We start from the raw sequence: 56,759 nt of genomic DNA, 5'->3' as shown, positions 1-56,759 counted from the left end.
AAGGTATTTCCGGGGATTAAGACGATGTGACATTTCAAATTGGGAATAAAATAGGACATTTCAAATTGGAAACCACAGGTAGCCAGCTTCCCTTGATTTTGCTCCCCCCCGCTCAAGTATACTGGAAGTATGCAGACGGCAGAGAAGAGGGAAGCTATTCCGGCTGTTTTGGCAGCGACCAATCCGCTTTCCGCGTGGCTCTTTTTTCGGCGCAACCTCTCGCGTACCGCGCCGATGGCATTGGTTATTGTGCTGTCGGTGGTGCTGATAGGCACGGTAGTCACCATTATCCGCAGTATCGACCTCACCGTGCTCACCGTATACGGCTATAACCGCTATTTTCTGGTGGCAGTGCCGCGCAATGGCAATCAGGTAGACCCCAGAGCGGAACAGACCATCCGCGCCGAGCCGCTTGCCAGAGAGATTTACCGTATCAGCGTGTGCTTCACCAACATCCACACCATCTTCGGCAAGTTTCCGTTCGTGCTGTTCGGCTTAACGCAGGAGGATATGCCGAAGATGTTGCGCCTGACCCGCATGAGGCTGGTAGAGGGCAGGTTGCCGCGCGAGGGCGAAGCGGCGTGCGCGCTGTCGGTGGGCATTGCGCGTAACCGCAACCTGAAAATCGGTGATGTGGTACTCGCGCCCAACATAGAAGACAGCTTCGCCCCCGTGCCGGCGAAACTGGTGGGGCTGCTGGACGGCGAGAACTGGTTCGCCGTTATCTCCAAAGAGTTCGTGCAAAAGCACTATTTCCCCCCTTTGGAAGAGATTGTGGTTGCCGCGCCCACACCGCAACAGCAACCCGAACTGGACAGGCGGCTCGACAAAGCTCTGGACAAGCGACAGGTGCGGCTGTTCACATACGGGCAGCTGGTGCGAGAACTGCGCTCGTCGCTGAGAAACCTGTATCTGATTATGAACATTGTGATTACCATCGTGGTGCTGGTGATTGCCATCATGATGGGTATGCTCTCCAACATCTTCTTCATGCAGAGGTTGCCGGAGTTCGCCCTGCTTGCCGCGATGGGCTACACGCGGGGGATGCTGCTGTGGCGCGTGGTGCGGGAAACCGCGCTGCTGGTCATGCTGGGCTGGACGACAGGCGTTCTGCTGAGTATGGGTATCCTGTGGGCACTGTACTGGTGGGTGTTCGAACCGCGCGGGATGCTGCTGCAGCCGATGGACTGGCAGGCATATCGGTACACCATCCCCGTGCCGATTGCGGTGCTGGCTTTCGCGGCAATGTCGGTGGGGCCGCGTCTGCTGGCGATGGACCCTGTGCTGGTGATCGAGCGGAAGGTGTAGGCAAATGCTGTGGACGGACGAGGTGACGCTGGCATATCGGGAGGCGGAGCGCGTGGTACTGGCGGTGGACCGCGTATCGGTAGAGGTGCGGCAGGGCGAGTTCGTGGGCATCATGGGACCTTCCGGTTCGGGCAAGAGTAGCCTGCTGTACCTGATGAGCGGTCTCAAGCTGCCTACCAGTGGCGAGGTGCGCTTTCACAATCGGGTGATTCACCTGATGAGCGAGCGAGAACGGATGCAATTGCGTCGGCGTGAGTTCGGTTTCGTGTTCCAGCAGCCATACCTGTTGCCGTATCTCACCGCGCTGGAGAATGTGCTGGTGGCGGTGCCGGGCGACCGCGAGGCGTATGGGAGGGCACTGCAGCTCTTCGAGCAGCTGGGGCTGTTGCATCTCGCCAACCGCTACCCGCACAAGCTGTCGGGCGGGGAGAGGCAACGGGTGTGTGTGGTGCGGGCAATGGTGCATCAACCGCAGATTATCTTCGCGGACGAACCCACCGCCTCGTTAGACCATATCAACGGACATGCGGTCATTCGTCTGCTGGCGGACTACCGCGAGAGAGGGGCGGTGGTGGTGGTCACGCACGACCCCGAGATGCTGGCGGACGCCGACCGCATCTACTCTCTACGCGACGGCAGGCTGGTGCAGCCGGTAAGAGCCTGACGCGGCACGCAATCATTACCTCACTCGAACTTATCCGCCCTGAACCGCTCCAACGAGAACGATTCGCCAGGGGCGATGCCCGCCTTCATGCAGGCGATTTGCAGCTGTTTTTCGACGGTGTTCACCTCCGGCAAATCGGGCAGCAACAGACCCCGCCGACCGTCCTCCGTGTACACGATAACCCCATACACACGCGGGTCGAGCTCCTCCACCGATTGCACCGGTTCAGGCGGATGCAGCACGTATACGGTGTACTCCAGGTCGTGCAACTCCGATACGTCCACCGGCGGGAAGCGCGGGTCCTTCAGCGCCGCATCCAGCGCGACCGCGATGATTTCCCTGCCGATGTCGGGATGTAGCGGACGCAGCGTCCCGATACAGCCCCTCAGCTGCCCATCCGCAGTGTGTATCGAAACGAAAACGCCCTGCCATTTTTCTGTCGGAGGTGGTGGCAAATCGGGAGGCGGCTCAATGATTTCCCTGTCCCTCAAGAAGTGCTCCACAGCTTCACGCGCCAGCTGCACGTATGGATGATGTCCTTTCCCCATCAGCGTCTCCCCCAAAGATTCACTCGTGGTTCCGCGCCAGCCCGCAGCCGCTGGAAGTTCGGACGGTGCTTCCAGGTAATCCACAACGCCGCGAGCAGAGCCGCTCCATGCACGATACCGTTCGTCTGGAAAACCCACATCCACACCAGCGGCAGGGATAGAGAGCCGAACACAGAGGCTACTGACACATAGCGTGTGAGAAGCACCAGCACGCCCCACGTGGCAAATGCACAAAGCGATGCCCATGGTGAAAGCGCGAGGAATACTCCCAGGCTGGTGGCGACCGCCCTGCCGCCCTTCCCGCGCAGGTACGGTGAAAAGCTGTGCCCCACAATCGCGCCGATACCCGCCGAGATGCCGTCCCACTCGAAAACGTTGCCCAGCAGGATAGGCACACTGCCTTTAGCGGTGTCCAGCAGAAAGACGATAATACCTGCTGCCGGTCCCAGCACGCGATAGGCGTTGGTCGCGCCGATGTTGCCGCTGCCCACCTCGCGCAGGTCGACCCCTTTCCACAGTTTGGCAATCAACCAGCCGAAGGGGATACCCCCGACCAAATAGCCGACCAGCAGCGCCAGCCCGTAATCCCTTGCAAACCATAACAGCAAATCAGACACAGACATGAATATCAATCCCCAAACAGGTCGCGCTCCACCCACCCTCTTACTTCGCGCATCAGCTGTTCGAACTCCTGCAACATCTGCGCCGGCTCTTCCCTGCCCAGTATCCGGGCCAGTACCCTTAGCTCCGCCTCATCATCGGGTATCACATCGCGCGGTATACCGTGACGCAGGGTAAGTGCGTTACGTATGGTACTCCAGAGGGGGTAAGCCTCCGCCACGTTACGGCTGTCCGCCGGTGAGACCAGCGCAATCATGCGCAGGGCATACAGGGCGGAGAGGGTGCTGGTGTGGCGCACACTGCGGTGTTGCTTCCCAACCCGCAGCTGCCATGCGTGCACGGTGAACTCGATGTCTACCATACCACCATGCCCCAGTTTCACATCGCGCCAGCGGCACTCCGGTTTGAGGCGTTCGTTTTCCACCCTGCGCTTGATGTGGCGGATGGACTCCATCTCCTCTTCAGTCAACCCGCGCGCATACACCACCTCCTCTTCCACCATCTGACGCCATCTCTCGCCTACCGTCGGGTTACCTGCGACGGGGCGGGCTTTAATCAACGCCTGCCGTTCCCAGGTTTCACCGCGCGTGAGGTAGTACTGACGGTAATCGTCTGTGGTTCGCACGATGGCTCCAAAACGCCCCTCCGGGCGCAACCGGGCATCTACCTCCAGCGGCACATCCTGCGCGCGCACCAATCGGCACAGCTGCAGGAACTCCTCGCACATCTTCGCGGTAACAGCGTACGCCTCGGCGTGCGAGACAGAGGCAGGGTGTTCAAACACAAACAGGATATCCGCGTCGGAGGCGTACCCGAGTTCCCATCCGCCCAGTTTGCCCATGCCGACAATCGCTACCGAGCGAAGCACCTCTTCCCACTCGGGGTTTTGCTCGATAGCGCTCGCCTGAACCATCTGCAGCGCGCATTCCAGCACCGCTTCGGTCAGGTTGGTCAGGTCTCTGGCGGTATCCACGCCGCGCGCCTCGCCCCACACATCCCGGGCGATGATGCGCAACCTCTCGCGTCGGATGAAGGAGGCTATCGTCTGTGCCTGCCGCTCCGGATAGCCGCGCGGGGTGCCGGGGCGCAGCTCTTCCGGCAAGCCCAGCCGCTGGCGCAGTTCATCCCGCATCTGCTCGCGCCCCTTGGGTTCATGTTCGATAATCTCCTCACTGAAGAGGGTGTCCAGTAGCTCCTGATGGTTGCTGAGCAGGCGCATGGTGGGGGGACTGGCTCCAGCCAGCTCTACCAGTCGGCGCAACACCTCCGGACTGTCTGCGAAAGCGGTGTAGAGCTGCGCGCGGTTAGGCACTGCCAGCGCAAGGGTTTCAATGCCCAGCAGGGCATCATCGGGCGAGGGACTGCGCGAGGCGTAGGTCATCAACGCGGGTGCGATACGCAGAAAGCTCTGGCGCATGGCGGGGCTGGCTGCGCCGCGAGCGATAGACTCGATACCAGAAGCCTCTTCTATTCCTGCATCCGTGCCCATCAGCGGGATTTGCATCAGGCGCAAAGCCGCTTGCGGGTCGCGAAAGCCGTTTTGCTCCAGATGCTGGCGCACTTTCTCCTGCGCTCTGGGGTCGTCGATAGCGCTCAGCAGGTCGCGCAGAATGCTCTCCTGTTGCTGCATCACGCGGTCGCCCGCCTCACCGTAGAAAACCCGCAGGAAGATGTCGCGCACCTGCGCACGGACGCGGTCATATGTTTCGCGGAAATATTCGGCGTTCTCGAAACCCATGCGCCGCGCCAGCAGTTCCAGCTGTCGGGGGTCGGCTGGCAGTCTCTGGGTTTGCTGTTCATACAGTATCTGCAACCGATGCTCGACGGTGCGCAGGAAACAGTAGCTTTCCCGCAGGATGATGGCTTCCTCCGGGGTGAGGAACCCTTCCCGACGCAGACGTTGCAAAGCCTCCAGCGTGTTGCTCGTGCGCACCGAGGGATGCTGACCACCCACCAGCAGTTGCAGCAACTGCACGGCAAACTCGATATCGCGGATACCCCCTTCCCCGATTTTCACGTTGGTATGCGTTTCGTCGGCAAGGGCGGCTTTCTGCTCCAGACGCCGTTTGTTGTGGCGGATGTCCTCCACCCATTCGGCGGGCACATAGCTCTGGTAGGTGTATTCCTCCGCCATGCGCACGAACGCCTCGCCCACGCGCGGGTCGCCTGCTACAAAACGCGCCTTAATCAACGCCTGTCGCTCCCATGTCTCCGCCCAGCTCTCGTAGTAGTTGCGGTAGCTGCTGAGTGAACGGCTGGGAGGACCGTATCTGCCCTCGGGGCGCAGGCGCAGGTCGACCCGGAAGACGAAGCCGCGCTCGGTGTTTCTGGCCAGCACGTTGACTATCTCCTGTGCCAGACGCTCGGCGTACTGCGTGCCCGTCAGTTTGCCCGTCACACCCACTTCGTCGTGATGCACAAAAATGAGGTCGATATCGGAGGAATAGTTGAGCTCCCTGCCACCCAACTTGCCCATGCCGATGGCGGCTAAGGCGGGGGTGCCGGTCATCCCGTAGCGGACAGAGAGCTCTTCATGCGCCATTTCGTACGCTACCTGCACACAGGCATCGGCGAAGTCACTGAAAGCCTGCGCCACTTCCGGCAGGTCCAGCACACCCAGAATGTCCATCACGCCGATACGCAGCACCTCACGCTGCTTGTAACGGCGCAGGGCATCTATCTTCATCCCGTAGCTGGCGCAGGTGCGCATCAGATTCTGCAGGTCGCGGTAATGCTGAGCAGCGGTTTTGGGACGTCGGCGCAGGCTGGGGTCGGAAAAGAACTCAAAATATTCCGGGTTCTGTATGAGGATTTCGGAGAAGAACTGGCTGGTGGCACACACCGTAAAGAAAATCTCCAGCACGGTCGGGTTCTCGGCAAGGAAGCGGTAGTAGGGCAAGCGGTTTGCCAGGTTCGCCTGCCAGCGCTCGAAGTTGTTCAAAGCCATATCGGGGTCGGGCGAGAGCTTCATTGCCTGCAGCAGGTGGGGTAGCATCCGGTCAAAGGCTTCGGCGTGTGGTCCCCATCCTCGCAGGATTTCGAAGATGGTACGCGCCCGCTGTAAATCGCGGATACCCAGCTCCTGCAACTGCGCGTCGGTCAGTGATTCCAGAGGATGTTCACTCATCCCTCGCTTTGCCTTTCGCTTCCCGCACCTCGATACGGATGGGTGTCCCCTCCAGTGGAAACTGCTGACGGATGGCGTTTTCCAGATAGCGCAGGTATGAGAAATGCACGATGTCCGGGTCGTTCACAAATAGCACCACCGTCGGCGGTTTCACCGAGGGCATGGTGGCATAATAGACCTTCAGCATCTTGCCCTTGCGGCTGTACGGGCGGGCATCCACCGCATCGTGGATGAGACGGTTCAGCACGCCGGTGGGTATGCGGTGGGCGTGTGCTTCCGCCGCCTCCAGCGCAGTATCCACCACACCCGAAACGCCCATGCCGGTCAGCGCACTCGCGAACACCAGCGGCGCAAATTGCAGGAACGGACACTCTTTGCGGAAAATGCGCGTGAAGTCCATCATTAACGCCTTGCTGGTGGGGTTTTTCATCAGGTCCCACTTGTTGACCACCACCACGCAGGCGCGACCTTCCTCCACCGCGTAACCGCCCACACGCTTGTCGCCATCGGTGACACCCTGCGGGCCGTCCAGCACCAGCAGCGCAACATCGCACCGCTGGATGGCTTTTTGCGCCCTCAGCATACTGTAGTACTCGATGGAACCCTGCACCTTGCCCGGACGGCGGATACCTGCGGTGTCGATCAGCACCATTTTCTGTCCATCGCGCTCGACGGGAGTGTCTATCGCGTCGCGGGTGGTGCCGGGGATTTCGCTGACAATCACGCGCGGCGCGCCGAGGATGGCGTTCACCAATGAGGACTTACCCACATTGGGTCTACCCACAATGGCAATTTTGATGGCGGTGTCTTCCTCCTCCAGAGGGCGAGCGGGAGGGAGCAGTTCTATCAGCCTGTCCAGCACCTCTGCCACGCCGTGTCCGTGTATCGCCGAGATGGTGAACACCTCTTCCCAGCCCAGCGCATAGAACTCGGCGGCGTCTGCCTCGCGACGGGTGTTGTCCACCTTGTTTGCCATTAGCAGCACGGGTTTGGTCGTGGTGCGCAGCACATCCGCCAGTTCCTCGTCAGCAGGGGTGATGCCCTCTACTGCGTCCACCATGAACAGGATAACATCCGCCTCCTCGATCGCCGCCAGCGCCTGGATGCGCACCTGCGTGATGAGGGGGTCTTCATCTTCCAGCAGCACACCGCCCGTGTCCACCACCTGAAACGCACGTCCCCGCCACTCGGCTTCCCCGTACAGGCGGTCTCGAGTGATGCCGGGCGTATCTTCGACAATCGCCACACGCCTGCCCACCAGGCGGTTGAACAGGGTGGATTTACCCACGTTCGGTCGCCCCACAATCGCCACGGTGGGCAATCGCAACTGCTGGGATTCGCCGACGGTTTGTACCGAGGTTTTTTCCATCGTGGACACCGCTAAAGAGGATACCATAAAAGGGTGGGTTTTGCCAGAGGAGCAGACAGCGCAGGCTCAAGCCTGCGGCTACATTCTGGGTATCCTGAACAGCCACGATGCTCGTTGACAATCGGGGCAGAATCCTTCTAAAATACAGCAGGTGAACGCGATGGCACAACGGCGTCCGGTACAATCGCGTGTGGTGCGCCCGGCTCCGGCGGAAGGCCCGCTGAGCAACCCGCTCAAGGGCTGGGCTGCCTACAGCCACGAGTGGAGCACCTACGCACTGCCTGCACGAATGACCTATCAGTACGTCTCCTGGCGCGAGCTGGAGCCGGAACGAGGCGTCTACCGCTTCGCGCAGTGGGAACGTGAAAAGTGGGACAGCCCTAACGCCCGCGGCAAGCATGTGGTGTTCCGGCTGTATCTGGATTACCCTAACCTGCCGGTGGGCGTGCCGCAGTGGGTCATTGATCGTGGCGTGGCGATGCGCCCCTATGACATTCCCGATATCGGCAAGGGGCTTGCGCCGGACTATGACGACCCGCGCCTGCTGACCCCTCTGCTGGACTTCATCGGCGCGCTGGGAGAGCGATACAACCGCAACCCGCGAGTGGCTTTTGTGGCGCTGGGCACACTGGGGTTCTGGGGCGAATGGCACACCTGGCCCCGCACAGAACTGTTTGCCAGCGAAGCCACACAGCGGGCGGTGGTGCGCGCTTACCGGCAGGCGTTTCCCCACAAGATTCTGCTTGCCCGCTATCCCTACCCCGCCACCTCCGAGCCATGGCTGGGCTACCACGATGACATGTTCCCCGAAGACACCGACGGCTTCGAAGGGCAACCGGCTCAAGACTGGTACTTCCTGCCCAGCCTCCGACGCGCGGGCAGAGAGGATAACTGGAAAGTAGCCGCCATCGGCGCGGAGATGGTTCCCATGCAGGGCAAAAAGTACCTCAGCTCCGAGTGGGCAAAGACGCGCACCATGCTGGAGCGAATGCACCTGAGCTGGGTCGGCCCCTATTGCCCTATTCTGGAGAGCGACCTCAGCCCGCAGGAGCTGGACAACGCCCGCTGGATGGTGCGGCGCATGGGCTACCAGTACCGCCTGACAGAAGTCTCGTGGCAGATTCGGGAACGAATGCTGAACCTGCAGGTGCGTGGCGTCAACGAGGGGGTTGCGCCGTTCTATTACCCGTGGGCGGTGGAAATCGCTCTGCTGCGCGAGGACGATAGCGTGGCGCAGATACACCGCGCGGATGTGGACATCACCCGATGGCTGCCTGGTGACTTCCGCTTCAGCACGCAGATGCCACTGCAGGTCACGGGTGGACGCTACCGGCTGGCACTCGGCATCCGCGACCCCTGGCGCAACTTGCCCGACATCCAGTTCGCCAACAGGCTAACAAACGTCAACGGGTGGAACGTGGTGGATACCATCAGTGTTTAGGAGCGCAAGGATGCGATGGACATGGATTCTGCTGACCCTTTTCTGTGTGTCGGTGCTCGCCGCGCCGCGCTGGCAGAAGCTGTTTGACGGCAAAACCATGAACGGCTGGCGGCTGATGGCGGTGCACGGTGGGCGCGGCGGCGTGTGGAAGGTGGAAAAAGGTGCGCTGGTGGGTAATCAGGATACCGACCACACCGGCGGACTGCTGGGTACCGAGCGCAAGTTTAGCGACTTCGACATCGAACTGGAGTTTCAGGCAGACTATCCGGTGGACAGCGGGCTGTTCCTGCGCACGCGCGACGACGGCATGGGCTACCAGATTACCATCGACTACCGCGACGGCGGTTATGTGGGCAGTCTGTATGCGTCCGGCACGGCTGGATTTCTGGTGCAGTACGAGGACTGGCAGAAAGCGTACAAAGAGAAGGGCTGGAACAAGCTACGGGTACGCATCGTGGGACAGCCAGCACACATCACCGCCTGGCTCAACGGTGTCAAAACGATAGACTTTCAGGACACGGAGGCACGCTACCCGCGCGAGGGTTACATCGGCTTGCAGGTGCATGGCGGCGAGGGCGCGTGGGGCGAGAACAGCCGCGTGCGATTCCGCAACATCCGCATTCTGGAAATCAGCAGGTAGCGAGGAAGAGGCATGTACAATCAGGGGATGCGCAGTTCAGGACGCTCGTTTCGACTAATGATGCGACAGCCGGGCACCATGCGCGAGATGGGCGGGCAAGAGCTGTCGCTGGCGGTGCAGGCGGTGGACCTCATGTTCATGCGTGCGCTGGACGCGGGCGCATCGGATATCCATCTCCATCCTGAGCGCAACCTGCTGCGCATCCGTTTCCGTATCGACGGGCTACTGCACGAATTCCAGACCGTTACCGACCCCGAGCTCATACAGGCTATGATCACCCGCGTCAAGCTCGCCGCCGACATGCACATCGACGAGAAACGCGAGACGCAAGATGGGCGCATCGACATGGAGTATAACGACCGCAAGCTCAGTGCGCGCGTCTCGTGCATCCCCTCGCTCAACGGCGAGCGCATCGCCATCCGTCTGCTGGACCCGGCGCAGATGCGCGTGGACCTGGACAAGCTGGGTATGCCGCCGGACGTGCTGGCAGACTGGAAGCAGTCCCTGCAAACCGCCTACGGCATGATGGTGGTGACCGGCCCCACCGGCGCGGGCAAGACCTCCACGCTTTACGCCTCCATCAACCTGCTCGACCGCAAGCACCGCAACATCATCACGGTGGAGGACCCGGTGGAGTACGAGTTCCCCGACAACATCATGCAGATACACGTCACCGAAAAGGTGACTTTCCCCAAAGCGCTGCGCGCCATCCTGCGCCACGACCCTGATGTCATCATGATTGGCGAAATCCGCGACCGCGAGTCGCTGCAGATTGGCATTCAAGCCGCGCTCACCGGACATCTGGTCTTCACTACCCTGCACACCAACAACGCGGTGGAGACCATCAGTCGCATGATCGACATGGGTGCGGAGGACTACCTGATTGCCGCCACGCTGGTGCGGGTGATGGCGCAGCGTCTGGTACCCATCATTTGCGGTAACTGCCGCGTGCCCTACCAGCCCAATCCGGAGGAGCTGAAAGCGCTGGGGCTACCGCTCGACGCCCCTGCGAAGCATCAGTTCTTCATCGGCAAGGGGTGCGAGGCGTGCCGCGGCACGGGCTTTCGCGGGCGGACGGGCATCTTTGAGCTGCTCAAAGTCACGCCCGAAATCCGCAAAGCCATCCTGCGGCGCGCCTCCGGCGATGAGATTCTGCAAATCGCCCGTCAGGAAGGAATGCGTACCATGCTGGAGGACGGGCGCGAGAAGGTGCTGCGGGGCGTCACGACCCCGTATGAGGTCATCAAGGCGGTGTTCGCCGGCATGGCGTGAGGTCAGTCCTCCGCTGCCATGCCGAAGTGCATCACCAGCCGCGCGAAGTCAAACAGTCCCACCTCGCCGTCCCCGTCCAGGTCGGCATCGATGTCATACCGCTCATCACCGGCGGTACTGCCGAACGCAGCCACCAGCCTGCCGAAGTCGAGCAGGGTCACCTCCCCATCGCCGTCGATATCGCCGGTGAACAGGTAACCGACGATGAGACCGCTCAGGGAGACTCTACCGCGCAGGAAGGGCGGCCCTTCCACGGCCAGAGACAGGTCGGATGGAGGCAGGTCAGGTTGTGGCACCCGGAATTGGTAGGTCGGGGCTTGCCCAGAGGTCATCCGTACACCGCCCTCTTCCAGCACCTCTCCCGTAGAGACCCTGCCCCATGTGTATCGCAGGTGTTCCGGCACGGCTCCCACCGAGCCGTCGTTCCACACGGTCGCGGACGAAGCGATTTCCATCGCCTGTCTGAAATCTTCCCCTGCAGACAGGATTATCCCCTGCCCGTGTGCAACTGAATACAGGAGTTGCGTCGGTGCTGGCATGGCTGATGTGCTTTGCCGATGAATCCGTTCTCAAGGAAGGAGCGTTGCGATGAACCTGAGCGAGCTGATTCTGCTACCCACACCACGCCGCACGCGCGAGGCACAGGGTGTTTTGCCTCTTCGCCATAACGCCCGCATCGTCTGTCAGGGTGACCCGCAAACGGTGTTCCCCATCGCCGCGCGCCTGCAGGAGGCAGTGTGGGAGACGCAGGGCATGGAATGGAGCCTTTGGGCGGGCAGTGCGGAGGGCGACCCGCTGGCACAGTTCATCCTGACTCTGGAAGCAGACGCAGACGTTCCCGCACAGAGCTACCGGTTGCGCATCACGCCAGAGCGCATCCACCTTGTTTCTGGCGACGCTGCGGGGCTGTTCTACGGGGTGATGACCCTGCGGCAGATACTTCGCCAGTGCGCAGGCGAGCTGCCCTGTGGCGATATCGATGACCACCCCGACTTCCCCTCGCGCGGAGTGATGCTGGACATCAGCCGCGACAAGGTGCCCACGCTGGAAACGCTGTTTGCGCTGGTGGATGAGCTGGCGGAGTGGAAGATAAACCATCTGGAGCTGTACACCGAGCATACCTTTGCCTACCGCCAGCACCGCGAAGCATGGGCGCAAGCCAGCCCGATGACCGGCGAGGACATCCTGCGGCTGGACGCCTACTGCCGCCAACGGTTCATGGAGCTGGTTCCGAATCAGAACTCCTTCGGGCACATGCACCGCTGGCTGAAGTTGCCCCGCTATCGCCATCTCGCCGAATGCCCTGACGGGTTCGACTGGCCGTGGGGCGGACATAGCGATGAACCCTTCAGCCTCGACCCCACCAACCCGGAAAGCCTGCAGTTCATCGCCGGGCTGTACGAGGAGCTATTGCCGCACTTCAGCAGCCGCAAGTTCAACGTGGGCTGCGACGAAACCTTCGACCTCGGCCAGGGCAAGAGCAAAGCGGAGTGTGAGCGCAAAGGCAAAGGACGGGTGTATCTGGAGTTTTTGTTGAAGATTTACGAGCTGGTCCAACGGCACGGACGCACCATGCACTTCTGGGGCGACATCATCATGGAGCATCCTGAGCTGGTGCCGGAGCTGCCCAAAGACATGGTCGCGCTGGAATGGGGCTACGAGGCGGAACACCCCTTCGATGCACACGGCGCGAAGTTCGCGGCGTCGGGCATTCCCTTTTTCGTGTGTCCGGGTACCTCCTCGTGGAACACCATCGTCGGGCGAACGGACAACTGCCTTGGCAATCTGCGCAACGCCGCCGAGAACGGTCTCAAACACGGCGCCATCGGCTACCTGATAACCGACTGGGGCGATAACGGGCACTGGCAGTATCTGCCGGTGAGCTACTTGGGATTTGCGGCGGGTGCGGCATACTCGTGGTGCTATCAGGCGAACCGCGACCTCGACATCGTGTGCGCGCTGGATACGCACGTTTTCCACGATGAGGCGGAAGCGATGGGCAGGCTGGTCTATGACCTCGGCAACGCCTACCAGAAAATCGGGCATCTGGTGGGTAACGCCAGTGTGCTGTTCCACTTCGTGCATTCCTCGCTGTCCCAGCCCATGCCCGAAGGCGTGACCGAGCAGACCATCCGCGCGACGATGGATTATATCCGCACGGTGAGCGAGCCTCTGTCCCGCGCGCGCATGGACAGGGCAGACGCCAGCCTGATCGTCGACGAGTTTGCCAACGCGGTGCGGATGTTGTTGCACGGTTGCCGTCGCGCGCTGGCGGTGCGTACGGGTATCATTAGCACAGAATCGGAGCGACAGGCTCTGGCTGCCGAGATGCGTGAGATACTGGGCGAGCATCGCCGGTTGTGGGTCGCCCGCAACCGCGAAGGCGGACTGCAAGACAGCACCCGTGTGCTGGAACAACGGCTGACGGAGTATGAGGGAGGTGCACCATGATTGCCAAACGTCCGTATGGTAAGAAGGGAGATAAACTCTCCATCATCGGTTTGGGAGGCATCGTGCTGGCGCGATTGCCCCAAAAAGAGGCGGATGCCATCGCGCGCGAGGCGTTCGAGCGTGGCGTCAATTACTTCGACGTCGCGCCTACCTACTGGGATGCCGAAGAGCGAATGGGCCCCGCCATTAAGCCCTTCCGCGACAAAATCTTCCTCGCGTGCAAAACCGCCAAACGCGACGCCAAAGGCGCACAGGAAGAGCTGGAAGCCTCGCTGCGCAAACTGCAGACCGACCACTTTGATCTTTATCAGCTGCACGCCCTTTCCAACATGCAGGAGCTGGAGCAGTGCTTTGCCCCCGGAGGCGCGATGGAGGTCTTCCTGAAGGCACGCGAGCAGGGCAAGGTGCGCTACATCGGCTTCAGTGCGCATTCGGAAGAGGTCGCCCTGGAAGCCATTAAGCGGTTTCCGTTTGACAGCGCGCTGTTCCCGTTCAACTTTGTCACGCTGTTCAAGGGTAACTTCGGCTGGGAGCTGCTGAAGGAAGCTCCCAAACGCGGCGTGACGTTGCTTGCCCTGAAAGCGATGGCGCGGACTCACTGGCAAGAGGGCGCGAAACGACTGGAGAAATGCTGGTACGAGCCGATTACCGACCCGAAACTGGCGGAGCTGGCGCTGCGTTTCACCCTGTCCCTGCCCAACGTGACCGCCGCCATCCCTCCGGGCGATGAGAACATCTTCAAGATGGCGTTGCAGCTGGGCGAGCGGCGTTTCCGACGAATCACCCCGCGCGAGGAGCAACAGCTGCGTGCAGAGGCAGAAAAGCTGACGCCCATCTTCGCGCGCGCGGCGTAAGCCGAGGATTGAAAAGCCGAGCCCTCCACCGGGGCGGGGGGCTCGGCACAGGGTTACTTACCGCGACCAGTCGTTTTCATCCTTACCGGTGAGGGACCAGTTGTATGGCACCTTCACCAACCCACGACGGATCGCTTTGGCGTGCCCGTCTGCAAACACGAAGCTGGCGGTCATGTTGTGGCGATAGCGCACCTGACCATAGCCCTGGTTCCGTGTCCAGTCCCAGTTATTGCCGTCCCAGTCGCTGGCGCTCAGGTCGCGGTCCAGCAACCTCCACAGGGGATCGTTATCGCCTTCGGGGAAGCGTCCCCACCAGCAGAACTCCTGCCCGGGCCACCAGCAGAAGTTGGCGGAGGTGTCATAGCCCCATGCGCCAATCTGCGTGCCATCGCCGTACACAATGGTCTCCGCCGGGTGGGTGAAGATCGAGTCGCTGTCGGGCACATAGTGCACCCAGCCATCCCAATCACCCCACAGCGGGCAGATGTGACCGTTCATGGAGTAGTTGAACCGTTTGGCGATACCCGACGGGCAGATTCGGATTTCACTGCTCTGCCGATAGGTATCCCAGTTGTCACCCGTGCCCGACTTGATGTAGGGCGAGACGCGGAAGAACCAGTGCCCGTTGCCTTCCGGGCGATTGTGCCAGGCGGGGAACCAGACCTCGTCATAGTCCTGAAGGTACATGCGCGTCGCCAATCCTATCTGCTTCATGTTGCTTAGACAGCTCGCTTGACGCGCCTTTTCCCGCGCCTGAGCGAAAACCGGGAACAAAATCGCTGCCAGTATCGCGATAATCGCGATAACAACCAGCAGCTCGATGAGCGTAAATGCGTAACGTTTCATGGTGTGTGACCTCCTGGTGATTCAGATAGTAGACCGGGAGCCGGCGCTGTGCTTTGCCGCAGCACCAGTTCCGTCGCGAACGTCCGTTCTCTGTCGGCGGGCGGTTCCCGCTTTTCTATCCACTCCATGAGCATGTTGACCGCTTCAGTAGCCATCTGCTCTAGCGGCTGGCGCACAGTACTCAACTGGGGGGACAATACCTGGGCAAAAGGCGTGTCGTCAAAGCCCACCACCGACACGTCTTCGGGCACACGCAGCCCCAGCTCCTGAGCGACTTGCAGGATACCCGCCGCGGTTTCATCGTTTGCCGCCAGGACGGCTGTGGGGCGTTCCGACAGGGTCAGCATCGCCCGCGCACCGCTCATCGCACCTCGCGCCGTAAAGTCCCCTTCCGCGAGCCACTCACTGCGCAGGGGCAACTGGCGTTCCTCCAGATACTGGCGAAAGGCGAGCAGGCGCTGTTGAGCATCGTAGAATGCTGGCGGCCCACCCACGAAGCCGAACCTGCGATGACCCTGAGCGTACAGCCAGTCCATCGCCGCGAAGATACCTGCTGTGTTATCCACGCACACACTGGGCATCCCTTCTATCCTTGCCGATACCACCACACATGGAACGTGGCGCAGATGCAGCTCCTGAGGCACCTGCGATGTGCCTAGCGGAGCGATGAGCAGGGTACCATCCACCTTGCCGCTTAACAACGACTGCACCAGAGTCACGTCATCCATTGGCGTGGCAGAGGTGTGCAGCAGAATGTCATAACCGTGCTCGCCGACCGCGTCGGCAATGCTGGATAGCATCGCGTGGATGTAGGGAGAGCGCAGCATGTTGCGCGTCACCACTGGCGGCACAACGGCGATGGTCTCGGTTTTGCCGGTGACCATCGAACGAGCAAGACGGTTCGGGCGGTAGTCCAGCTCACGCGCCACCTCCAGCACCTTCAGGCGTATCTCCTCCGGCACAGGGCGCGGACCGCCGTTCAGCGCATAGGACACCGTGGAGACGGAGATCCCCAGTCTTTTGGCTATGTCGCGAATAGTCGCAGGCATCGTTCACTTTCCGAAACGTTTCGCGAAACGTTTCGAATAGATGATACACCTTTTCTACACGGTTGTCAAGGGTTCAAGGGAGATTTTTTCCGAAAAACTCGTACTACCCGCAGTTAATCATATGCGCCAGATAGCCCGCCCCGAAGCCGTTATCGATGTTCACCACTGCCACGCCGGGCGCACAGGAGTTCAGCATGGTCAACAGCGGCGCGAGCCCGCCAAAGTGCGCCCCGTAACCCACGCTGGTCGGCACGGCAATGACGGGTCGGCTGACCAGACCACCCACCACGCTGGGCAAAGCCCCCTCCATGCCGGCGACTACCACCAGCACGTTGGCTGCGAACAGCTTCTCGGATTGCGATAGCAGCCGGTGTAAGCCTGCTACCCCCACGTCGTACAGCCGTTCCACCCGACTGCCCATCTCCAGTGCGGTGACCGCTGCCTCTTCCGCCACAGGCAAGTCGGATGTCCCTGCCGCCACGACCAGCACATAACGGTCCTGGGGTATCTCGCTCTCTGGCTCGCTCTCACCCACCACCAGAATACGCGCCGTCTCATGATAGCGTGCGCGTGGAATGCGCTCCGTCACCATCGACGCCAGCTCGGGAGAAGCACGGGTGGCTAAGACTTTTCGATGGCGGTTGCCCAGCCTTTCCAGTATCGCCACCACCTGATCTGGCGTCTTTCCCTGACAGAACACCACCTCAGGGAAGCCGACGCGCAGTGCCCGATGGGTGTCGATGCGGGCAAACTCCAAGTTTTCATAAGGCAGGGCACGGAGCTGCTGTAAAGCATCCTGTACCGAGAGGCTACCCTCGCGCACCGCCTGCAACAGCTGCTCTAAGGCTTTAACGTCCATGCGTTGCTACCTCGATCGAATCGGTGCGGATGAGCCCCGCTTTACGAAGCGGCTCGTTCAGGCTGCCGGTGCGATAGCCCGCCAGATCCAGTGTCACATACAGATAGCCGATCTCCTTGAAACGCGGCACGATGATGTCTGCCAGCTCTACCACACGCGCCAGCTCTGCTTTCTCCACCTCAATGCGTGCAATCGTATCGTGGTGGCGTACCCGAAACTGTCGGAAACCCAGCTCGCGCAGGCATCGCTCTGCAGCGTCCACCTGTGCGAGCAGCTCCGGTGTGATGACCGTACCGTATGGAAATCGTGAGGAAAGGCACGCAAACGAAGGCTTATCCCAGTTGGGTAAACCCGCCGCCTGTGCCGCCTGACGAATGTCCTCTTTCGTGAAGCCCGCTTCGCGCAGGGGGCTGCGCACTCCCCTCTCTGCCGCGGCGCGCTTTCCGGGACGGTAATCGCCCTCATCGCCCGCGTGCGAACCATCTGCCACCCACTGGATGCCGTGTTCGTCCGCTACCCGCCTTATCACCCCGAACAGCTCGGTCTTGCAGTGGTAACAGCGGTCGGGGTTGTTCACTCGAAAGTGCGGGTTGCTCAGCTCATGCGTGCGCACCACCACGTATCGCCAGCCGCGCGACTCCGCCAGGTTTCGCGCCTCTTCGATCTCGCCTGCGGGAAACGCCTCCGAGTCGCCGATGACTGCCAGGGCTCTATCGCCCAGTGCTTCATGTGCGATATGCATCAGGTAGGTGCTATCCACACCACCCGAGTAGCCTACAGCCACGCTGCCCATCTCTCGCAGAATGGCAATCAAACGCTCCTGTTTGCTCTGCCAATCAGACATCGTTCAATCCCCCCACCTCATGATACCCGAACGGCGCACGCTGTTGCGACCCCGATATCCGCGGAGCATCCCGCGTCGGGCAAGGCGACTGGTCACCCAGATGAACGCACCGAGCACTATCCACAGCGCAATGCTCAGGCGAGTGACCATTTTCGCCTCCACCGCCGCGGTGACAGGCACCTTTGCCATCACCTTGCCGTTGATCACCGCCCGCAGCTCCCCCAAAGGCTGCCCCTGCTGGATGGGAGGTCTGGCAGAATCCAGATGCAACACCGGCTTCACTTCGTTCCCCCACCGTCTCGGTACGATGACACGCAGAGGCGCGGCAGCCACCACAGGCACGGCTTCCGGTCTGGCTCCATCCACCCTGAGTTCGCCTACCAGTCCGCCCGCCTGCGCCAGATCAATGCGCGTATACTGCTTATACGCCCACTCGATGAGCGCATGGGTATCCCTGTCGGCGTCGGTACTGCCCAGCACCACCGAAATCAGACGCCAGCCGTTGCGCGTCACCGAGCCGACAAAGCATCTGCCCGCTTTTGCCGTGTAGCCGGTCTTGATGCCGTCCGCGCCCGGCAGGTGCTTCAAACAGCGTGCGTGCGTGGTCACCACCACGTCCTGCTGGTTCACCGAGCGCAGGATGCGCGCCTTTTGCGTGCGCACAATTTCGTTGAACAGCGGGTTCTGGATGCAATAACGCGCGAGGGTCGCAAGATCGCGCGCGGTGGAGTAATGGTTTGGGTGGTCGAGCCCGTGCGAGTTGGCGAAGTGGGTGTTGGTCAAGCCCAGTTCTCGCGCCTTCTCGTTCATCAGCTCGACGAACCGCTCTTCGCTACCGCACAGGTACTCTGCCGCCGCTACGCTACCGTCGTTGGAAGAACGCAGCATAATGGCATACAGCATATCGCGCAGGGGAATGGTCTCGCCCGGCGTCATGTTCAGGTTCGCGTAGCGGGTGTTCACAGCGTTCTCGGTAGCGACGACCAGGTCGTCCAGATTGCCCCGCTCAATCAGCAGGATGGCGGTCATCATCTTGGTGGTGCTGGCGATGGCGCGACGCTCGTCCGCGCGCAACTCGTACAGCACCTGACCGGTCTCGGCATCCACCAGTATCGCCGATTTGGCTTTCAGAACAGGCGGAGGGATGGCGTTTGCCGCCCCCGCTATCAGCAACCAGAACAGGCAAAAGATGATGGCTCCACGCACGTTGCGAAGACTCCTCCTGCTATGTCAAGCGTTATCACGCGATGCTCTGCACACCGACGCTGATTACCCCGGCGACAGCTCCAGTGCTTCGCTCTGATTCCCCTCTGGTGGGCTGAGCTCCTCCAGTTCAGGCAGTTCGTCCAGCGAATTCAGCCCAAAGTAATGCAGAAACTGTGGCGTCGTGCCGTAAAGCACAGGTCTGCCCGCCGTGGGCTTACGCCCGACCTCCTGAATCAATCCACGCTGCAACAGCGTGCGGACAACCCCTTCCGATTGTACCCCACGAATCGCCTCGATTTCCGGCAGGGTAATCGGCTGGCGGTAGGCGATGATGGCGACGGTCTCCAGCGCGGCACGGGACAGCTTACTGGGTTGCGGCTGCAGGTAACGCGCTACCACCTCAGCATACTCCGGGCGCGTGCACAGCTGATAACCTCCTGCCACCCGCACCACCTGCAAACCGCTTGCCTGCAGACGGTCTTCCAGAGCTTCGATCGCCTGCTGTAACTGTGGCTCCTCGACACGGAAGACCTCTATCAGCGTTTTCATCGGCACCGGTTCAGTGGCGACAAACAGCACGCACTCCAGTGCGCGGCTAAGCTGTGGGATGTCCATCGCCTGCCTCCTTTCGCGCCCACAGGGTAATCTCGCCGAACAGTTCGTCCTGACGGGCTTCCACCCTGCCCTGTCGCATCAGCTCCAGTACCGCCAGAAAGGTCAGCAGCACCTCCCATCGGGTGAACGGCGCATCCAGCAACTGCTCAAAGCGCAACCCCTCTGCGGCAGTATGTATCCGCCGCCATACTTCCACTATCTTCAACCGTAGAGACAGTCTCTTGCGCGGGATGAGAATGGCAGGCGGCGGGGTATCTACCGCCTCCGCGAGCAACCGTTCCAGCGCACGCAGCAGGTGTTGTGGGGTCAGCTCCCCGAGCGGGATGGGCAGTTCGTAATCCGGTACCGGCGCATCGGGGCTGCGAAAGAACCACTGCTTGCGTTCGGCTTCCCATGTTTGTAGCGTCTCCACCAGCGCTTTGTATTTCTGGTACTCCACCAGCCGCGCCACCAGCTGCGCGCGCGGGTCTTCCTCTTCGTCTTCCTCTTCCAATCGGGGCGGTTTCGGCAGCAACATGCGCGATTTAATCTCCAGCAGGGTCGCCGCCATCACCAGAAACTCGCTGGCGATGTCCAGGTCCAGCTCCTCCATCATGCGCAGGTATTCCAGATACTGGTCAGTGATAAGCGCAATGGGGATGTCGGTAATGGAAACCCTGTTCTCACGCACGAGGTGGAGCAACAGGTCCAACGGACCCTCGAAAATCGGCAGATGGAGCACCATTTGCATCGGCCTAGGCATTACCTCTGCTCCCCCAACAAGGGTTGCCAAAGACGTCGGCGCAAAGGGAGTTCCTCTGTCATAAATTGGGAGAAACTTAAGGCTCGATTCTCTTTGGGAAACATGTTGTTCTTGACCACATCTCGCACGACGAGATAAACGTTCTGCTTGCGAATATTATCTATCTTCTCTTTCGTCAGGTCTTTTTTTGCTTCATCAAGAGTTTGCGTAATGACCAAATAAACAGTCAAACCTCCTGTGATACCGAGTTCCTCGAAAACCTGCTTATATCGCTCACGGAGCGAACGCTTGACTGAGACAACGATACATCGCTGTCTATCCAGTTCCCATGCCTGTCTGCTTGGAAAGAGAAAATCGACTTTGCCGTTCAAAACCTGCTGCGTTTCGAATTCGCCAGCATAACCAAGGTGCCTCAGAAGATAGTCCAGGTGGAGTTGAGCACTGCCCCCTGCTCTACTCATGCGCCCCTGTGCCAGAGACTGCTCAAACAGTCGGTAAAAAGGTCTGAGGTGCTCCGCCACTGCCTTCAGTTTCTCCAACGGAGACGTGGTAGGCGTCTCTAAGGCGGATATTGCCGATTTAATCAAATAAGAGGTATTTGGATATTGCTGTGCTGCGTGGTCACTCAAAGCAAGCTCAACTGCCTTGAGCGCGCATTGCTCCTCATACCTCAAGTAGAGTGCATACTCAGTGTCGAGAAACTCACAAAACAGAGAATCCACATCCCGCAGTATTTCATCTTGCGAGGGTAAAGTATTATTCCATCGTTGCCGGAAAACGTGCTGTCGTGCCTCTTCCGCAAGTTGTGTGCCCCGAGGGATAACCTGCTGTCTCACCCAGGCAGCAAAGCCCTTGCTACCTTGTAACTCCCTCTGAAGGTCTTCCCACTGATTCATACCTCTTTCTCCAACACGACAATATGCTCTCGCGTCATCGTCTCTCCTTTTTCGCCGGGCACGTTGCTAGGGCTGTTTTGCAGAGGCATGCGCTTGTTGGGAATCCGCCGCTCGAAAGTGTCTCGTAACCGCCAACCGAAACACTGCGCCATCTCCACCAAAATGGTATCTGTGGGGATTTTCACTCCTCGCACAGTACGATTACCCACTACGAAGCAGGCTCTTGCTCCCAACCGACAGACCCGCGTTATCTCTTTCAGGCACAAGGCGAAATCGTCGTAAAAAGCACGTACCTGCTTCGCCCGCCGTTTGTCGCGAGACGTGATTTGCGACAAGGTGTCTTCAAGGCTGCGTGACTGATAGTTCCGCTGGCTGTCGCCGGTATCCTTCCCGCCCAGCGCCCGAGTATCGATGCTCTTGGCTTCCTCGTCTGACAGACCCAGCCACTGCAACGACAAGCGTGAGAACTGTCCATAAGCCACTGTCGTGTGCGAATCGCCATACGGTGGCGATGTCACCACAATATCGACACTCTCGTCCGGTATCGGTTGGCGCTGACGTGTGTCCGCTTGGAACACCTGAACCCATGTCGCCGGTTTGATTTCGCTAGCAAACTGCGTCATCCCCGCAATATTCGCCTCGGCTTTCGCTAAGAACACTGCCAGTACATCGGGCTGGTGATTGTGTTGCTGCTCTAAGGGAATGCGATACAGTTTGAACTCGCCTTTGCGCGTGTAGGAACACTCGCGCACCGTATGCGAGAAAGCCACCAGAAAGAACTCACGTGTCGGCTGGTGTGGTATCTCAAGGATGACATCGCGCAGCAGCGCTAAGTCGCGTTGTATCGCTGGCGCAAACCAGTAATCGATATGGAAAAAGCGCGGAATTCGGTGGATTTGCTCCTCTTCCGGAAGGCTCCGGAGCTGTCGGTAGCGCTCGTATATCTGCGACAGAGCGGCTTGCAGGTGGTCTGCGGGCAGAGGCGTGGTTTTCACCCTCGCTAGCAACACCGCCAGAGGGTTGAGGTCTATCCCATAGGCGTTCAGCCCCGCCAACCGCGCCTCCACTAAAGACGTACCTGAACCACAAAAAGGGTCTAACAGTGTTTCGTGGGGACGTGCATACAGGCGTATCAGCCGTCGGGCTACCTGCGGAATCATCATGGCAGGGTAGGTGTGGAACCCGTGCGTGTGCGTTTTGGTATTGGCGGTTGCGTAGTCCCAATCTTGGTCAACAACGGGTTCCTCCTGCACCGCTTCGGGCAGGTATAGCAAGCTCATTTGTTCGCGCAGTCGTTCTTCATGCATCCTCATTGCTCCGAGACTATAATATAGCATATCCGACATCTGGCGCAAAGACCGTTGTGGCGGAACGACTGGATGAAGGACGGGTGGAGCGGGGGATCGATGAGAAAGGGGGCAGACGCCCTGCGTCTGCCCCCACATAGTTACGGCACGATGACGTCCGGATACAGTCGCGGGCTGAAGGTCTGGAAGAACAGGTCACTGGTGCCGGTGCGCGTGCTGTTCCAGAACAGCCACACCTTCGGCTCGAACTCGTCCTTGAGGGCAAACAGGTTGCTTTCGCTGGTTGCGCCCACCAGCGGCACCAGCGCCTGCGAACCTTCGGTGGCTTCGGAGGTCTCGTCGATCCAGCGCACCACGCCTGCCACTGTGCGCGGCGAAGATTCCGGATTGCCCTGCGCGTCCAGACCAATGTAGGTGATGCTGACCAGTTTGCCCTCGTCCGCCTCGGTGAAGTAGATGCGCCCTCGCGCGAAGTCCACCTCCACCGGGCCAACAGGCGCGCTGATGCCCGTGACCGACACCCCCGACACATCGGGACGTCGCTCGCCCTGACCGTCGGTAATGATGGGTGTGAACACCGGTGTGGGCAGTTGCACTCCCAGGCGCATGGTCTTCACCACGAACACTTCCGCCGGCGTGGAGCCAGTAGACTTGCGGTAGAACAACCACAGCCTGTCCACCGGTGGCGACTGCGTGGGGTTGTTGAGCGCGGGCAGGATGTACTTCCAGCGCGGGTTCAGCGACTTCTCCAGCCCACCGGTGGGCGCGCTGTTCGCCCCCGCGTAGAAGGCGACGGGTTGCGGCACGGGCACGCCATCGTTCGGTACCAGCGAGTTCCAGCCGTGATTGGCAGTCAGGCGCATGGCGCGCGGCGTGTAATCCGCAAACACCACATCGGTGCGCGATGGCGCACGATAGGGGAAGGTCACTGTGCCCGCCGACAGGTCGATCACCGCCTGCCAGTCGATTTGCGTGCGTGCGCTGTCGGTGTAGCGGGTCAGGTACAGGATACCCGTGTTCGAGTCATAGCGCCGGTCGTAATAGTAGTCACCCGATTGCTGGATGTCGCTGGCTGCCAGCGGGTGCGGGTCGCCCACGCGCCAGATGCGGATGCGCTGGTTGCGGTTCCATGACAGGTCGCGCGACATCCACACGTTGGTGGTACCGATGCGCTGTAGCACCTCCCCGCGCACGGGCGGCAGGTCCACCGGAACCAGTCTGCCACCGCCACCCAGCGTGAAGCGGGTGAGTATCAGCTCATTGGTTTGTCTCGTCTTGGTGGAAGCCGTGTAGATGACATCCAGCGCGCCAAGGCGCGGGATAGCCAGCGGTTCAAAGGCGTTGGTCACCACCGCGGGCACCGGCAGTTGCTGGTCGCGCGTCCACGCGCTGGGGTTCAACGGATTGCCCAGGCAGGCGTTATAGTAGATGGTGTAACGTCCGCTGGCGCCGCTATACCAGAACATCACCGGTACACCGCCCACCACAACCACGCGAGGCTGGAAGCGCGGCAGCCAGACATCGTTGCCCAGCGCAACAGGGGTACCCGGCACACCGTTCACTATCGGCGCGACGAAGGTCACGTTTTCGGTGAGCACCACGCCGGTGTCCTGCCTCTTCGCTGCCTGCCCCTGCCACAGCAGATAGGGTTGTCCACCCACAATGAAGAACGTGGGCGAGTAGTGTTTGATGGAGGACGGTATCACCGTACCGGGCTGGGTAGTGAACAGTCTGCCGTACTTGTCGCGCACGGAGCTGTTCGTGGGGTCACGCGGGTATTCCACACCGCGTCCGCTCCACCATTGATTCGGTGAGGCGGCTGTCCACACCCCGCGCTGTGCATCGCGCGGCAGCACCGCGAGATGCAGGAACCAGGCGTTGCTACCTGAGGGTTGCGTCTCGCGGTAGCTGTCGCTGCCGTCTTCGGTGACGCGGTTGCGGCTCCAGTTGCTGCTCCATGCCAGCAACATTCCCTCCGGCAACATCAGCGCGGCGGGTTGTACGTTCGCCGCCAGGTAGCCCGGCTGTCCGGGTTGCGGCGGGATACCCTGCCACACCGTGTCCAGCTGAGGCAGAGAACCGCTCGTCCAGCTGTTGGTCAAGCGCGATTCGGTGACAGTCACCTTCACGCGCATGGTGGGTTCGCTGACGGGCTGCGCGGGCTGATTGTTGGCCTGGATACCCAGCACATACGGGTTCCACGACGCCGCCTCGAAGATGCGGATGTAGTTGCTGTAGGTTCCCGCCGGCGTGCCCAGCGGAACCTGCACACTGACCAGAGGTTTGGTCGTGGGCACATTGTCGAATGCACCACCCGCTGCGCCCGGGTAAGGTTTGTCGGGAATAGACAGCACCGTTGGACTACTGTCCGGGCGTGGCTTGTGCAGCGTATGCATCCCCGGGAAGCCCTGGTACTGCGGCGGGCGGAACGTTAACCACATCGGGTCGTAAATCAAGTCCAGCGAGGTAAACACGTTCTGCTGTACCACGCTGCCATCCGGGCGACGCACCCAACCCGCCGTCAGCGCCGGTTTGTGGAAGGTAAAGGTTGGGTCGCCCAGCGGGCTAACCTCCCAGTAGAACGGGCTTACCTGGTCGCTGACCAGCGTGATTGGCAGTGGGTTCTGGAACACCGGGTTGCCGCTGGCATCCAGGTAGTCCACCGACCCCACAGCGCGCACGTTCAGCAGGTTCACGTTACTCAGACTGCGCACCGTGAAGGGTTTCCACGCAGGTTTTATCGCCCGGTACCACGGGTTGGTGTTATACACCGGGTCCGCATCGGAGATAGGCGGGCGGAAGGCGAAGTTCGCCGGGTCGGGGTGCACACCGAAACCGTGCGGTACCGCACCGATATCGACGGTCTCCTCCTCCACGCGCAGGCGCATATCGGGCGGCACGCCCAGCGTGATCCGGAACTCGCGGTACGGCTCCTCGCGGGTAGCCGGAGGCGTTTGCCTCAGTGCCGCTCCGCCCGGCAGGTCCAGCTGACCGTTGTTGTTCACATCCACGTAGATGCGGATGGGACGGCGGATACGGGTAGCGTAACCGCGCGCCGTGTACGGATTCTCTCCGTCGAAGCCCACCAGGTTCGCCGGCTGGAAGCGCGGTACCTGCACACTCACCTCGCCCACGGTCGGAATCAGCGTCCAGCTGGTCCACTCCGGCTCTACGCCGACCGGGTCGGTGGGGGCTGCCAGAGCGCCGCCGCGCGATGCGGCAAACAGGTCTGCACCACCAGCTGCCACCTTCACCGCCCGCTCAGGGATATCGGGGTAGTCCACGCTGGTGTTCGGGATATTCACGGGCAATTCGTCCCAGGGCAGCGGGTTAATCACCGCGAGAGAGCCGTCGTCGTTGTTATGCCAGGCAACGTTCGCCCGCTGCACCTTCACGCGTAGCGGGTCACCGCCGCGCAAGGCTACCTTAGAGCGGTCGGCAATTTGTATCAGGCGCGCACTACTGGCGCCATGTGGCACCAGACCGATTTCCAGCTGCAGGAACTTGCCTGCATTGCCGTTCATGCTCAGCTCTTGAGGCACGGAGGTACCTACCACCGTCTGCCCAATCCAGCCCACTTCCAGGTTCGGATTGACCGTGCCATCCGGGTTCAGTATACGCAGAGCCAGCGGATGGGCGATGGTGAACTCGAAATACGGCTCCGGTGTGCGCTCCAGCGTCATGGTTGCGGTCTGTTGCCCGCCGCCGGATGTGGTGGTGGAGGTTACCCGCACCGCCGCGGCATAACGTGCGCCAGGCGTCCACGCATCGCCGTCCTGGGTGGGGGTGATACGGAAGGCATGATACGCCATCCACTTCTGCGCCGGGCCGGTATCACTGCCATAAGGAACAACCCCTACGGTGCGGTTCACCGTTGCGGCGCGGCTTCGCAGAGTAAGCGTGACCGAACGCGCAGGCGGCACCAATCCCTGCATGCCGTAGGCAATCACGTACACCGTGTCGCCCCATTCGTAGCCCACTTTGCGCGTGTGCCCACCTGCGACCACTTCCTCCGGGGTGCGGGTGCGCCGTTGCACGATATCGGCGTACTCCTGCGCAGTAAAGACCTCCACCTGCAGATTCGCCAGGTTCGGGCTGAGTAAAGCATCCACCAGCTCCGCCCCCGGAGGCTCGCCCGGCGTCAGATAGCCCCCTGTGGGCGAGAACGCATAGATGATGCCGTCATCGCCAGCAATGTACATCCAGTTGTTCGCCACCGCGGGCGAGGCAAACACCTGCTCACCCAGCGTCTGCCAGCCCCACAGCACATCCCCGCGCACGTTGATGACGTTGTTATTGTTGTCCAGCACCTGCCGGAAGGAGCCCGGCCCACCGTTAAAGGCGTTCAACGCCAGCACCTTGCCGTCCATCAAGCCGAACACCACCGCAGGCAACGGCGTCGCCCCGGTTGCCGAACGGCTCGGGATAATCTGAGTAAACGTCATCGACGAATAGATTGCTGCTCCCAACGAGCCACTGGCAGAAGCAACGGGGCTCGCGGGGTTGGTCACGTCCTGCCATACCAGCTCCGTTCTGCCGTTGCCGATGCCCTGTGCGTCCAGAGCATAGACCGTGCCGCCCCGGTCGCCGATGAACACCACATCGCGCACGCCGGTGATGGTGTTCACCTGCGCCGCCACTGTCGGCGAGGAGTAGACAAACGGCTCCACCGGCTCCTCGTCGCCAGCGGTGCTTATCGGTGGTCGCTGTGCGTAGGGCCACACCCACACGCGCTCGGTGCGCCGGCGTCCGGTGCCCTTCTCCTTCACGCAGTACACGCGCCCGTCGGCGGCGGCGAAGTACACCTTGCCGTCGAACACGGCAGGAGTGGTGGAGATGGGGTCCAGTGGCAGTTCTTCGGGTAAAGAAGGGTCGTCCCCGGACGCAGGTTCATATTTGCCGGGGTAAATCCATCGCTCGGTGGTAGTGCCATTGTCCCCTTCGGCATCCAGAGCGTACAAACGTCCATCCAGACCACCGACGAAAACGGTGGGGCCTTCACCCTGCGTGCGGTTATAGGCAGGAGACGACACGAACCCATCCACCACCGCCGCCTTGTCCGCTGCGGGATACACCCAGATGCGGTCGGTGGTGCCGGGGTTGCTCGTGCTGAAGTCGCCGTTGCCGCTGGCGTCCAGACAGTACACTCGCCCGTTCGAGTTTGCCACATACACCCGCCAATCGGGGCTACCGCTCGTGCCGATGTTGACCACTAGCGGCGAAGAGTAACCGAACGAACCGACGACCGGACGTTCGTTCAGAGGTTCCTGCGGCCATATCCAGTATGAGAAGGTGGTCCCGTCGCCGTTGCCAACGGCGTCCAGCGCATACACCTTCCCGTTGTTCGCGGAGAAGAAGACCACCTGCCGGTCGACGACAGTGCCTCCCGATACACGCATCGGCACCGTTTGCACCACAGGCGTGGAGAAGACGCCGCTCGCGCCAGTGCCCTGCTCCACGAACCGGGCGGCGTCGGCAATCACCACGCGCCCAACTTCTGAAGCAAGGCGCGTATAGTTGACCAGCTCCACATAGTTCGTTGTGCCCTGTCGCATCAGGTAGGTTCCCAAACTGAACCACTGCCCTCCGGCAGTGTTCTGTGTCTGGTCTACCTCCACGACGGTTGTGCCCTCCTCGTGGTGGACGATGTAGCGTGCGACCGTGCTTCTGGCAACAGTGCCATCGTCCTGCGGTAACCAGACGTAAACGGTGTATCGGGCTGTCGTGCTACCGCTGGAGGGCTGCAGGTCGGGCTGCCACCGCACGCGCAACCAGGTGTCGGGGTCGGAAGTCGGGACGACGGGTGCTTGCACGTAGCTGGTTCCATACGGCTCAGGCTGTAACACGGGGGGAGTAACCCACCCTACATCCGCCTGGAACGCAGGTGCGCCATCGGCGTCATCCACGGTGACCGCACGTTGACCGCTGACGTTTAACGGATACCGCCAGACCACCCGCCCCACGTTGTCAAAGCAGTACAGCACGCCGATTTCCACGCTGGCGGTGGGGTCATCGTCAGAAGGAACCCGCTCGATGCGCCCGATGTACACCAGCTGCTCGGAGCGCCCGGGCGCTACCCGGATGGTCGCGGCAACCGGTGAGGAATAAAACGCCCCCATGTCGGGCATGAAGCGTACGCCGTCAAACACCACCAGCCGACCAGCGTCATCAAAGTTGCCGTCCTCGTCGGTGTGGGTGGAGGTATTGTAGGCATAGACCTCCACGGGGCGACGACCATCAAAGGGGAACAACAGGTCGCCGCGAAGCAGGGTGCGCTCCCATTTCCCGGTGCCGGAATTGTAAATATACGCGGTGCTACCTGCTGTTCCCAATCGCACCCATCGTCCACCGGCTGTCTGGTTCACTATCAGGATAATCTCTTTGTAATCGTTGGCTCCTACGGGATAGCGGACTTTGACCACCGCCTCGCGGACGTTCCGTCCGTTTGCCGTGCCGCTGGAGGGGAACCACAACGCAATCTGATAGCGAGTCGGTCTGGCAACAAGCGGGTTATAGGCGGAGTTATCCGGGTCGAGTTCGGCGGGAGTGGCGTTGCGCCAGCGGACAACCACCGTCGCGCCGCTGGTGGGGTCATCGGCGTTGCTCGGATTGACCGCGCTGGCATAGTCGTAAGAGTCGCGGAAGCAATCGGTGACCGCATTGGCATCGGTAATGTTGATGGTGGTCACCGAGCCCTGTATCACCGCGTAGTCGCCCGCACGATTGACCCCGTCGCGGTCGATCTCCAGGGGGATGCCCCTGTCCTGCTGTGCGGGCCACCACCAGCGCAGGAATGCTCTGCCCGGACCCGCTTCTGTAGTCAGGTTCGTCGCCCCCGTACGCTGGGAGTCACGGCGGAACATCGGAAAGTCGTCCGCCCGAGCCGCATACTGTATGAGCAGTACGCTTCCGATGACACAAGCCAGTAACCATCCTCTCGCTGTTGCCATGTTTATCCCAACCTCGCTTCACTCGGCAGTGGTCTGCTTGATTCTGTCAATGCTATTTGACGACCGGAGATGCCCGTTCGTTCGGCAACGGCATGGCGCGTGCCTCGCCGTCCACAGGATTGCCCGGTCAGGATCAGCCCTAGAACGGTCTGTCCGCAAAGAACGGCGTATCCACCCGATACGTATCGCTGCTGATGACCTCGCTCACGTTTGCCCAGCTTTTCACCCGTCTGGGCGTCCACCACACGATGTCTTCCGGCCGCATTCCATCGGTCAGATACGTGCGAGGACCGTCGATCTCGTTCTCGGTGCGGGTCGCGCCCGGATTGTAGTTGCTGGGGTCTATCTCGAACACCTCGCCATTGAAGCGACTGCTATCGGGCAATACCCCACGGTAGGCGTTGCATATCAGATAGTGACCGTTCGCCAGACGTACCGCGCTGACCGCCCACAGTGGAATGGCGCGGCTGATATAGGTGTCTACCGGCTGGGGTCCCCGGATGCGGTCGCGTAGATGGGTGAGGCTGCGGTAGACCTCATCCGTTAATCGCCATTTGATGCGCCACTGGTTGGGGGCAAGGCGTTCGAGGTCGAACACGCCCTTGTCCGTCGCCAGCACGATATGGTACACAACCTCTCCCGTGCCGCTGTCGTAGCGTACCGGATAGACCTGCACGCTGTTGGGGCTGCCGATGGGCACGCGGTTGTTCGACCCCAGAGGCTCGTTGGGCAGAAGCACCTCGCTGAAAGCCTCGGTGATGTCCAGTCCGGCGCCGATGGTGCGCACCATCACCGTGCCACCGACGCCCTCTTCGCCCGTCCCATCCGGACGCACCCGATAATTCGCCACCGTTGCCACCAGCGTGAACACCGGCGCACCCGCTCTGTATCCGGAAACCACCCGCTGCACGCCCGTGTAGCGGTACTTGCGCCGCTCAGCGCCCTCCGCGCTGGTCCACAGCAGCTGCCGCGCCGCAATCAGTGGACCAACCGCGCCGGTGGCGCTGTCCGCAGCGTAACGGTCTATCACGTCCACCAGCCGTCCGTTGCCCGTGTCGGCAATCAGGTAATGCACCCAGTACTCCAGGTCCTGGGCATCCTCAAACGGATTGAGACGCCTGCCGTCCGCACCGACTCTGGGCACGTACTCCGCGTATACGCTGATGTCCTGGGGCTCCCGCAGCTCATGCGGGTCACCCGGAGCCAGTGGCGCAGGCGGCTTGCTCGGGTCAGACAGGTCCAGACGCGGCGGGTTCTCGAAGCGGCGCAGCTCCGACTTCACGTTGCCCGCCTTGTCTACCCACACAATGCGGTTGTTGCCCGTGTCCACCACAATCATTTCGTTGGCACTGGTGCGGTATACCCGCGCAGGGCGCGCGACCGAGGTCGGAGTGATGCTAACCACTGGAGCGGAGCCTCCAGAAGCTGCACCCCATAGTTTGCTGGCATCCATGCTCCATGCCACTTTGCCGCCGGGGTCCATCTCCAGCAACCGGTGGCTATCGGCGATCAGTGTCATCTGTCGCTCGAACACTTTAATGCCCGTATCGCCCACCGCCGCCAGCAGTCCGTTCGACGCCGCTACTGCCGCGATGCCCCGCGTGCCCACCTGCGCCCGACGGAGCTCGTTCAGGGTCGCCGTTAGCAGGTTAATGAGCGACGGTCCCCACGTTGCCGGGTTGGTGGGGTCATACCCGTAATCAGCGGGCTTGCCCAGCGCGGGCCACAGCACGTGGTTCGGCTTGTCCGACTCTTGCGTGAGCAGGGGTACGTCGTCACCCTGCTGGATGCTGGGGTCGGTAGCAGTGGGGTCTGCAGAGACCGCGATGACAGTGGATACCTGCACGCCCGGCGCGTCCACCTGCGCCGACAGGTAGACCACATCGCCCGCCACCACCGGTGAGGCTTTTACCCGAACCGAGGGAATGAACATGAACCATTTCAGGTTGCTGTATGTGGCGGGCTGGATGTAATACTGGCGCGGAGGTTCGCTGCCCGCGGTCACCACCACCAGGGTGGGCTGCGACAGGCTGAAAGCGAAGACGGCACCTCCCCCGCCTGCGCCTGGCATCATGTTGTTGATGGTTATCACGCCCGCCGCACGGTTCACCGAATACTGCGCCGGTTGCACGTAGGTGTACTGCGTGGTACCGCTGGTGCTGCGTATCACATCCACCTGCCGAATCTGCAGGGTGGCGTTGGCAGGAATGGACGCCGGGTTGCCGTTCTCATCGCGCAGGCGCAGCTCCACTTTCGGGTTGTTCTGGAACGCCATCAGCACGGTACCCGAAATGGGGAACGGAATACCCGGGAAGGTGCCCCGTGCTTCCGCTACCGCGTAGGTGGTGTCGCCGAAGACGGCGGGCGGCGCGGTGAAGCCACCCGGCGTCAGCCCTACCTCAGCCCCCGGCGGCACTCTGGTACCAAACAGCGTGTGCTTCAGCACCAGCGACGGCGGCACATTCACCGACTGCTGCGGTGTAATCTGGTCGGTGTAGCCGCCATGCAGCTGCCACCGCCAGCGCATGACCGTACGGTTGCCGGGCTGTTCCAGTAAGCCGTAGATGCTACCGTTGTCGGTGGTGTAAATCACGTTATCACTGGCATCCAGTGCAGGCTGGTCCATGATGGTCTTACTGGGGTTGGGAACAACATCCGCGATGCCCACCGTGCTGCGGATGGGCGTGCCGGGTGATTTACCCCAGTCGATGAAGTAGTTCATCACCACCACGGGGTTCGCCGCGGGTTGGCTGGCAAACACGATGGTGCCCGCGTTCACGGTAATGCGCGAGTCGGGCAGGTCATAGCGGTCTACGAGCGTCAGCGCGCCGGTCGATTCGCGATTGTACACCCACACCACCGGGTTCAGGGAAGCGTAGGGAACGCTGGTATCCGCCAGGAAGATATGCAGCTGCCGTCCCTGTGCGCGCGTCACGAAGGTGCGCTTGTCGTTATTGGGATTGCTCAGCACCTCGCCCCTGGTACCCAACCAGAAGGCGTATACCGAACTGGTCAGCGTGCCGGTCGTGGAGCTGGGCGCAGTGGAAACGTAAGCCATCAGGTCGTTGGCGATAGAGCCTTCGCCTGTTTGTCCTCTGTCCTGCACATAGCCAAGCGTCACGCCGCCGCGGATGAGGGGCAGATTGGTACGCGGCTGTATCCAGTCCTGCCCTGCACTGCCTGAGTTGATGATGTCGCCGGTGGCTGCCCACAGTACGTAGAGCCGCCCATTGTTACCGCCGGTGCCCGATTGAGCAGCGGGAACCACGATTAACCCTTCCGCAAAGGCTGGAGCAGGCACGTTCTCATCGTCGAACGGCACGGCGTTAGGCAATGTGCGTTCCCAGACCAGATTCGAGCCGTCCGATAGCCCCGCAATCGGGGTGTTGATACCTCCAGTGCGAGGGAACGCGCGGTACGCCTGCACGGTTCCGTTCTTCAGCGCAACAACCACCAGCGCACGTTGCAGGGGGTCATTACTGCTGGGTGCAATCTCCACAATCTGCGGTGTCGAGGCGGGTTCGCTTCCCAGCGGAGCCTCCCAGATTTCGTCGTATGGCGTGCCGCGCTGCCACAGGTCGGGCAGACCGTCGTCCTCGTTGCCGTCGCCGTCGATGTCGCGGCGCGGGTTCGCGTCGAAGCAGTACAGGCGCAGGTCGCCGAACGGCGACGCCCCCACCACAAACAGCGCGCCATTGTAGAATACCGGAGCGGAGGCGAAGGTGCCCACTGCCTGCAGTCCGGTCAAGCCCCACTTCTCCACCAGCGGCGCACCGATGCTTTCGAAACTACCGGCGGTGCGTCGGGCGTTCTTGCGCTGAGCGGTAAACGCCGACGCCCACTGTATCATGTTGTAGCCGAACTTCAGGTTCTGTGGCGCGGCTGCAAAGAAGTTCTCGTTTGCTACGGGTCCTCCCGGCGGCGCAACCGCCTGACTGAGGGCATAAGCGATTCCTATCGAAGAGACCACCACTGCTCCACTGCCATACTGACCAGCCGCCAGAACCGGACGGCGATTGTCCTGACGCACCACAATCGGAGCCAGCACACCGGGTGCAGGGGGCGCATTCAAATCCGCGCCGACCGCGCTCAACGAGCCGCGAATGCCGGCTCCCATCTGATTGACCTCGCCTGCACTTATTGGATAGGGCGCGTTCACCAGAGGATGGGTCGGATATGCCAGCAATCCGCCGGTTGAGCCCTCGTTATTGAACTGCAGGTCCAGAAAGAGCGGAGCGCGCGTATCGATGGTATACGCGGTCTGGTTATCTATCCAGAGCAGACCCCCCGCGTCGACGAATTTGCGCAGTTTCTCGCGCTGTTCGGGGGTGAAGCCGATGTTACTGCCCTGCGTGGCGACCACCAGCGCGTCATATCTGGCAAGGTCTTCCATCGATATCTGGTCGAGGTTGACCACCCAGTAGGTCGCCATGTTCTTCCGGCTGCCGGGAGCCGCCAGCGGATTGACGAAATCCCACCCGGCGGGTTTGTAGTCGGTGCGCCGGTCCAGCACGTGCCACACGAAGGGCGTCAGTACCGGATTACTGCCGATTTGCAACACACCGACGCGAATCTGCTTGCGCACGGTGGTATAGGTATAGGCGTCGCCCTGTGCCGTGCGCACCATACCCAGCCAACCTGCCACAACGCCCAGAAATATCAGGAAAACCAGTCGGTTTCGCATTGTCATCACCCTTCTCTCGGCTCAAATCTGCTCGGGATCGATGCCCAGTTCCCGCAAGCGTTGCGCCAGCTTAGCAGCGCGTTGACGCTCTTGCTCCGCTTGCTGTTGTAACTCCAGATAGGTCATAAACCGCTGCCCGTCGGGACGGATGACGCGCAGCTCGCCGTTCTCGGTCTCAAAGCGCACTCCTAACCTCGGGCTCACCCAGCCCTGAATCTCGTCTATCACCCGCAGCCGACCGTCCTCGCCACGAATCCAGCCGGTAAAGTCGCCGGTTTCCGGGTCATACAGGTAGTACTCCTCCACACCATAGCGGTCGTAAAACTCTAGCTTCTTCGCCATCTCCAGCAGCGAGTTGCTGGGTGACAGCACTTCGAAGACCACGTGCGGCGCGATGTTCTCCTCTTCCCACTGTTTGTAAGAGGGTCTGTCACCCTTCGGGCGTCCGAAGACAATCATCACATCAGGTGCCATGCGGATATCGGGGTGCCCTTCGACGGGGTACCAGAACAGGTCACCCGCCACAAACACGTCCTCCCTGTCGCGGAACAGCGCCTCGAAGCCACCCTCGAGGGTTACTATCCAGCGAAACTGCTTCGTGTTATCTGCCATCGGCTTCCCGTCGGATTCAGGGTAGACCATTTGCTCCTTGCGCGATGCCGCAATCGCCATTTCACCTCATCTCCCCGACATAGAGTAGTCCTGGGCACACCGGCAGGCGCGGCATCGGTGGCAACCGGCGTCCATACTGATCGACGCGCACCACGCCCGCGCTGGTGAACACCGGGTCGTACTCCATGATAAGATTGTAGCCCATCGGCAGGTCGCGCGCGGGGTTACGCGGGTCGCGCAGGTGCGATGGCGGTATCGGGATACCCGAATTGCCGTACTGTGGCGGTATCCAGCCCCACTTCTTCAGCCACTCGCCCTGGTCCTGTATCGCCCACGGCAGGTTCTCTGCAATCGCTCCCCGTATCACGATGCGAATATCCAGCGGTTGAGCGTAGAACGGGTACACCGGCGAAAGCACCCCATACAGCTGCCTGCGCAGGTTCTGGTCTACCGACGACGGGCTGGAGCCGATGGGGAAGGTATCGCGCGGGTCGGTGTTGAACCACTCGCCCGGCAACACCACAAACGACCCCTCCTGCGCGTACATCAGCGCAGCAATCTCAATGTCCATGGGTACCACCGCCACCCGGCTCAGATGGTACTCGTTGGCGGGCACATTGCCCCAACCGCTGTTGACCTCAAAGGTCAGGCGGTTCTCCGCGCCGGGTGCGGTATTCAACACGTAGTCGCTACGCGGGTTGGTGGGATGGTTCGGCGGATTGGTGTTGAACGGCGACAGATTGCGCAGCAGTTCCAGCCCCAGATGCTCGTAGTTTACCCCTGAGGCGTTCACCACATAGATGGTCGGCAAGCCCAGCGCGTCCAGAACGCCTCCCGGGAAGCGATACAGGTCTTCGTCCAGAACACCGTTGCCGTTGGTATCGTTCACCGGATAGTTCACGTGCAGGAAGATGCTGGTCTGCTCGTTCTCGATGGCAGCATGGCGCACCAGAAGTTTCAGACCATGAGGCCATGTATTGCTGAAATAGGTGTTCAATGAAACCGCTGATGAGAACACAAAGGATTGCCTCTGGGTAGGCAACATCGCCCTGTGCCACGAAGGGAAGTTCAGCGGCGCGTCCTGCTCGTTCCAGCCGCCCGCTTCAGTACCCAGTTCGGGGTCGATGAAAAGCGTGGTATTGACCACAATGTTCTCTTTCGCCAGCAGGGCGATGGCGCTGGTGTTGTCGGGCAGACCGTTCGGCAGGCGCGGTTTCATCAGGTTGCCCTCGATGAAGATATTGCCACCCGACACCACAGTGAGCTGCTTGCCCTGCGGGATGATGCCGCGAATGCGGATATTCCCTTCGGCATAGATGACACCGCTGAACTGAGTGACGAACGGCAGTCCGACCGCCGCCTTGTTCAGGGAGGGGTCCAGCAGGTCTTGCGATAGCCGTCCGTCGGGCAGGTATGTACACACCATGGTCACCGCGTTGGTGTTTGCCCCATTCGGAGCGCGCCATCGCCCGCGTGTGAGCTGGATGGTAAAGCCAAAGGGGTTCAGTCGGATGATAGCGCCCGGCGGCACATAGTAGGGTCCCTGCCAGTTGCGCGAGTCTATCAACCGCAGGAACTCACTGCGCACGGTGGGACCGCCAAACAAGCCCGGCTCGCGCAGTACATCGGCACGGTTATTGATGTAAATACCCCTGCCGAAGCCGAACAAGCCGCTATTGCGCCCGCCGACCAGCGCGCCCGAGTTGCGCGTCATACTCCAGTAGCGGTTCACGTTGGTGGCCGGGTCTGTCAGGTCGATAAGGGGTGGTTCCAGTCGCGTTGCCAAGCGGGCTCCCCCATCCACGCCCACGCCGGCGCGTCCGTCGCGCACCACACCGCCATAGGTATTGAATGTGGGGCTGTTGCTGGGAAGCAGGGCATTGTTATTCACCGTCACCTGCGCGCGAGGTGCCAGAAGGATGTCTCCTGCTACCTCCACCCGGTCTCCAGCCTGGGGATTGAGGGTCAGTTCCACCTCGCCGTGCCATTTGAGGTTCCCGTTGACGCGGATAGGCGCACCACTGGTGTTACTACCCCAGATGAGTCGCACCGGTATCGGGTTTCCGTTCGCATCGTGTCCCACGATGCCTTCCGGCACACCCAGCTCCACCACCACGTTGGCGCGGTTATCGCGGTTGGTGATGAAGCGCAGGTAGTCGGTGATACCGATAGCCTTGTAAGCCACCATTTCCCGCCGCAAACCGGTCGCCGCCGCGGTCAGCATGGTCGGGTCATTCGGGTCGATGCGCCCCACCCGTCCAACAGATTCTATCTTGATGAAGCGGGAGAGCGGTCCCGACTCGGGGTCGTTCGGGTCGTACGGACGAGGATTATAGCTTACCCGTATCAGCGCGCGTCCGTTTTCGAACAACACGCGACTGTAGCCGCCGCTGGGACCAGCCGCCGGCGTGCCACACGGGTTCAACGTGGTGGATTCGGTGGGGGCGTATGGACGCAGCCACTGATAGTCCGGGTCGCGGCACTGGTCCGGAGGCAGGTTCGCCGGCACGGGACGCCAGTCGGCACCTTCTTCGCTGAAGGTCAGCTGCTGGTCGGCGTACTGGATGCCCGCCTCCGCAAAGTACTGGGCATCGGTTACTCTGCCACTGCGTGCCGCGTTCTCGAGGTTTCGCCCGATAATCGCCACGAACAGCGCGCCCATAAACATCATGACGAACATGACCACTACCGCCACGACCAGCGTTTGTCCACGCTGCGCGTGTGCAGGACACATCGCCTTCGTCCACACTGGTTTACTCATTTTTCGCACTTCCCCCTCCCGCTCTCATCGTAACAGGTTGCGCACCCGCACCTGCGTGGTCAGGGACATCAACAGTGGGTCACCCGTTGTCGGGTCATACAGTTTGATGCTGATTGCCAGCGTGTATTGCGAGCGCGTCATGTAATCCACTTTCACCACATCATTTCTGGTGTTCGACTGTATCGCGTAGGTCACGCGCAGCAGGTCGTAAGGCGTGCCGTCTGCCCGTGTGCCCGATGGCACCTGCCACAGCGACCAGAACTCCACATAACCGGTTTGCAGCGTGGGATGACCGTCGCGCGTTCCCTGATAGTTGATGCGATACTGGTTCGGACCGGGCGTTACGTTCCAGGGCACGCGGGTGTAAGGTACCAGACGCGGCTCCACGCCGGGTGGGGTCGTCTGGTCTGGTCCCCAAATCCGTTCCGAGCCGGGCACAATGGACACGGTCTGCAGCAGCCTCAGCGGACTCTGCCGGTTGTTGGATGCGGTGTTGTTGATGTCCGGCTCCGAGAGCAGCAGGTACCGTCGTCCGCTCTCATCCACCCGCGTGTTGCGGGCAAGATACTCAAACACCGGCCGCTCACCCGGTCGGAACACTGCCACTGCAGGGATAGCGAAGCTGACCGTGCCTGAGCGCGGGTCTACATCGAACGGCAAATAGGGATACGGAGCGTCCAGCGAAGTGGGGTTACGCTCCCATGAACCACTTCCCTGTATCCAGGGGTCGGGCAGGTTGGAACACACCCCCGCATCCCAGGTGCCTTCGTCATAACAGCCAGCCGACTGCATCAGCTGGTAAGCCGTGATATTGAAACGGAAGGCATCGGAAGCTCCACGCGCCACCATCAGCTGTCCGTTCACGTCCCCGGTCGTATACACGGTGCTGAAGCCGTCACGGTAGACGGTGACCACAAACGGGCTGCTCCAGCCGCCCTTCTTGGTCGTATATGCAGTGGGGATTGTGTTGGGCACTTCGTTGGCGGCGTCGTCCAGATTGGTGGGTACCGCCGGGTCATCCGTTACCAGACCGGGCAGGAACTGAATCAACGGCGTCACCTGCACAATCTCTCCCGTGCGCTGGTCGTAACGTACGTTCAGCAGGTCGATATCCTCCACCTCGGTCACCGGGCGGCTGACCTCCAGCCAGTTCTGCATGTACGACCTGCCATTCGGCGCCGTGCGGGTATCATAGAAGAACCACGGCTCGTCGATGATGGGCTGTCCGTAGTCGTCGAGCTTGAACAGTTTGGTATTCGGTACATACTGCCCATTGCCATTCCGTTCGTACAGCACAAACTGCGCACGCCACAAGATGTACGGGTTGTCTAACGCCGCCGTAGCAAGCAGTTGCTCATTGCGGTTGCTGTAAGGACGGCTGGGGTCACGTCGGGCGATGAAATAGCGCACGATGGTACGTCCCGCAAGCACCGGCACCAAAGGTGGCTTGCCGACCCGCTGACTCGGCGGGACATAGTCGCTGCCGTCCGTGGGGTCGATAATGCCAGTGCCGTTTGCGGTTGCACGTTCCGGCAACACGAAGTCGATCTTGGTATATGGCAGATAGAAGGTGACCGCATTACCTCGCTGGTCCACCAGAGTGAACTGCAGGGTGGCATCGTTCACGGGGTTGCTAGTGGTCAACGGGTTCAGCACCCGAGAGTTGTCGAACACGTAAGCGGCGTCGGCAATCTCCCGAGAGATGGTCTCCATCAGGTTGCGTGCGGTATCCTGTGCTTGCGCCACCCGCTGCACCCGTCGTGTGAAGTTGAAGCTTTGCAGCATGGGACCGAGCAGCAGTCCCAGCATCACAGCAGTAATCGCCATTACCACCAGCAGCTCCACCAGCGTGAAAGCTGACCTGAACTTCGTGTTGCCTATCTCTCTCATCGGTGACACTCCTGTTTCACCTTCGCGTTTTCTTTGTTCTATAAGTGTTATTCCATTTCGCGCGTGAGGATGGTTTCCACCTCATAGCGCTGCCAGCGGTTGTTCTCCTTCCAGATAACACGCGCCTTGAACGACGCACCTTTCACACCACGCACCACGTATCCGTACGTGTTGTAGGCATCCAGGTCCAGCGACACCGCGGTGGATTTGATGTCGCGGATATCGATGTAACACAGGGGTCGTCCCCCCACTGTTTCGGTGCGGTTGCTGATGCGTGCCAGCACGCCACGCATCACATCTTTGCCCAGTGCGCTATCTACGTAGTACACTTCCCCAAGTATCACCTGCTTGCCGGCATCGCACACGGGGAAGTAGATGCGCGTGGGTGAGCCACCATCGGGCCCGCCGCCCACGTAAAACTCGCGGTAGCTGAGTAGATTGCCGTATCGCTCGCGATACAACTCGTACGGCTTGAGAACCAGAACGCCCCAGTCGCCGTCCGCCTGATAGTAGAAACGCAGGGTATGTCCCGCCAGAGTGGGATCCACCACGTTCACGATGCCGTTGCGGTAATCCACCTGATACGAGCCGGTATCCCCCTGCCCGACGATGGGGTCAATGACCTGCCCCGTCTGCAGGTCCACCGCCACGAAGTCCGGTTGCTGGCGTAACGGGTCATTAGGCGGCAGTGTGTTCCAGTTCACACCCCTTATTAGCCCTTCATAAGTGGTCTGGTCATCCAGCTTATCGCCGCGTTTGCGCAGGAAGCGCAGGTTCAGCCTGATTTCGGCAGGCACTGTGGGAACCAGCCGGTCCTCGCGGATAATGTGCCAGTCCAGCACGGTGTAATCGATGTGCGCGGTGAGCGGCACCACGCCGCGGGCTGTACGCTCGGTGTAGTCGCGCCCACGCGGGTTGAACAGCAGAACGCCCACGTTGGCATAGGGACCGATGTTGCCGTGCAGTATCTTGAACTCGTAGGGGTCATCGGACCACGCCTGTGCCAGCGGAAGCAACCGGAACTCGCGGCTGACCAGCTCACTGCCCCCGCGCATACGCCATCCCGACTCCAGAATCGGCCTGCCATCGGGTCCGACATAACTGCGCAGTTCAATTTTCACTGGCTCGCCGGTCAGGCTCACCACGTTGGGAATGGTCTTGGAAACCGACTTCAGTTTCCAGCCGTCATTGCCGTCATAGTAGTCGTAGGAGATGGTGAAATCGCGCGGGTACGGCGTCGGATAGAACCAGATGACCACATCATCGTGCGAGCCATCGTCGCTGGCGTCGTAGTCGATGGCGTACTGATGCGGACGACGCAACGGCGGTGGAGCATCCTCTTGCGCCTGCCACCAGATGCGCACCATCGGCGAGCCGTACACATTCAGGTTACTCAGCCGCCACACCTGCGAGACCGGGTCGTATAGCGGCTGGTCCACGAACGGGCCCGCCGCCAGCACGTACACAGAGCCCTGTCCGACCATGGTAGGCACAGGGATGGGGATTCGCACCTTTTCGCCCACCACTCGCCGCCAGCGGTTGATGTCGGAGTAGTAGTAAGGGTCGATGCCAGTCGGCAACAAGGGCGGTGCGAGGTTATCGGGATGCGCCCCGACATCGATAGCCTCCCCCGTCGCGCTGCCGTCGCTGTACGGTGCCAGCGCGAGGATACCCGCAGGCAGCGCGGTCGCGCTGTTTTTCCACCGCTCGATCTCCTGCTGAGCCAGTCGGCTGGCAAACGAGCGGTTCTCCGCGGCGCGGGTCACGAAGAAACCGCCCGGAAACAGCTTCAGAATGACCAGTATGCCGATGGTCAGCACGGCTATCGCCGCCAGCACCTCAATCAGCGAAAAGGCGTATGCTCTTGAATTCTTTTTCATGTTCGCCTCCACCGCCTACCATCTGGTGGGTTATGACCGTCCCCCTGTCATGCACAACGTGAGCGCAATATCTCATCCGCTCCTTGTCATGCACGGTAACAACGTTGCGTCCACTTCAACCGAGCGCACGGCAATCCTGCCTCAGTCCAGGCACCAGAACTTGTTCTGCCCTGCATTGCTGAAGTTCGGGTCGTTGCCGGTCATCTTCTGGGCAATGATGCGCGAGTCGACCGGTTTCGCCGTACCGCTGAGCAGCAGCACGATGTCTTTGCTGCCGGCAGTAGGCCTGCCTGTCCTGTCGCAACTACGATGGTCGGACACCCAGGTCACGATAGTGTTCTCCGGCGGCAGGTTGTACTGCAGCTGGCACATGTCATCCAGAGGGCCAGCGGTATTGCTTGTCGGCATGTAAGGGCGATACAGGCTGTAGTGCTGCTCGAACACCCCACTGCCCGGGCAGGTCTGCCCCACGTCCATGCTGTCAAAGACGTAGAAGGGACGAGTTACCAGCACGCCGTTAATTTCGTTGGTACGCACGCTGGGATTGCTCGGGTCGGGCAGCATCACCTCCACCGCCCGCCAGCTCACTTTGTCGTTCACCGGATTGTTCGGGCTGCGGAAGATGTTGATGTCACGGATGTAAGCCTGATACAGGAAGCCCCCGCGGATTCTGTCCGCAGGTATGGGGTTGTTGCTGTTGTCGAACTCCACGTAGCCCAACAGCACCTCGGGATACACTCGATTGTCCTGTTTGTACAGCTTTAACGCAACCTGTATCTGGTGCAGGTTGGACATGGTGGTGGTGCGACGTGCCTGTTCGCGCACCGTTGCCGCTACGGGAAAAATGATGGCGGCGAGCACGGCGATAATCGCTATCACCGTCAGCATCTCCACCATCGTGAACGCTCTGGTGCAAATCCGGTCTCGCATAGTCGGTCACCTCGTTCCTTTCCTGTCGGTTTTGACGACGCCTCCGGGCGTATTGTTCCCCTACGCGAAGAGGCGGTCGGTATCTACTTGCAATTCTGGCAATAATTCCGAACGGACGGTATCTCCCCGCCCGTACAAGCCGATGCGCTCGGTTTTCTGTGCGCTCAAGCGCAGTACCTCTACCGTCTGCGCCTCTGGACTGACAATCCACGCCTCCCGAACGCCAGCGCGCTGGTAATCCTCTATCTTCTCCTGAACGGCTACCCTACTTTCACTGGGAGACAGCACTACCACCACCAGGTCTGGTATAACCTCCCCGGGCGGCGCATCCAGCAACGCCTGCACATCGCGCCAGCCATCCTCACGGAACAATACCACCATCACATCCGGCTGGCGCACCTTCAGCGGAGACCGAGAAACGGTTACGTCAATGGGAGCCGTAACTACCAATCCTACTGATTTTGGCACCAACTTTCGGAAAATCCCAGACAGCTCCCCAACGAGCAGCTGGTGTAGCATATTCGGCGCAGGTGACATTTGCAACACTCCGTCGACAATCTCATAACGCTGGTTCGTCTCCGGCATCCGCAGCCATTCCTCGTAGGTGATGGGTTTGGAAACTGCTTGCACTGCCATCGCCTACCCACCTCCTGTTGCCCAGCGCCAGTAGGCATCCCACAACGACAGCACATAGGGCTTGCCTATCAGCGCGATGAGTGTAGCCGCCACGATATAAGGACCGAATGGGATAGTGGTCAAACCCGGCACGAACTCCTCTTCCTCCGAGCTCGCCCCGGAAACTTTGCGCGACGAAAACAGGGAGCGCACGCCGTCATAGAGGAATATCAGCACATCCAGTGCAACCAGCAGCGCGAGGCTGTAGAGCAACATCTGCGTCAGAGGTTCAGGAGGAGTGGACGGCGCAGCCCCGGCTGCGGACGGAGCACCTGCAGGGGATTGCCGTTTCAGCGTGAAGATAACCAGCAATCCTCCCACGATAGCTCCCAGAGCCACCGCGCCCGCAAAAGCCAGCAACGCGAGTTTCAAAGGCATCAGCGTGCCAATCGCCCGCGCCAATTTCACGTCTCCAAAGCCCATAGCGTCCTTTCGAAACATCACTCGCCCCATCACAGCGATGGTCGCAAAAAGCAGTGTACATACTACCGCGCCTACCAGCGCGTAAGGCAGTTTCCACCCGCCTACGGTCATCCACGCCTGAGGGCTGTCTTCGGCAATAAGCACAGCGTTGCGGGCGATGCCCAGCGCCAGCATGAAGACGTTTAATCCATCAGGAATCAAAAAATGTTCCAGGTCTATAAAGAAAGCGGCTATCAGCGCTGCCGCAAAAAACACATAAAACAGGGTATCCCAGCTCCAGCCGTAACGCCAGTAAATGCCCCAGAATAGCAGTCCGGTCGTCAGCTCCACCCAGAAATAGCGCCAGGAGATGTGCGTGCCACAGTAGCGACATTTGCCGCGCTGCCAGAGGAAGCTGAGCAAAGGTATCAGGTCTCTGGCACGCAGCTCGGTCTTACAGCTCGGGCAGTGGGAACGTGGCTTGACGATAGATAAACCACGTGGGAGGCGGTAGATAAGCACGTTCAGGAAGCTACCTACCACCGTCCCGTAGATAAACACCACCAGCCCGATGTACCATTCCGGCATAATCCGTCGGTTCGCATCCTTCCTGTTGCCTGCAGGGGGCGATGTCTCGCTCGCCCCCTGAACGCTTATCCGCCGCCTTCGGCGCCGCCCTGTCCACCGGCAAGGCTCTGCACCGCTGTAATCAGCGGCAACAGCAACGAGATGACGATGAAGCCCACCATGCCACCCAGCAGCACGATGAGCACCGGCTCAATCGCTGAGGTAAGCGATTGCAGGGTGGACTCCACCTCCGACTCGTAGAAGTCTGCCACTTTGGACAGCATCTGGTCGAGCGCACCCGACTCCTCACCGATGGAAATCATGTGCACCACCATCGGCGGGAACATGCCGCTTTTCTCCAGTGGCGGTCCGATTCGGTCACCCTCACGGATGCGGGCGCGCGCTTCCATCACCGCCTCGGCGATAATCTCGTTCGCCACCGTACCTGCCACCGTCTCCAGAGCCTGCAGGATAGGCACGCCGGAGCTGAGCAGGGTGCTGAGTGTGCGCGAGAAGCGCGCCAGTGCGATTTTGTGGTTCAGCGGACCGAAGACGGGCAGCTTCAGCTTCAGGCGGTCATACAGCCTGCGTCCGATACGGGTGCGCACAAACATGCGGAACGCCATGACCACCAGCACCACGATAGCGATCATCACGTACCATCGGCTGGTGAGGAAGTTGCTGAAATCCATCAGCATCTGCGTCATCACCGGGAAGTCTTTGATGCCCAGGTCCCTGAACACGTCGAAGAACTTGGGCAGGATGAACGTCACCAGCCCGATAACGATCGCCAGCGCGGCAATCACCACGATGGTGGGGTAGGTCATCGCGGCGCGCACCTTACGGCGCAGGGCGACATCCGCCTCGAGGAACGCCGCCAGACGCTGCAGGCTCTCCTCCAGAACGCCACCCACTTCGCCTGCCCGTATCAAACCGATGAACAGGTTGGAGAACACGTTCGGGTACTTGCTCATCGCTTTCGAAAGCGTCTGACCGGCTTCCACTTCCGCCTGAATGTCCATGATGATGCGTCGCAGTTTGGGGCTCTGGGTCTGCTGAGCCAGTACGTCCAGACTGCGCACGATGGACACTCCTGCATCCTGCATGGTGGAGAACTGGCGGCAGAAAATCGCCAGGTCGCTGAGCTTCACGCGTCCCCAACCGCCGCCTGGTCGTTGTGCGCGCACCTGACGCACCTCGGTGACGGTAAAGCCCTGCTCCTGCAAACGCCGGCGCAGGGTTTCTGCGCTTTCCGCCTCCGAGGTGCCAGAACGCACGGTACCCGCCGCATCGCGGAAGGTGTAAGCAAAAGTTGGCATTGTTGATCCCTCCTCTGCAGCGGCGCAGGCTAAAGCCTGCGGCTACGATTCCATGTAACGGTCTATCTGAAGCGCAGGCTGAAGCCTGCGGCTACGGTTCCGCTCGTCTATCGTCCACGCGCCACGACGGTGCCCTCGGTCACTGTGGTGGGCGATATCATCTTCTTCAGCTCGTCGGGGTTCATTGCCCGCGAGAGCGCCTCTTCCAGTGTAATCCAGCCCTTCATGTACAGGTCACGCAGCGACTGGTCCATCGTCTGCATGCCCACGTTCGCGCTGGTCTGGATGACCGAGGTAATCTGGTGTGCCTTGTTTTCGCGAATCAGGTTTCGAATCGCCGGAGTGGCAATCATCACCTCTACCGCGGGCACGCGCCCCGGTTGTCCCGCGCGGGGCAGCAGTTGCTGGCAGATGACCGCCTGAATGCTGTTGGAGAGCTGGATGCGGATTTGCTCCTGCTGTCCAGGCGGGAATACGTCCACGATACGGTCAATCGTGGTGGCTGCACTGTTGGTGTGCAGGGTCGCCAGCACGAGGTGTCCGGTTTCGGCTGCGGTAATCGCCAGTGCGATGGTCTCCGGGTCGCGCATCTCTCCAACGAGAATCACGTCCGGGTCCTCGCGCAGAACCGCCCGCAGCGCATTATGGAACGACCTGGTATCCTGCCCCAGCTCACGCTGGTTGATGATGCTGAAGCGGTGCGAGTGGAGATATTCAATCGGGTCCTCGATGGTGACGATGTGCACGCTCCGCTCCATGTTAATCTGGTTAATCATCGCCGCCTGGGTGGTGGACTTTCCCGAACCGGTAGGTCCGGTGACAATAATCAATCCGCGCGGCAGGCGCGTGAGCTCTTCCAGCACCGGCGGCAGGTTCAGCTCACGAATAGTCGGGATGCGAGTGGGAATCAGTCGGAACGCCGCCGCCACTGCGCCCCGGTCGCGATACACGTTGACGCGGAAGCGTGCCATTTTGCCCAGCGAGTACGAGAAGTCCAGCTCCAGGGTGCTCTCGAACCGCTGGATTTGCTCGTCGGTCAGGATATCGTACATGAGCCGCTGGGTGTCCTGCGGCGTGGCTTTTTCATAATTGGTGGGTATCAACCTGCCGTCCACGCGGATGACAGGTGGTACGCCTGCACACAGATGCAGGTCAGACGCCCCCTTTTCGACGACGATACGCAGCAGGTCGTCGATGTGCGCATCCTCGAGACTGCGTGGACGCACCGCCGTCGCCGCGGAGGGGGCAGCGGTTTGCCCTCCGATGGTTGGTTCGATATCGAACTGCGTTGTCTGCTCCACGGAAAGTTCTGCCTCCCTTGATGGTTGTTAGTGCCCTGCGGTGAAGACCACACGCATCACTTCGTCCGGTGTGGTAACGCCTTCCAGAACCTTTAGCAAGCCATCCTCACGCAGTTCATGCATGCCGTTCGCCTTTGCCGCGTCGCGGATGTCTGCCAGCGGTGCACGCCGGACAATCAGTTCCGCGATTTCGTCGTTCACCCGCATTAGTTCAAAGATGCCGATACGTCCGCGGAACCCGGTATACCGGCACGCCTCACAGCCTCGCCCTCGCCAGAGCGTTACCATCTGGTCAGGGTGTTCCGGACGGAAGCCAAACCGCCGCAGTTCGGCGGCAGGCACCTCGTACGGTTCCTTGCAGTGCGGGCAGAGACGGCGTGCCAGACGCTGTGCCAGAACACCAATCACGGTTGCCGAGATAAGGTACGGCTCCACACCCATATCAATCATACGGATAACCGCCGACGGGGCGTCGTTGGTGTGCAGGGTGGTCAGAACGAGGTGTCCCGTCAGCGATGCCTCAATCGCGATTTCCGCCGTTTCCAGGTCGCGCATTTCACCGACCATGATGATATCGGGGTCCTGGCGCAGGAACGAGCGCAGAGCGTTCGCAAAGGTCAATCCGGCTTTGCGGTTCACCTGCACCTGGCTGATACCCGGTAGCTGGTACTCCACAGGGTCCTCGATGGTGATGATGTTCTTTTCAATCGAGTTGAGTTTGTGCAGCACCGAATACTGGGTAGTGGTCTTTCCCGAACCCGTCGGACCGGTGGAGAGCACCATACCGTTCGGCTGGATGACCAGTTCTTCCAGCTGCGCCTGAACTTCAGGCGTGAAGCCCAGTTTCTCCAGCCCGATCAGGATGCTGGTCTTGTCCAGGATACGCATGACGATTTTCTCGCCCATGCCAGAGCTGAGGTGAACGGGGATAGAAGACACACGCAGGTCGTAATCTTTGCCTTCCACGCGGATGGGGATACGTCCGTCTTGCGGGAGGCGACGCTCCGCGATGTTCATCTCCGCCATAATCTTGTAGCGGGAGATGAGTGGAGCCTGAATGTACTTGGGCAGGGTCATAATCTCGTGCAAGACACCGTCAATGCGGTAGCGGATTCGCACGCCGCGCTCCTGAGGCTCCACATGGATATCCGATGCGCGCTCTTTAACCGCCTGCTGGATAATGGTGTTGGCAATGCGCACGATAGGAGCTTCTTCTGCCACGCGCGCTGCGCTTTCCACGTCCTCTTCGTCCACATCCATGCCCACGCCAACCTGTGCGATATCCGCTTTAATCTGCGCCATCATCCCCCCGCCGACGGGCGCAGCCGCCGCGGTGGACGCTTCCGCTTCCGGCGCTTTGCCGACCACGGACTGGTAGGCGCGGTTAATCGCCTCTTCGATGGCGTCGGCTGCTGCCAGCGCAGGGCGAATGGTGCAGCGCGAAACCAGCCGCAGGTCATCAAACGCCAGCACGTTGTTCACGTCCGCCATCGCCACGGTCAACACGTTCCCATCCTTCAGGATGGGAACCACCTTGTGCTGTCGGGCAATGCGCTCGGGAACCACGTTCACCGCGCTGGGGTCGATGGTAAAGGTGTTCAGGTCGACAAAAGGAACCCCTAGTTCCTGCGCGCGCGCTTCCGCCACCTGCGCAGGTGTCGCCCACTGGTTGTCGATCAGAATCCTGCCCAGGTCGCCACCGGAGCTGCGCTGGATTTTTTGCGCCTGCTCCAGCTGCTCGCGCGTGATGTATCCCCGCTCGACCAGGTACTCGCCGAGACTCTTCCGTACGGTTGCCATTGCTCTCTCACCCCGTTTACTTGTTTGGCTCCCCACCCGTGCCGGAAACGGGTGTATCCGGTGAATGCACAGATGATTCCTGTTACATCATCATAGCATTTTATAACGAGATACACAACCTCTACACAATCTGTCCAGCAAACTCCATGCCCAGTGCTTTTCGCACCACTTGCTCCATCACATCCACAGGCGGGTACTGCCCTGTCCACAATCGAAAGGATTCCGCCCCCTGGTATACAAGCATTTTTACGCCGTTCATGATGGCACATCCTCTTTTTTGCGCCTCACGAAGCAGCCTGCTCACCGGTGGATTGTAAACCAAGTCGTACACCAGCATATCCGGATGCAATCCTTCCAGCGGGATAGGCGGCATCTCCTCCACATTGGGATAAAGCCCCAGAGGAGTGGTGTTGACCAGCACCTGCGCTTCTCGCATCACCTGCACCACCGCAGGGTCATGGTATTGCAGGGCATGGGCTTCTGCTCCCAGCTCCCACAGCATCTGAGCCGCCCGGTCGCGGTGACGGCTCACCACGGTCACCTTCGCACCGACCTGAATCAATGCGTTCGTCACTGCACGCGCTGACCCGCCAGTGCCCAGCACCACCACGCGCAGGTCGTCACCAATCAGCACGTGCTCCGATTCCAGCGACCGCAGAAAACCGATGCCATCGGTGCTCGTGCCATACAGCGTGCCATCTTCCCGTCGACACACCGTGTTGACCGCGCCAATCTGCTTTGCTACCTCGCTCAACTCGTCCATCAAAGGCGGTATCAGTTCCTTCAGAGGCACGGTAATATTCGCGCCCCGAAAAGTCATCGCGCGCAATCCCGCGATGGCTTCCTGAACGTTTTCGGGTGGGGTGAGCAGAGGGACATAAACCCAGTCCATATTCAACGCCTCGAACGCGGCGTTGTGCATTGCCGGAGAGAGGCTATGCTCCACCGGATATCCCATCACGCCCACCACTTGTGTCCGCCCCGTAATCACTCTCACGAACCGATTCCCCCTCGATTGTTTGACGTTAAAATGGTTTTGCTGGTTCCCGCATCCCGTGACAACACACCCGCCCGGCGGTACGCCCACAGTAATATTCGTTCCAGAAGGCGACTTACCTTCGTGCCGATGAACTCGCGCCGCGCCATCGGAAGCACCAGTATGGTGCGCATGCCCATGCGGTTGCCTCCCCAGACATCGGTGAACATCTGGTCGCCAATCATCACCGCCTGCTGAGGAGTCGTTCCCAGCTGCTCCAGAGCCTGCCGCAGACCATACCGGCGCGGTTTGAACGCCTTAGGCACGTAAGCAATGCCCAGATCTTTCGAAAGCACCTCCAGCCTGCGTCGCCGCCGGGTGTTGGAGACCAGACACAGACGCAAGCCTGCCTGTTTCAACGCCTCCACCCAGCACCGAATCGCTTCCGGTACATCTGTCTTCTGCCAGGGCACCAGCGTATTATCCAGGTCCAGCAGCACCGCCCGAATGCCTTGCTGCAGCAGTGCAGTCGGGTCGATGTCGGTAACGCTGGAGACCACCTCATCGGGGCACCAGCTCAGCCAGCCTCGTTTCGTCATGGTGTCGCTCTTGCTCGTTCCGCCCGCGCCCGTGCGATAGCCACCCGATGCTCGTGCAACGTGCGCGTGAAGATATGGCTGCCGTCCGGACGCGCCACGTAATACAGGTAGTCCACCTGAGCCGGGCGCAATGCCGCCTCGATACAGGCTAATCCCGGATTGGCAATCGGTCCCGGAGGCAGCCCCTTTCGCCGGTATGTATTATAATCGGAATCTACCTCCAGGTCACGATACAGCACGCGCGATTTGTGCGTGCCCAGCGCGTACAGCACAGTAGCGTCTATCTCCAGCTTCATGTCGCGTTGCAGCCGGTTGCGGATAACGGCGGAAATCAGCGGGCGGTCCTGCGACACTTTCGCCTCCCGCTCAATCATCGACGCGATGGTGAGAATCTGGTGGAAGGTGAACCCCGACTGCTCGATCTCGGCGCGGTACTTCTGGTAGACTTCGCGCTCCAGCAGGGAAATCATGTTCTGTATCGCCGCGCGTGCCCCCGTGCCCCGTGGAAGGCGGTAGGTATTTGGGAAAAGGTAGCCCTCCAGGTTCTTCGGCAACGGAAACGAGGCGGAGAAGGTATCACCTTCCTGCGTGGCAAGGCGCAGGAACTCCTCGCGGTCGGCAATGCCACGCTCCTGCATCAACGCTGCAATCTGGCGCACGGTATAGCCTTCGGGAATGGTCACCCAGCTGGTCGCCACCTGCCCCTCCGCGATGAGACGCGCAATCTGCAGGGGCGACATACTGGGACGCAGCTCGTAGGTGCCCGGCTGCAGGCGCCCGCTCCACCCCTTAACGCGCACCACCCACTCAAACGCCCACGCGCGGCGGATGATGCCCTGCCGTTGCAACTTCTGCCCAATCTGGCGGGCGTTCATGCCCGGTTCCACCTTCACCAGACGCAGAGAACCCTGCCCCACGGGCTGGAACTGCCACCACAACCAGCCAGCCGCCAGCAGCAGAGCCAGCACGCTCAGGGAGAGCAACACCCACCGCCCCGTGCGCTGTTTATCCGTTGGCTCCATCCGCTTTGTTCCTTCGCTCGCTCAGATAACGCTCCAGGATGAGGGCGGCGGCAACCGCATCCACACGGCTCCGACGCGCCTCGCGCCGGACACTGGATTCCCTCATCCGCCTGTCCGCCTCGACGGTGCTTAACCGCTCGTCGACGAGAACGATGGGAACATGCACGGCTTCGCGCAGTGCGGACACAAAGGATTGCACTTTCTCTGCCGCGCCCGCCTGCTGTCCACGCAGGGTGTAAGGCATTCCCACTACGATTTCCTGTGCCTGTTGCTCCTGTAGCAGACGCACCACCTGCGCCACATCGGTAGCTGTGCCTTGGCGTACGATCACCTGCAGTGGCTGTGCAAGGACGCCTCCCTCGTCGCTGATTGCCACCCCGATACGCCGTTCACCGATATCCAGTGCCAGCACTCGTGCCATAGATTATGCATATTTTACCGCAAGCGGTGTTTGCCCTGCCAGACGAATGGGGAGTTGGACGTGGAGGACCGTACTGCGGGGCGGCCGGACAGAGGCTCCCTCGCAGCCAGTGGGTCAAACTGGCGCTCTATGCAGAGTCATTGCGGGCTAAATCCCTTGTTGCAACCTGAACAACGCTCTCCTGCTGCGGGCTTCAGCCTCCGCGTTGACACGCGCCAGCAGAATGAAAAACAGCACGCCTTGGCGCAGGGCAGTCCGTCTCACGGCGTCTGCGCACTGCCCTGCTGATACCGCAACACCCCGAATATGTCATACAGGTTGTTGCTCACCACCTGCGCACTGCTGTTCGTAATCACCTGCGCCGTGCCTAACGGGTCAAAGTGATGCCACTCATTGTTTCGCCGCACCAGCGAGATGCCCTGCAAAAGTGCCAGAATCACCTGAGTAGTTCACCTCTCTGAAACAGACAGTATCCTCTGCGCCCATTCGCGCACCCGCTCGTGCTCCTGCGGGTCGGCTACCCGCTGTTGGGCAATCCTGTAAATCTCCGGATGCCTCAAATGGTAGAGGGAACGAAGCGCATAAACACGCACCAGCCAGTCACGGTCACGGAGACGCTCCATCGCTATCTGGCGTGCCCGCTCCGCGTGCTCCTCGTCCGCCAAGTAAAAAAAGGTTGTCAGCACTCGCACGCGGATGCCAGGATGCCAGTGTTCGGCATACCCCGACACCATCTCGAACTCTTCGGCGGATAGGGGATAGCCGCGCTCCGCCTTATGCAGCAGTGACCTTACCGTGACGAACGTCTTGGGCGGGTAGTCATGCCGCAGAGCAAAAAGGAACCACCCTACGTGCAGCTGGCGATACAGGAAAACACCCAGCAGCACCAACACACCCAACAGGGCGACCAACACCACGCGTTGTCGCACTGATTTCTGCATTGCTCTTGACACCTCACCAGCTTAACGAAGCTCTGCGAGACGCGGCTGGTTCTATTCAGCTGCGCGTGGTAATAAAACGATGTATTTCACTTTTTGTTGCGGCTTACCCAACATAGTGAACTCCTGAGGCTCAGGTAGGGATACAAAAATGTAAGTCATGTTGGATTCCCTTTCAGACAGTTCCAACTGTTTAGCATCGTCCGAGAAAACCTTCGGATAGACTTGAAAGCTAAAACGCAGTCGCTCCTGACGAGGATCTGGAAAAACCACCAGCACAAAATAGGGCGGCTGACGAGAACGGAGCGTCCCGAAGGTCCGTGGAGTTCTGGCGTCATATAGATACACGCGCTCTTTGAAATACTTTTGCCGGTAAAACTGGTAAACCTCGTCCAAAGACAACATTGTGACAGCGTGTAGGAAGCTGTTCCAGACCTCGCCGTCGTAAGAGAGCTCAACAGCCAAGGTTTGCGTTTTTGGCGGCAAATACAAAGGTACCCGCAACTGAATGGGACCCACACGGCTGATTTTTTGCACCCGTGAGTCGTCAATATTTGCCACACTCAGGTGCCGAGACGGTCGTTGCAGCCCAAAATAGGTCACAAGCACACTCCCGAGCATAACGGCGAGTAGCAGCAGCGCTGTGCGTCTGTTCAACGCTCTCACCTCCACACCCAGTGATCGGCATCGTCCGGCGTCGCCTCCCTAGTGCAGTAGGTGTTGCACAGTTTCGTTGAACCGCCCGGAGGACAAATCGCTGCGCAGCAATCCATGCACTGCGTTCTAGGAACCGATTTACATGGTGTCGTACAGTCCTCAAAAGGCTTCCGCGAACTGATGTCTGCACAAATGGCTTCACAGCCCACTTTTAGTGTCTGCTCGCACAGCTTCGACGCAATCACACCGCCTCGGCAAAACGCTGCAAAAGACTTGCAAATGGCAAGGCAGCCACCGTGAACAGGGTCTCTTGGTTTCTTGGGCGGACACTTCGGGTTCCCAGAGCAACCCGGTCCAATGCAAAGTTTGCTAGGAATAATAACCCAACATCCACCTAGGCTGAGGAGAATGCTTTCGTCGCTAAGGCGTTCCCGCTTCCACCTCCACGGCGTCTGCGCGCTGCCCTGCTGGTAGCGCAATACCCCGAAGACGTCATACACGTTGTGGCTCACCACCTGTGCGCTCCCGTTCGTAATCACACCCGCCGTACCCGAAGTGTCTCTCGTACCTTGCAAGCGTCCGCACCATACCGTACAGGGCATACGAGTTGTTCTTGGCGACTATTCGCTATGGGCAGCAATCTTTTGTAGCGCCCCTGGTATGCTTCTGCATTCCTGTATCGAGAAATCACTGGGGATCGTCAGCCATTTTTGGGCTGCTCCCGATGTAACCCGATATGCCTCCTGCACAAAATATGCTTGGGAACCGGTTTCAGCGCGGCGAAGCACGATATCGTTGCTCCCAATCCTTGCAACCCATTCTGTCCGCTGGGAACGTACTCCTTCCTCTTCCAGCTGCTGGTGTACAACACGGCAGCGATAGCCAAGATGGTAAACGTAGCCTGTTACCTTAGAAGAGACAACACGAGCCTTTGAGTCTCGCTGCACCCCTGTAAGGGAGAGAAACAAATCGGAAATCTTGGCACCCGAGATACGGATCGCCATCCGACGTTTGTTGTCCAGGAGGAAAAGACCGTCGACCGTGGAGAGGATGGAGACATTATCCAGGTCTGCGCACACTATGCCGCACGAGGACTGTATCAGCGTCATTATCCTCGTCTCAGGTGGATACTGGTCGTGTTTCACAAAGGTCATCGTACTGAACACGAGAATGTGATCGGTGTGGCGAGGGGACTGTCCTGCGAACCCGGCGATTGGGCTCGCCAGTGTAAAACCCAGAGCAAGCAGGTGTACAGTCTTCATTCCTGTGCCTCCTTTTGAAATCGTCTGAGAAGGTGTGTGAAAAAAAACACCTCAAGTGCCCCGGCGACTGAAGTCGCGGGCAACACAGGGACAACAACTGCTATGGCAGGTTTTCAGCCTCCGCAGGAGGCTTCGTTTTGGGTTGCCCGCAACTTCCAGTTGCCGTAAGAGTCGCATTGGACGAACACCCCCAAATACACTGAGCATCCTCCACAATTGCTGTCGCTGCCAAAGCGACCTCTATCAACGGTTGCATAGGTGATACCAAGCACCGTAGCGAGCAACAATACGGTGAAAGTACATGCCCGCGAGCCCCCAGTAAATAGCTGCCGATAACAACCAGAGAAGCGTGATGTCGACATAGCCCACAGATTTCCCCTGTTGAAGACGCTTGTCGGTGATTACTTGCAGGACTAAAAACGTTGCGACAGAGAAGAGCCCAAAGTCGAAGGGAGCGGCGGGTACATCGTGCAAAGAACGAAACAGAGCACTACGATCGCCCGTTTGGTTCCACATGCAGTAGGCTGCCGCAGATACAAACGCGCGCAGTCTATCTCTTCCGTACCAGGAACAGGTCAGTCCCGTGACCAACCATAGGGCTGTAAAAAGGTATGGAAGGAGCGTTTGTGGCCGAATGTAGTCAGCCACTTGGTGACGCCCCGTTCCCAAAATGGTTCTTGCGTGTCCATAAGCCAAGAGACTAAAGTGCAAGAACAGAGGCGGAAGAATGACCGCGAATGCGAATATGTACGCTTCCGTCATTTAACGCTGCCTCCTTGTCTGGAATCTGACGTGCTGTTGCGTACACACATGTCGAAACAGCTCATACAGAAGCTCATCCTCGCAGAATATCGGTTTCCGCAGGTATCGTCTCGACTACACACTGTACCAGCTGTGAAACAAAAAACCTTCAACAAGGGGCCGGGCAAAAACAAGCAGACGACCCTAGCAGTATCGCAAAAACCGGCTTGTCTCCCTTCACACTCATCCCGCTCTCTGGCGGCATCTTGATAACAGCCTTTGACGAACTGGTCACACATGGAACGTGGGTAAGGGCCTCCTTCACCAAACGGGCAGTCCTTGCGTAGGTTGTAGCTACCGCTAAACAGCGGTATCAGCATCCGCTGCGGTAAGTACAATTGCCCCGTTATCACTAACAGCCCATCCTCCCCCGGCTGTATCCATCGCCACCTCCACAGCGTCTGCATACTGCCCTAATCATAGCGCAACACACAGAAACCGTCACTTCATAGACCGCCGATTAGCCTTTTGCTTGTAGGTGCCGCCTTGCCAAGGAACGCAAGTCTTTGGGTATCTCTGGGTCGTTTTGAAGTTCCCTTAGAAGGTCACGATACTCCTCCATGCCAGCATACATGAGAGCCTGCGCCAGCGCCCATCGAAGTTCCCAATGGGTGGCTGCACGAAAACATCTCATCTGCTTGCGAAGCCACACCGTGTCGCCTAATTCACCCAGCGCACGCAAGCTCGACTCACGCACCTCCAGAGGCGCCTTTGGGCTATTGGCTAAATACCTCAACACGCGGACGGTATCAGGATGACGCTGGTTGGCTAAAGCAGCTACCGCCATCACCTTTGAGGGTGTTGTTTCGTCCGGATGCCGAAGAATAGCGGTCAATTTCGGTATGCTTGCGATAGCACGAACGCGCCCCAGCGCCAAGATAGCCATGCCGCGCACCTTCGGCGATGGGTCATCTAACAAAGCGACCACTTGCTCAGCGACTTCGCGGGAGGTCCGCAGGTTCTCAACAAACTCGAACTCATCGTCCCAAAGAAGCATCACCAGTGCACGAAACCGCATCATGTCATCGGGGTGGCGAATCATCTGAATCCACGCTGCTTCACCAATGCTACCAACATCTTCAGTATTTAAAGATACCTCTCCCATTGTGAACACCCCCTACTTGCCCCAGCAGAGTTGAAGGTACAGGGTTTTGCAAACCTCAGCCGCCGGTTTCTGCCCGTGACGCAATAGGTGTTGGCAATACGCCCAAAGCGCATCGCATGTATTGCCCCTCAAGGTTTTGCAAACCCACAGACAGAGTTTGTATTTTTCACCCTTTCGCCGTGGGAACAAACAATCGCATGCCTCACGGCAGTCCTGTTTGGTGAAAAGCGGAGTTATCTTCACTAACGTGTTGACAGCCGCAATGTGTACGGATGGTGGCGTGGCACACGTAGTCTCCATCTCTGCTGCCACCGACACGACCCTTGTAGGTCTCACAAGTCTCGTTCCTTCTTCCGAGGCTGCACCCGATAGCCACCTCCACGGCGTCTGCGCACTGCCCTGCGGATGGCGCAACACCCCGAACAGGTCATACAGGTTGTTGCTCACCACCTGCGCACTGCTGTTCGTAATCACCTGCGCCGTGCCCAACGGGTCAAAGTGATGCCACTCATTGTTTCGCTGCACCGGCGAGATGCCCTGCAAATACA

At 60.2% G+C, this 56,759-nt stretch carries 43 protein-coding genes and 1 pseudogene; 7 read left to right on the top strand and 37 right to left on the bottom strand.

Annotated elements, in window-relative coordinates; genetic code table 11:
* The first annotated feature begins 129 nt into the window (after positions 1–129).
* Both K6U75_11600 and K6U75_11595 read left to right on the top strand, forming a co-directional pair.
* Entirely contained in the window at positions 130–1,308 is a 1,179-nt protein-coding gene (locus K6U75_11600; GenBank protein MCL6475683.1) for an ABC transporter permease, read from the top strand.
* Between the two features lie 4 nt (positions 1,309–1,312).
* On the top strand, positions 1,313–1,972 hold the full coding sequence (locus K6U75_11595) for an ABC transporter ATP-binding protein (protein MCL6475682.1): 660 nt from the start codon (positions 1,313–1,315) through the stop codon (positions 1,970–1,972).
* Positions 1,973–1,992: 20 nt separating this feature from the next.
* Here the strand turns inward: K6U75_11595 and amrA are convergent, their stop codons facing one another.
* From amrA to der, 4 genes are read right to left on the bottom strand one after another with little or no spacing between them, the layout of a single operon-like run.
* A complete protein-coding gene (gene amrA / locus K6U75_11590; GenBank protein ID MCL6475681.1) occupies positions 1,993–2,520 on the bottom strand; it encodes an AmmeMemoRadiSam system protein A in 528 nt (175 codons plus the stop codon).
* Positions 2,520–3,143, bottom strand: a complete 624-nt coding sequence (gene plsY, locus K6U75_11585; GenBank protein ID MCL6475680.1) for a glycerol-3-phosphate 1-O-acyltransferase PlsY — start codon at positions 3,141–3,143, stop codon at positions 2,520–2,522. The genes amrA and plsY overlap by 1 nt, the downstream gene beginning before the upstream one ends.
* Before the next feature lie 5 nt (positions 3,144–3,148).
* Positions 3,149–6,268 carry a hypothetical protein gene (locus K6U75_11580; GenBank protein ID MCL6475679.1) on the bottom strand — a complete coding sequence of 1,040 codons (3,120 nt, stop codon included), beginning with the start codon at positions 6,266–6,268 and terminating at the stop codon, positions 3,149–3,151.
* Positions 6,261–7,595, bottom strand: a complete 1,335-nt coding sequence (gene der, locus K6U75_11575) for a ribosome biogenesis GTPase Der (protein MCL6475678.1) — start codon at positions 7,593–7,595, stop codon at positions 6,261–6,263. Before der ends, K6U75_11580 begins: the two co-directional genes overlap by 8 nt.
* 202 nt (positions 7,596–7,797) lie before the next feature.
* Between der and K6U75_11570 the strand changes: the two genes are divergently transcribed.
* Genes K6U75_11570 through K6U75_11560 form a run of 3 tightly spaced genes read left to right on the top strand, consistent with a single transcriptional unit; the run spans position 7,798 to position 10,990 of the window.
* A complete protein-coding gene (locus K6U75_11570; GenBank protein ID MCL6475677.1) occupies positions 7,798–9,078 on the top strand; it encodes a DUF4832 domain-containing protein in 1,281 nt (426 codons plus the stop codon).
* Between the two features lie 10 nt (positions 9,079–9,088).
* A complete protein-coding gene (locus tag K6U75_11565; protein ID MCL6475676.1) occupies positions 9,089–9,718 on the top strand; it encodes a DUF1080 domain-containing protein in 630 nt (209 codons plus the stop codon).
* 12 nt (positions 9,719–9,730) lie between these two features.
* Complete coding sequence (locus tag K6U75_11560; GenBank protein ID MCL6475675.1) at positions 9,731–10,990, top strand: GspE/PulE family protein; 1,260 nt, start codon at positions 9,731–9,733, stop codon at positions 10,988–10,990.
* A gap of 2 nt (positions 10,991–10,992) precedes the next feature.
* Here K6U75_11560 and K6U75_11555 read toward each other — a convergent pair whose 3' ends face one another.
* Positions 10,993–11,445: a hypothetical protein gene (locus tag K6U75_11555; GenBank protein ID MCL6475674.1), complete on the bottom strand. Its 453-nt coding sequence runs from the start codon at positions 11,443–11,445 to the stop codon at positions 10,993–10,995.
* Between the two features lie 133 nt (positions 11,446–11,578).
* On the opposite strand from K6U75_11555, the gene K6U75_11550 reads away from it, so the two are divergent.
* Both K6U75_11550 and K6U75_11545 read left to right on the top strand, forming a co-directional pair.
* Positions 11,579–13,441, top strand: coding sequence for a family 20 glycosylhydrolase (locus tag K6U75_11550; GenBank protein MCL6475673.1), 1,863 nt, complete (start codon positions 11,579–11,581; stop codon positions 13,439–13,441).
* Entirely contained in the window at positions 13,441–14,295 is an 855-nt protein-coding gene (locus tag K6U75_11545) for an aldo/keto reductase (GenBank protein MCL6475672.1), read from the top strand. The genes K6U75_11550 and K6U75_11545 overlap by 1 nt, the downstream gene beginning before the upstream one ends.
* Before the next feature lie 663 nt (positions 14,296–14,958).
* On the opposite strand, the pseudogene K6U75_11540 reads toward K6U75_11545, so the two are convergent.
* From K6U75_11540 to K6U75_11385, 32 genes and pseudogenes are all read right to left on the bottom strand, one after another.
* A pseudogene (locus K6U75_11540) lies at positions 14,959–15,141 on the bottom strand (DUF1559 domain-containing protein).
* Positions 15,138–16,190 carry a LacI family transcriptional regulator gene (locus tag K6U75_11535; GenBank protein ID MCL6475671.1) on the bottom strand — a complete coding sequence of 351 codons (1,053 nt, stop codon included), beginning with the start codon at positions 16,188–16,190 and terminating at the stop codon, positions 15,138–15,140. The pseudogene K6U75_11540 and the gene K6U75_11535 overlap by 4 nt, the downstream one beginning before the upstream one ends.
* Positions 16,191–16,293: 103 nt before the next feature.
* Positions 16,294–17,049 carry a nickel pincer cofactor biosynthesis protein LarB gene (gene larB, locus K6U75_11530; GenBank protein ID MCL6475670.1) on the bottom strand — a complete coding sequence of 252 codons (756 nt, stop codon included), beginning with the start codon at positions 17,047–17,049 and terminating at the stop codon, positions 16,294–16,296.
* Positions 17,039–17,893: an ATP-dependent sacrificial sulfur transferase LarE gene (larE, locus tag K6U75_11525; GenBank protein ID MCL6475669.1), complete on the bottom strand. Its 855-nt coding sequence runs from the start codon at positions 17,891–17,893 to the stop codon at positions 17,039–17,041. The genes larB and larE overlap by 11 nt, the downstream gene beginning before the upstream one ends.
* A gap of 3 nt (positions 17,894–17,896) precedes the next feature.
* On the bottom strand, positions 17,897–19,099 hold the full coding sequence (locus K6U75_11520) for a D-alanyl-D-alanine carboxypeptidase (GenBank protein ID MCL6475668.1): 1,203 nt from the start codon (positions 19,097–19,099) through the stop codon (positions 17,897–17,899).
* A 63-nt stretch (positions 19,100–19,162) separates the two neighbouring features.
* Positions 19,163–19,714: an SMC-Scp complex subunit ScpB gene (gene scpB, locus K6U75_11515; GenBank protein MCL6475667.1), complete on the bottom strand. Its 552-nt coding sequence runs from the start codon at positions 19,712–19,714 to the stop codon at positions 19,163–19,165.
* Positions 19,695–20,456, bottom strand: a complete 762-nt coding sequence (locus tag K6U75_11510; protein ID MCL6475666.1) for a segregation/condensation protein A — start codon at positions 20,454–20,456, stop codon at positions 19,695–19,697. The genes scpB and K6U75_11510 overlap by 20 nt, the downstream gene beginning before the upstream one ends.
* Positions 20,456–21,352: a hypothetical protein gene (locus K6U75_11505; protein ID MCL6475665.1), complete on the bottom strand. Its 897-nt coding sequence runs from the start codon at positions 21,350–21,352 to the stop codon at positions 20,456–20,458. Before K6U75_11505 ends, K6U75_11510 begins: the two co-directional genes overlap by 1 nt.
* Positions 21,349–22,659, bottom strand: coding sequence for a site-specific DNA-methyltransferase (locus tag K6U75_11500; GenBank protein MCL6475664.1), 1,311 nt, complete (start codon positions 22,657–22,659; stop codon positions 21,349–21,351). The genes K6U75_11505 and K6U75_11500 overlap by 4 nt, the downstream gene beginning before the upstream one ends.
* A 140-nt stretch (positions 22,660–22,799) precedes the next feature.
* Positions 22,800–29,609, bottom strand: coding sequence for a PQQ-binding-like beta-propeller repeat protein (locus tag K6U75_11495; GenBank protein MCL6475663.1), 6,810 nt, complete (start codon positions 29,607–29,609; stop codon positions 22,800–22,802).
* Between the two features lie 139 nt (positions 29,610–29,748).
* Entirely contained in the window at positions 29,749–34,293 is a 4,545-nt protein-coding gene (locus tag K6U75_11490; GenBank protein MCL6475662.1) for a hypothetical protein, read from the bottom strand.
* Between the two features lie 21 nt (positions 34,294–34,314).
* Positions 34,315–34,965, bottom strand: coding sequence for a Uma2 family endonuclease (locus K6U75_11485; protein MCL6475661.1), 651 nt, complete (start codon positions 34,963–34,965; stop codon positions 34,315–34,317).
* 1 nt (position 34,966) lies between these two features.
* A complete protein-coding gene (locus tag K6U75_11480) occupies positions 34,967–37,666 on the bottom strand; it encodes a hypothetical protein (protein ID MCL6475660.1) in 2,700 nt (899 codons plus the stop codon).
* Between the two features lie 24 nt (positions 37,667–37,690).
* Positions 37,691–39,556, bottom strand: a complete 1,866-nt coding sequence (locus K6U75_11475; GenBank protein ID MCL6475659.1) for a type II secretion system GspH family protein — start codon at positions 39,554–39,556, stop codon at positions 37,691–37,693.
* Positions 39,557–39,603: 47 nt separating this feature from the next.
* Positions 39,604–41,436, bottom strand: coding sequence for a hypothetical protein (locus K6U75_11470; protein ID MCL6475658.1), 1,833 nt, complete (start codon positions 41,434–41,436; stop codon positions 39,604–39,606).
* 141 nt (positions 41,437–41,577) lie between these two features.
* Positions 41,578–42,366 (bottom strand): prepilin-type N-terminal cleavage/methylation domain-containing protein, encoded by a 789-nt coding sequence (locus K6U75_11465; protein ID MCL6475657.1) that lies wholly within the window; start codon positions 42,364–42,366, stop codon positions 41,578–41,580.
* A 60-nt stretch (positions 42,367–42,426) separates the two neighbouring features.
* The gene (locus tag K6U75_11460) at positions 42,427–43,002 is read right to left on the bottom strand and encodes a Uma2 family endonuclease (protein MCL6475656.1); all 576 of its coding nucleotides are present in this window, start codon (positions 43,000–43,002) and stop codon (positions 42,427–42,429) included.
* Between the two features lie 3 nt (positions 43,003–43,005).
* Positions 43,006–44,031 carry a prepilin peptidase gene (locus K6U75_11455; protein MCL6475655.1) on the bottom strand — a complete coding sequence of 342 codons (1,026 nt, stop codon included), beginning with the start codon at positions 44,029–44,031 and terminating at the stop codon, positions 43,006–43,008.
* Positions 44,032–44,096: 65 nt separating this feature from the next.
* Entirely contained in the window at positions 44,097–45,329 is a 1,233-nt protein-coding gene (locus K6U75_11450; protein ID MCL6475654.1) for a type II secretion system F family protein, read from the bottom strand.
* Positions 45,330–45,436: 107 nt separating this feature from the next.
* The gene (locus K6U75_11445; GenBank protein ID MCL6475653.1) at positions 45,437–46,525 is read right to left on the bottom strand and encodes a type IV pilus twitching motility protein PilT; all 1,089 of its coding nucleotides are present in this window, start codon (positions 46,523–46,525) and stop codon (positions 45,437–45,439) included.
* Between the two features lie 132 nt (positions 46,526–46,657).
* Positions 46,658–48,430 (bottom strand): Flp pilus assembly complex ATPase component TadA, encoded by a 1,773-nt coding sequence (tadA, locus tag K6U75_11440; protein ID MCL6475652.1) that lies wholly within the window; start codon positions 48,428–48,430, stop codon positions 46,658–46,660.
* A gap of 121 nt (positions 48,431–48,551) precedes the next feature.
* Positions 48,552–49,427, bottom strand: coding sequence for a shikimate dehydrogenase (locus tag K6U75_11435; GenBank protein MCL6475651.1), 876 nt, complete (start codon positions 49,425–49,427; stop codon positions 48,552–48,554).
* Entirely contained in the window at positions 49,424–50,005 is a 582-nt protein-coding gene (locus K6U75_11430) for a YqeG family HAD IIIA-type phosphatase (protein ID MCL6475650.1), read from the bottom strand. Before K6U75_11430 ends, K6U75_11435 begins: the two co-directional genes overlap by 4 nt.
* Complete coding sequence (gene mltG, locus K6U75_11425; GenBank protein ID MCL6475649.1) at positions 50,002–51,027, bottom strand: endolytic transglycosylase MltG; 1,026 nt, start codon at positions 51,025–51,027, stop codon at positions 50,002–50,004. Before mltG ends, K6U75_11430 begins: the two co-directional genes overlap by 4 nt.
* Complete coding sequence (gene ruvX / locus K6U75_11420) at positions 51,011–51,448, bottom strand: Holliday junction resolvase RuvX (protein ID MCL6475648.1); 438 nt, start codon at positions 51,446–51,448, stop codon at positions 51,011–51,013. Before ruvX ends, mltG begins: the two co-directional genes overlap by 17 nt.
* A gap of 260 nt (positions 51,449–51,708) precedes the next feature.
* Positions 51,709–51,888 (bottom strand): hypothetical protein, encoded by a 180-nt coding sequence (locus tag K6U75_11415; GenBank protein MCL6475647.1) that lies wholly within the window; start codon positions 51,886–51,888, stop codon positions 51,709–51,711.
* Positions 51,889–51,897: 9 nt separating this feature from the next.
* Positions 51,898–52,389, bottom strand: coding sequence for a hypothetical protein (locus tag K6U75_11410; GenBank protein MCL6475646.1), 492 nt, complete (start codon positions 52,387–52,389; stop codon positions 51,898–51,900).
* Positions 52,390–52,440: 51 nt separating this feature from the next.
* Entirely contained in the window at positions 52,441–53,043 is a 603-nt protein-coding gene (locus K6U75_11405) for a hypothetical protein (GenBank protein ID MCL6475645.1), read from the bottom strand.
* A gap of 620 nt (positions 53,044–53,663) precedes the next feature.
* Positions 53,664–54,305, bottom strand: coding sequence for a hypothetical protein (locus K6U75_11400; GenBank protein ID MCL6475644.1), 642 nt, complete (start codon positions 54,303–54,305; stop codon positions 53,664–53,666).
* Between the two features lie 243 nt (positions 54,306–54,548).
* Positions 54,549–55,067, bottom strand: a complete 519-nt coding sequence (locus K6U75_11395; protein ID MCL6475643.1) for a hypothetical protein — start codon at positions 55,065–55,067, stop codon at positions 54,549–54,551.
* A gap of 499 nt (positions 55,068–55,566) precedes the next feature.
* A complete protein-coding gene (locus K6U75_11390; GenBank protein ID MCL6475642.1) occupies positions 55,567–56,211 on the bottom strand; it encodes a HEAT repeat domain-containing protein in 645 nt (214 codons plus the stop codon).
* A 12-nt stretch (positions 56,212–56,223) separates the two neighbouring features.
* Positions 56,224–56,759 (bottom strand): hypothetical protein (locus tag K6U75_11385; GenBank protein ID MCL6475641.1); only part of this gene is annotated, 536 nt, incomplete at its 5' end.

The sequence above is a fragment of the Bacillota bacterium genome, assembly GCA_023511455.1.
In the GTDB taxonomy this organism is placed as follows: Bacteria; Armatimonadota; HRBIN16; order HRBIN16; family HRBIN16; genus HRBIN16.
The sequence above is the reverse complement of the archived record's forward strand: the minus strand, read 5'-3'. Positions and strand labels throughout refer to the sequence as shown.

Coding starts and splice junctions, on each gene's coding strand:
- larE (MCL6475669.1), bottom strand. CDS start 17,893: ATGTCTGATTGGCAGAGCAAACAGGAGCGTTTGATTGCCATTCTGCGA.
- plsY (MCL6475680.1), bottom strand. CDS start 3,143: ATGTCTGTGTCTGATTTGCTGTTATGGTTTGCAAGGGATTACGGGCTG.
- K6U75_11535 (MCL6475671.1), bottom strand. CDS start 16,190: ATGCCTGCGACTATTCGCGACATAGCCAAAAGACTGGGGATCTCCGTC.
- K6U75_11490 (MCL6475662.1), bottom strand. CDS start 34,293: ATGCGAAACCGACTGGTTTTCCTGATATTTCTGGGCGTTGTGGCAGGT.
- K6U75_11565 (MCL6475676.1), top strand. CDS start 9,089: ATGCGATGGACATGGATTCTGCTGACCCTTTTCTGTGTGTCGGTGCTC.
- larB (MCL6475670.1), bottom strand. CDS start 17,049: ATGGACGTTAAAGCCTTAGAGCAGCTGTTGCAGGCGGTGCGCGAGGGT.
- K6U75_11430 (MCL6475650.1), bottom strand. CDS start 50,005: ATGACGAAACGAGGCTGGCTGAGCTGGTGCCCCGATGAGGTGGTCTCC.
- K6U75_11465 (MCL6475657.1), bottom strand. CDS start 42,366: ATGCGAGACCGGATTTGCACCAGAGCGTTCACGATGGTGGAGATGCTG.
- K6U75_11500 (MCL6475664.1), bottom strand. CDS start 22,659: ATGCATGAAGAACGACTGCGCGAACAAATGAGCTTGCTATACCTGCCC.
- K6U75_11510 (MCL6475666.1), bottom strand. CDS start 20,456: ATGCCTAGGCCGATGCAAATGGTGCTCCATCTGCCGATTTTCGAGGGT.
- scpB (MCL6475667.1), bottom strand. CDS start 19,714: ATGGACATCCCACAGCTTAGCCGCGCACTGGAGTGCGTGCTGTTTGTC.
- K6U75_11505 (MCL6475665.1), bottom strand. CDS start 21,352: ATGAATCAGTGGGAAGACCTTCAGAGGGAGTTACAAGGTAGCAAGGGC.
- K6U75_11475 (MCL6475659.1), bottom strand. CDS start 39,556: ATGAGAGAGATAGGCAACACGAAGTTCAGGTCAGCTTTCACGCTGGTG.
- K6U75_11480 (MCL6475660.1), bottom strand. CDS start 37,666: ATGAGTAAACCAGTGTGGACGAAGGCGATGTGTCCTGCACACGCGCAG.
- K6U75_11400 (MCL6475644.1), bottom strand. CDS start 54,305: ATGAAGACTGTACACCTGCTTGCTCTGGGTTTTACACTGGCGAGCCCA.
- K6U75_11390 (MCL6475642.1), bottom strand. CDS start 56,211: ATGGGAGAGGTATCTTTAAATACTGAAGATGTTGGTAGCATTGGTGAA.
- K6U75_11600 (MCL6475683.1), top strand. CDS start 130: ATGCAGACGGCAGAGAAGAGGGAAGCTATTCCGGCTGTTTTGGCAGCG.
- K6U75_11560 (MCL6475675.1), top strand. CDS start 9,731: ATGTACAATCAGGGGATGCGCAGTTCAGGACGCTCGTTTCGACTAATG.
- K6U75_11470 (MCL6475658.1), bottom strand. CDS start 41,436: ATGAAAAAGAATTCAAGAGCATACGCCTTTTCGCTGATTGAGGTGCTG.
- tadA (MCL6475652.1), bottom strand. CDS start 48,430: ATGGCAACCGTACGGAAGAGTCTCGGCGAGTACCTGGTCGAGCGGGGA.
- K6U75_11450 (MCL6475654.1), bottom strand. CDS start 45,329: ATGCCAACTTTTGCTTACACCTTCCGCGATGCGGCGGGTACCGTGCGT.
- K6U75_11595 (MCL6475682.1), top strand. CDS start 1,313: ATGCTGTGGACGGACGAGGTGACGCTGGCATATCGGGAGGCGGAGCGC.
- ruvX (MCL6475648.1), bottom strand. CDS start 51,448: ATGGCACGAGTGCTGGCACTGGATATCGGTGAACGGCGTATCGGGGTG.
- K6U75_11460 (MCL6475656.1), bottom strand. CDS start 43,002: ATGGCAGTGCAAGCAGTTTCCAAACCCATCACCTACGAGGAATGGCTG.
- amrA (MCL6475681.1), bottom strand. CDS start 2,520: ATGGGGAAAGGACATCATCCATACGTGCAGCTGGCGCGTGAAGCTGTG.
- K6U75_11395 (MCL6475643.1), bottom strand. CDS start 55,067: ATGACGGAAGCGTACATATTCGCATTCGCGGTCATTCTTCCGCCTCTG.
- K6U75_11485 (MCL6475661.1), bottom strand. CDS start 34,965: ATGGCGATTGCGGCATCGCGCAAGGAGCAAATGGTCTACCCTGAATCC.
- K6U75_11455 (MCL6475655.1), bottom strand. CDS start 44,031: ATGCCGGAATGGTACATCGGGCTGGTGGTGTTTATCTACGGGACGGTG.
- K6U75_11495 (MCL6475663.1), bottom strand. CDS start 29,609: ATGGCAACAGCGAGAGGATGGTTACTGGCTTGTGTCATCGGAAGCGTA.
- K6U75_11555 (MCL6475674.1), bottom strand. CDS start 11,445: ATGGAAATCGCTTCGTCCGCGACCGTGTGGAACGACGGCTCGGTGGGA.
- K6U75_11580 (MCL6475679.1), bottom strand. CDS start 6,268: ATGAGTGAACATCCTCTGGAATCACTGACCGACGCGCAGTTGCAGGAG.
- K6U75_11550 (MCL6475673.1), top strand. CDS start 11,579: ATGAACCTGAGCGAGCTGATTCTGCTACCCACACCACGCCGCACGCGC.
- mltG (MCL6475649.1), bottom strand. CDS start 51,027: ATGGAGCCAACGGATAAACAGCGCACGGGGCGGTGGGTGTTGCTCTCC.
- K6U75_11570 (MCL6475677.1), top strand. CDS start 7,798: ATGGCACAACGGCGTCCGGTACAATCGCGTGTGGTGCGCCCGGCTCCG.
- K6U75_11410 (MCL6475646.1), bottom strand. CDS start 52,389: ATGCAGAAATCAGTGCGACAACGCGTGGTGTTGGTCGCCCTGTTGGGT.